We start from the raw sequence: 57671 nt of genomic DNA, 5'->3' as shown, positions 1-57671 counted from the left end.
ACTGTAAAAAGTTGTCGATAAGTTCTTTATTACGGTCAATAAAAGGTGCTTTCTTTGCTTTATTTTCTCGATTAAAATCAGGTAAAGCGGTAAATGTAGGGATAACATTATTGACTTGTCCCAATAAAATAAAAGGTGTAGTAGCGTTGTGCTTGCTACGCTTTTTCTGCCCCTCTTTGATCAAGTTAAACTCAATGGTTGGTAGTAACCTAAATTGCTTTAACTTTTGTATTTTTTTGTAGCGACCCGAAGTAACTTTATTGATTGTTATCGCTAACCTTGCTTGCCATTCAGTCGCACTAAATTCTATTGGTGGCGAGTTTTTTTTATTCTCGATGTAAACAATCGCCTCTTCAATAGTATATGTTTGCGGTACAGGTCGACTTACCCAGTTAAACCAAACATTGTTAACATGATCCGTTTTTATTTGAATTTTTCGATAAAGCTGTTCGGTCATGATGCCAGCAAAAGCACTATGAATAAAATCATGACGTTGATGTTTATCTCTATTATTGCGCACGGTATTAGCAATACTCTCTTTTAGGGTATTAATCGTTACTACCAAGGCCAACACAGTCTCTTTTTCTTCATTGACGGTAACAAAGCCAGGTAGTCGATAAACAAACTTTGTTGAGGCTGTTAATGGTGCGTAAAAATCTTTCCACGCGTTTAATACGCTTTGCAGTTCAGTCCACTCCCGCAAAGCCTTGACTGATAAATGCTGAACACCATCAACAATACAAGTCTGTTCTTCGGCTTTAGAAATTCGCTCAATTTGATAACCAATAAAAGAAGGATTTTGCTTAATTATGATATCGATTAATGACGCGGTTTGACTGACAAGCTCAGACATTAATGTATTTACCTTAAGTAAATCTCCAGTATTATCAGGGGGTGTTTTGACTATTTTTTTTAACATTAGTATATGTCCGATTAGGTGTCTACTGTTATTATATACAGTAGACTTGTCTATTTAAACAAACAATGACTGTTTTGGCGATAATAAACACACCAAGCCCATACTTTCTGCAAAACTGATTAATTCGCTGCTAGTTTGTTAGCGCACCAAGTTTGATGTGTCTGCAATATCTCAGCGCCCTTTTGTTTATTTCCTTTAATAGGAAGGTAGACCTACTGATGCAGTTGAAACATAGAATGTGATATTTTATATCGTTTACATTACTAAGCCTACTTGGGGTTTTGTGCCCATCCCCTACTTAGCTTGTAAAAATATCTAAACACTGCAGTGTTTAAGTTCAGAGTGCTATATTTGCCAGTTATCATCTGTTTTCCATTCACTAACCCAAGTGGGTATATTGCTCGCAGGCATAGGTCTGGCAATGCCATAACCTTGCGCTAAATCACAACCCAACTGTAATAGTGCAGTGCCATGCTCAATTGTTTCAACACCTTCAGCAATAACATCACGCTTAAAAGATTTAGCTAATACTATGACACCTTCAACAATAGCTAAATCATCAGCATCATCTAACATATCGCGTACAAAGCTCTGATCTATTTTAATTAAATTAACCGGTAATCGCCTAAAATAAGTAAGTGACGAATAGCCTGTACCAAAATCATCTAAAGCAAACGTTACTCCTAGTGCTACACAGGCATTCATAATGGTTGATACATGATTTACATCATCTATCGCACTTGTTTCTAAAACCTCTAATTCTAAATAACGTGGTTCAACGTCAGGGTGAGCCGCAAGTAATAGAGTTAGCCTATTTGCAAAGTCAGCTTGTTGTAATTGTACTGCTGCAATGTTTACACTGATACTTAACGGAATATTAGGCGCCATAGCTTGCCATTGACTAATTTGCGCTAGTGCCGTGTCAATAACCCACTCTCCAATATCAACAATCATGGGATTATTTTCAATAATGGGCAAGAACTCAAGTGGACTTAACAGCCCTCTTTGCGGATGTTGCCAGCGAATAAGCGCTTCAAAACCTGTGATAACACCTGTTCTCATGTTCACTTTAGGTTGGTAATACAGTACAAACTGCTCATTATCTAAAGCGTTACGAATAGCTTCTAGACTTTCTCTGCGTACTTTAACTGCATCATCTTGAGCGGTGTCAAATATATAGTAGCGATTTTTTCCTGCTTCTTTAGCAGCATACATAGCTTGGTCTGCGTGGCGCATTAGTTGGTCTGCATCAACGTTATCTTGCGGGTAAAGCGTAACACCAATACTAGCTGATACATTTAACATAATGTTATTGACGGTAACAGGGTCTGATGCCGCCAGCAAAAAACGTTCTATTATTTGTTCGCAGTCTTCCACGTTAGTTAACCCTGCTAATACGGCGACAAATTCATCTCCACCAATACGCGATAAACTATCTCCTTCACGTAGTACTGCTTTCATTCGTACGGATAAAGCAATGAGCAATTCGTCACCGACAGCATGCCCATAAGTATCGTTAACTGATTTAAAGCCGTCTAAATCTAAAAACACCACAGCAAGTGATGTTTGATAACGACCACACTGTAACATGGCTTGAGAGAGTCGATCGGCCAGTAGTGAACGGTTAGGTAAATTAGTCAGTACATCATAATGAGCGATGTGCTCTAGTTGATCTTGATGTTTTTTCATCAAGGTGATGTCATTAACTAAGGAAACGTAATTAGTAATATCACCAGACTCATTACGCACAGCACTAATCGTTTCAATTACTGCGTATAATTCACCATTTTGATGTGTATTCCATAATTCACCTGACCAGTGGCCCTGTTCTTTTAGCAAACGCCACAGTTGCTCATAAAACTCAGGCGATTGTTTATCTGAGTTAAGCATACTCGGGTTGTGACCGATAGCTTGCTCTCGAGTGTATCCTGTTATATTGGTAAAGGCTTGGTTTACATCAATAATTGTCGCATTTTCATCGGTAATAATAATACCTTCACGAGCATGAGTAAAAACACTCGCCGCAAGTTTTAGTTTTTCTTCCGCTAATTTATGTTTGGTTAAGTCGACATCAATACAAAACATTTCAGGTGCCTGGCCGGGAACATGGACATAGGCATGGCTTGAGAATACATTAACTTCTGTGCCCTGCTTAGTCATTAACGTGAGCTCACCGGAAGGAATAGGTTGCTTAGATTTAAGCATCTGTTGCATAGCATTGCGCACGTCAACTTGCATAGCAGCAGGAATAATTAGATCGTAAAGGCTCTGTCCTATGGCTTCTTCAGCTGTGTAACCATATAGGTATTCCGATGCTTTATTCCAGTAGCGTGTATTACCCTCATAGTCATAACCTTGTACAGATACTGACGGAATGGATTGCAATAGTTGATTAAAGCGCAACTCTTTATTTTTTAAAGCTAAGTGATTGTGAGCTTGTTCAATCGCAATACTAGCTAAGTAAGCAGTTTGCTCAATTAAACTAATGTTTGCCTCTGTGGGTTTATGGCTATTGCGATGATAAATAGCTAAGGTACCTAATACTTTACCTTGTGTAGAGCGTATTGGCTCAGACCAACACGAACCTAACGCTGCTTTGTTTGCTATCGCTTTAAAAGGCGCCCAATAAGGGTGAGTAGCAATATCTTCCACCACAACGCGTTGATTAGTAAAAGCCGCTGTACCACATGAACCCACACCCATGCCTATTTCAACACCATCAATAGCTGCGTTATAAAAGTCAGGAAGACTAGGGGCAGCGCCACTTATTAAATGTTTACCCTCGTCGTCGAGTAGCAAAACACTACACAGCATTAAAGGGTTTTCTTGTTCAATACCATTAACAATAGCAGTTAACACTACGGATAATGACTCACCGCTGGTAATAAGCTCTAAAACATGGGTGCGCGCTTTATCACGCAATTCGCTAAGCTTACGTTCGGTAATATCTTGATGGGTTCCACAAAGACGAAGTGGTTGTTGAGTGGCTTCATCATATTCAACAACCGAGCCTGAACCTTGTATCCAGATCCACCGGTCATCGCTATGTTGCATTCTAAACTCCACGACATAATTTTCTTTAGTGTGAATATGTTGTTGAACAACATCCATAGCCAATGTTTTATCATTAGGGTGAATAAGCTTATCCCAATCACTAATATGATTATTTATATCGTGTCGTGATAAGCCAAGCATGGCTAACCATTCATCATTAACTATTTGCTCTCCGGTTTTATAATTCCAATCCCAATACCCTAGCTTAGCGCCATTAATAACATTTAACAACTGAGTTTTTGATTTTTTATGGGCATCTTCACTTTGCGTTAACGCGTTTATGTTCGCTACTTGTCGCTTATTACCGCGCACTAATAAAAAACTCATGCCTGCGCCTACTAATAATGTTAGGAACATCAATAATTGTTGTGTAAATTTAAAAACTTGTAGTTCTGCGGCCATTAATTTTTTTAAGGCTATAGCAACCTTTTTAGCTGATTGGTTAAATTGTAAAAAGGCGAGGTCAAGCTCTTGATCAAGAGCAGAGCCAGCAGTAGAGGTTGTTGGAGAAGACCAGCGTATTTGGGCGAGGTGCTTAATATGATCAATATCGTCTAGATTTTTTGTTATATTGGCGCGTAAATTAGCGTCGTTTAGCGCAATATAAGTACTCTCTTCATTAATGCCACCAGTAAGCATTGCTTGAGCATACCACCTTGATTGTTCAATGTGAGACCATACGCTATCGATATCAACAGAATTATCACCATTTATGATTTCTTCAAACCATAAATGTGCTTTGGTGGCCTCAAGCTTCATTTCTATCGCAGCATCAAGTAAAGGAAAATAGCGCTCTGCTATGTTACGACCGGTAGTAAACGAATAATAAACAATGACCATACAGAGTACGGTTAATGAGATAGAAAAAAACAGTGTTTTGCGGGAGTCTGCTTCCATAAGATATATCCATATTTAGTATGGTGAATAATACTTTTAGGCTAAGTTTACATCTAGTTCTTTAGAGTAGCCTTTTTTATTGAAAGCTTAAAGAGATTCTAACGTAAATTACTATATAGGTAAGATATAGTTAGGATATAGTAAAAGGTAAAACTGCTCAAAATTTACTCGATAGTTTACTCGATGATAATCACATAAACCCAATAAAGCCTATTTGCTCCATACTTTACCTCCTATTATTTTAAAGGCAGGCGTTCCTCTAATTAAACAATCTCGAGCAAATATTTGCTGGCATTGGGGACAGGTACAAGGGGTATTAGTAAAGTTTTGACTAATACGTTCTTTAAAACATTTAAGTAATGCCCCCTTTCCACCTTTGCGGTATTTGAAAAGATGGTAGTTACAGCCCTTGCAATAAATATTAACTGTGTTGTTCGGGCCTTTTTTGCTCGGTTTTGACATCACTTAATTTATACCAATTTGATTAAATTTCTTCCCAACTCAGCACTATCTCTTATCAATACCCAAAGCAGCTAAGTTATTAGCCATATCTTGTGCAGCAGATTTTGGTGAAATATCATCATCAATTTTAATAATTTTACCTTCTTTAGAAATATAAAAAGTAACACGGCTAGCCACATTGAACATATTTAAAACTTGATAATCTTTTGCAGCAGCTTTGGTTGGGTCGCTTAACATAGGAAAATCAGCGCCAGTTTTTTCTGCAAAGTCGCGGTTGTCGTCAATAGGGTCAACACTTGCCATTACATAGCTAACGTCAAATTCTCTAATAAGATGGCCCTGCTCTGTTAATGATTTACACTCGATAGTGCAACCACGGGTATTAGCCATTGGGTACCAAGCTAAAACGACGGCTTTTTTACCTTTATAATCACTTAATTGATAATAATCGCCGGTAGTCGCTTGTAACTTAAAATTAGGGGCATCATCGCCGACTTTAAGCTCGGTAGCGAGCGTTGAAAACCCAACGACACTAAATAGACTGCACAAAATTAGTAGAGATTTTTTTACTTGGTTTTTCATTTTAGTATTAAGGTTCATATTGTTACTCTTTTTTAACAGGTGAATGGTTGGGTATATAATAATGGCTATCTTAGTATATAAGCTAGTAAAGTCATACGGTTTGAGACTGGCGAAGATCACTTTTTTATACGTTGGTTTAAGCTTCAAGGTATTTTAATGATAGTTGCTGTCGCTCGCTCATCCATTTACTCACAACAGGTTTTTTACCGCGTTGTGATAACTGTACTTCACTGTGCCTAACTCATCTATGTTCAACTTATTTCCTTTGCGTTTTACTGGCAGAGATAGATACTTATAACGTATCTATCTCTGCTCATTTCTTTATAAGCAGCAACTTCAGCATCTTCCATGCCATATCAATAACCCTTATCTCTCTACTCTAGTTAGTATTCAAACATGGTGATTTTCGCCAAATATTAACGTCTCTATAGAATCGTCAATGATTCAGTTAATTATTATTGAAGCTCTTTCTACCACTAATAAAAAGCTACAGTCATAGTAAACAGTCACCTTCATACTGATTAAGGGGTTATCAGAGTCGTGTACTGATATACGACGGAGTTACTAGAGTTATAAGTGAAAAACACCAAAGAGTTATCAGAGTTATTAGTGCTTGCTATACAGGGTTGTCAGGGTTATATTGATTAACTAGGCTTTTAAGTACCATTTGACGTGCTGTTAGGGGTTGACAATGAAGTATGCAATTATGTTTATTTATGATGATAAAAAAGCACATTATCAGGTATCAGTACCTGATCTGCCCGGTTGTTCTATGACAGAGAAAACGATTGATTTAGGGATGGAGGCAATCACAAAGTCGATAAAATCACAGCTATCGACCTTGGCAGAATACGGAGAAAATGTACCTAGTGCAAAAAGCTTAGAAAGCCATAGAAAGGCTTATATGCTAGAAAATCCCTATTCGTTTGCACAGGCATTTTGGGCGATAGTGACTATTGATATCAGCCCCTACCTTGGTAAAAGCCATAAAATAAATGTAACTCTGCCTGAATTACTGATTGCACAAATCGATGAAAAAGTGAGTAAATCTTCAAGTTATAAAACGCGCTCAGGGTTTATTGCCAGCGCCTGTTTTGCCGAATTAGAAAAGTAGAGTTAAGCGTTTAACATACATAGCCGCTAAAATTTTCGGCTGCCATGTTAACTTACTCTATAGCGTAGGAGAAGTACCAATTGGCCATTTGTAGGTAAACTCTTGGGTTTAGGTCTAGCAAGATTTTTATCGGTATTAATACCCCAACACAGATAAATCAATATTGTTAGCCGCCACGTTAATTTTATCTGCGAAGGTAACCACATTGCCCTGCTCATCAACATCATCAATAAAATCAAGTTGAGCTATGTTAGGTATAGGTAATAGTTGCGTCAGTTCAACAATATTTTCTGACAAATTATTCATCACCTCACCCGCTGCACAATTGGCAATCCAGCCAATACACTCTAGCCCATCAGCCTTAATCGCTTGATAAGTTAGTAAAGCATGATTTAAACAACCTAATTTCATATTAACAATTAAAATCACTTCAAGATTGTTTGCTTTAACAAAATCAGATAAAAATTGCTGTGAGGGTGATTCTGTTGCTTGTGATGCTAATGGCCCTAAAGGTAAGCGCCAACCGCCTGCTCCTTCAACTAAAGTGATATCAGCGTTTAATGTGATGACTTGTTGATAATGATCATTTATCTCTGCCACGCTAATAGGGCGATTTTGTTTTTTTGCCGCGATATGCGGCGCTATCGGCTCAGCAAATGCTATGGGATTAATATCAGTAATGCTTTGATTACTGTTAGCAAATTGACTGAGTAACTTGGCATCTTCATTGATAAGCTCGCCAGCTACTAACTCACAGCCTGCAGAAATAGGCTTAAAAGCGGCTACTTTTAGTGACTTAGTAGCTAAGGTATTGGTTACCGTGTTATGTACAAGGTTAGTTAAGGCATGCACTAAAGCACAGCTAACAAAGGTTTTACCTGCATCAGTATCTGTCGCGGTAATAAAAATATTTTTCATCTTTTTCTCTGTTTTTCTCTATTAGTTAGTTATTTAGTCAACTGATTTAACCACTACCCCTGAGAACAAACAATATGTTGCCGGATAAGTACCGTTTGGCGCTAAATAATTTTTATAATGCTCAGCCATGTTAAACCACTTAGCTTTCCCTGACAGACCTCTGTTTTGTTTTTGTGCTAAATGATTAGCCCCTAAGCCTTTTAACTCTCTTGCTAAATGAATAACGTTGTTATATTCCAAAATAATATCTTGGCATTGTTGTTCAATCAATTGGCCTTGATTGTTACTCAGGACAGTGTTCACTACTGTTGTTAATTCAGTCAGTGTTTTAAAGTTAATAACATGTTGATCATCATCAACTTTCTGCCAAGACGATTTTAACTCATGTAATGTACCATCGAGTAGCGTGGTAAAAACAAGTGAGCCGCCTGGCTTTAATACTCGTAGCAGTTCAGTGATGGCGACATCAAGTGGATTAAACCATTGGATCACTAAATTAGAATAAATAACATCAATGCTGTTATCTTTAAGAGGAATGTTATGAGCGTCACCTTCTAGCCATATTATGTGGTTATTACAGCGCTCTTTAGCAAAGTGCAGCATCTCATGTGAGATATCAAAACCAATAACTTGCTTATACTTACTGGCTAATACCTCAGTAAAAAAACCGGTACCTGAGCCCACATCTAACACAGTTAACGCTTTCTCTTTTGGTAACAAAGACAATATATGATTACCGGCAATACGTTGTAGCCTTGCTGAATTATCGTAAGATTTACTCGCTAAACCAAAACTTTTAGCAATATTTACTCGCTCTACATTTACACTAACGCTGGTTATATTTTCTTGTACTACTGAAGTCATTAAGCAATGGCCTTATTGATACATTCCGCTAAATATCTGATATTTTTAATATTGTGATGTGAACATATGGTAACGCGTAACCTTGAGCTGTTAACAGCAACGGTGGGTGGCCTAATAGCAGTTAACCAAATACCTTGTTTTTTAAGCTGTGCGCTAATGTGAAGTGCTTTTTTTTCATCGCCTATTATTAGCGCATGAATAGCAGAATGACTAACAACTAATTTAATCTCTGGCGCCAGCAATTGAATAAATAGCGCGCTTAATTCCGCAATTTTTTCTCGTCGCCAATGCTCTTTTTGAATAAGAGCAACGCTCTTTCTTGTCGCCCAAGCAATCGCAGGAGATATCGCCGTGGAGTAAATATAGTGACGAGAAAAATTAACCAAGTAGTCGTGTAAATCTTCACTACAGGTTAAAAATGCACCGCTAGTAGCAAGGGCTTTACCCATGGTTGCCATAGTAATATCTACGTTAGCAAAGTAATTACTGCCCTGTCCTTTATCGCCAATAACACCAATACTGTGGGCGTCATCTAAATAAAGCCATGACTGTTGCGATTTTGCTAATTGGGCAAGCTCGCGTACTTTGGCTTGACAGCCATCCATACTAAACACACCTTCAGAGGCAATTAGTGTGTTGAAAGTATTTTTTGGTGTTTTATCCGGGTGCTCAGCAGTGCTTTTGACTGTGGCGCTATGATGTGTGGTGTTATTATTTCTAGCACTAAGCAGCCTTGTTAGCTGTTCAATATTATTATGATGAAAACGTTTAACCGTTGCTTTACTATGATAAGCACCATCAATCATCGAAGCATGACTGAGTTTATCGAGGTAAAAATGACTTTGCTCATTTTTACCTAATGCTTGAAATAGTGCTAAATTAGCAGCAAAACCACTAGAAAAAAGCAAACATTTAGGTTTATTTAGCCACTGACAAATATCATTTTCTAATGCTTGATGAGCATAATGATAACCAGTGACTAAGCTTGAGCTACTTGAGCAAAGCCCAAACTTATCTATTCCTTCTTGTAAGGCTTTATTTATTTCTCTGTGATTATTTAATCCTAAATAATCATTAGATGAAAAATTAACATAGGACTGACCATTAACAACAATTTCTGCACCTGAGTGCTGATTAGACGTGCTATTACAAACCAACTGCCGATAGCGAGATTTTTCTTTTTGCGCCAGCACATCTTGTTGGATAAAATCAAAGTTCATATAGTATTACTTAGGCTGAAGCGTTGTAAAATAAATCACTGTGTTGTTGATCCACAATCGCGGTTTTAACTCTATTATCTGAGCGCTCAGTATCGCCAGCAACTGTTTCAGTATTAATACCCAACTTTTCAAACAGCGCAATATCTTGGTTAGTTTCTGGGTTTTCAGCGGTAAGCAGTTTACAGCCATAAAATATTGAGTTTGCGCCTGCAAGAAAACACATCGCCTGCATTTGCTCATTCATCGCTGTTCTCCCTGCGGATAATCTAACATGGCTTTTTGGCATCATAATACGCGCCACCGCAATACAGCGAATAAAGTCAAAGCTTTCTAAGTCATCAATATCAGCGAGTGGTGTGCCGGCCACTTTTACTAACATATTAATTGGCACACTTTCTGGTTGTGGGTTTAAATTAGCTAACTGTATTAATAGTGATGCTCGGTCTACCGCTTTTTCACCTAAACCGACGATACCACCACTACACACTTTCATACCCGCGCTGCGCACATTACTTAACGTATCTAGTCTATCTTGAAAGGTACGGGTGGTAATAATCTGATTGTAATGCTCAGGTGACGTGTCTAGGTTATGGTTGTAATAATCTAAGCCTGCGTTATTTAACTGATCTGCTTGTTCAGTCGATAACATGCCTAATGTCATGCATGTTTCCATGCCTAGTGCTTTAACACTTTTAACCATATCAAGTACGTAAGGCATATCTCGCGCTTTGGGGTTACGCCACGCAGCCCCCATACAAAAGCGAGTTGATCCCATATCTTTGGCGCGTTGTGCTGCTTCAAGTACTTTTTCAACCGCAAGTAAGCTTTCTTTCTCTAGGTCTGTTTTATTACGGGCACTTTGTGAGCAATATTTACAATCTTCTGGGCAAGCACCTGTTTTAATCGACAATAAAGTACTCACTTGTACTTCATTAGGATTAAAGTGCTCTCTGTGAATGGTTTGCGCTTTAAACATTAAATCATTAAAAGGCATGGCAAATAGTTCAGCTACCTCTTCATTATTCCAATTATGACGAAGTACTGACTGCACGTTTGTTAGCACAGGTGCGCTTGTTGTTGCATTTCTTGTTTCGTTGACTGTTTGGTTCATTATTGAGGTACCGTTTAAATCTGACATAAAACCCAATTGCATCTAATTAACTTAACGGGTAGTCTAGCCCCCCCAAGCATGATGTCAACGGCAACAATAAAATTGGTTTACATATGAGTATTAAACAAACTAAAAAGCAAGCACAACTCTCACTGTCAGAACAACATTCACTACTAAGATTGGACAAAGAGCATGTTTGGCACCCTTACACCTCAATGTCAGAACCACTACCGAGTTATTTAGTTGAAAGTGCTCACGGAGTTATGATTAATTTAGCTAGTGGTGAGCAACTCATTGATGGTATGTCATCGTGGTGGTCTGTGTTACACGGTTATAATCATCCTAAATTAAACAAAGCCCTACAAGAACAAGCGGCTAAAATGTCACATGTTATGTTTGGCGGCTTAACGCATCAAAGCGCTATTACCTTATGTGAAAAATTAATTGCCTTAACGCCTAACGGCTTAGATAAAGTTTTTTTGTCAGACTCTGGCTCAGTCAGCGTAGAAGTAGCAATGAAAATGGCTTTACAGTATCAACATGCCGTTGCTGAAAAAAAGCAATGTGTATTAACTAAAACTAAGTTACTAACCGTTAAAAATGGCTACCACGGTGATACCTTTGCGGCCATGTCGGTGTGCGACCCTGTGACCGGTATGCATCAAATTTTTGAACAAGTACTCATGCCGCAATATTTTGCCCCCGCGCCTAACATTAAATTTGGCGAACCATGGTCAACTGATGAAGTGACTGAGCTATCAAGGTTATTTGCTAAACATCATCATGACATAGCCGCCTTTATTATTGAACCTATTGTGCAAGGCACTGGTGGTATGCGCTTTTATCACCCTGAGTATTTAAAAGCGTGTCGCCTACTGTGCGATCAGTACGGTGTGTTATTGATAGTCGATGAGATTGCAACTGGCTTTGGCAGAACCGGTAAATTATTTGCCTGTGAATGGGCTGATATTAGCCCAGATATTATGTGCTTAGGTAAAACCCTTACCGGTGGCTATATCACACTAGCGGCAACATTATGTAGCTCACATATTGCTCAAACTATTAGTGAAGGTGAAGCGGGGTGTTTTATGCATGGCCCCACTTTTATGGGCAATGCCCTCGCCTGCGCGGTCGCTAATGCTAGCATAGATTTATTAATAGAAAATAATTGGCAATCACAAGTAAAAGGGATTGAAAATGCACTGAACACACTATTAAGCCCGTTAGCAGAACATCCCCGAGTAGCCGATGTAAGGATTTTAGGGTCTATTGGTGCGGTTGAATGTAAACAAACGGTCAACCTAGCGCAGATACAAAAGCGCTTTGTTGAGTTAGGTGTGTGGATCAGACCTTTTGGTCAGTTAATCTATATTATCCCGCCGCTTATTATTACCACGATGCAATTAACAACGTTGATTAATGCTATAGCAACAGTTTTAAATGAAGAACAGTGTTTTAACTAGTACGTTACCACTATGATGAATTAAACGTATAAACCTGACTTATTGTGCTTGTACTAAAAGATATACCAACCAGGCAATATTGATAGTCAATAAAAATAACAAACTATAGTTAGGGTTATCACTTAGGCGTCGACAACGGTATTTTTCTGTCATTAAGGCGATATAACTGCCCATAGCACTAAGCCATAATAAAATATAAAGATAACCTGTTAATGGCGTTAACCAAAATTGGCGTATTTCAACGCCATAATAGCGTAATACTCCATAATCTTTATCAGGTGCCGCATAATAAGACATCACTAAAGCGATTAAAAAAAGTAACCAGCTGCTTAATGCCAAAATTGTTTTAGTGTAATGCCAAAAGTCTGTCGATTTTCTTCTATCAATTGGCTGCTCTACTTTTGTGTGCTCATCAGTAGTTTGCACGTCGTTACTTTGTTTCATTATTGATGCTATCCTATTTTATAACGCTTAAGCTCAAAGCTATAGCTAAAATGAATGGTAAAGCTCCGTTTAAAATAAGCTCAAGTTAAGCCTAAATAAAGACCAAACTCAGCTCAAAGCAAGCTCAGACAAAGTTAAAATCCGCTAGCAAGGCGCTAAGTTAATGAACATTACAAGAACATTGCAATTAAGCATTGCATTTATGTCTTGTCACGGTAACATATCACCCCATTTTTAGCATAATACCAATACGTGTAAATCTTTCACTATGTTAGCGTTAAAACGCTAATTAAAATAACGAGATCAAACGGGTATTACCGCATTGTCAATCAATCACACAAGAATAAGAGGTCATTAGATGTCAGTTATATCAATTACTGATGTATTAGCAGGTAACTTCCCTGTTAATGAAAGCATTACCGTCCACGGTTGGATCAGAACACGCCGTGACTCGAAAGCTGGTATTTCATTTTTAGCATTGCATGATGGTTCATGTTTCGATGCTATTCAAGCCATTGTACCTAATGAACTCGATAATTATGAAAGTGATATTCTTAAATTAACCACTGGTTGCGCAGTAAAAGTAACCGGAATTTTAGTTGAATCACCTGGTCAAGGACAAGCGTTTGAAATTCAAGCAACCGCGGTAGAAGTATTAGGTTTTGTTGAAGACCCTGATACTTACCCAATGGCAGCTAAACGTCATAGTATTGAATTTTTACGTGAACATGCTCATTTACGTGCTCGCACCAATATTGGCGGCGCAGTTACCCGTGTACGTAACTGTTTAGCGCAAGCCATTCACCGCTTTTTACATTCAAAAGGTTATTTCTGGATCAGCACACCACTTATTACGGGGAGTGATTGTGAAGGTGCTGGTGAAATGTTCCGCGTTAGTACTTTGGACATGGAAAACTTGCCACGTAACGACGCCGGTAGTGTTGATTACAAACAAGACTTTTTTGGTAAAGAAACCTTTTTAACGGTATCTGGGCAATTAAACGTAGAAACTTATTGTAACGCGTTATCAAAAGTATATACCTTCGGCCCGACATTCAGAGCAGAAAACTCAAACACTAGCAGGCACTTAGCTGAATTTTGGATGATTGAACCTGAAATTGCTTTTGCTAACTTATCTGACGCCGCTGATTTAGCCGAAGAGATGCTTAAGTATGTATTAAGTGCGGTACTTGAAGAGCGTCCTGATGATATGGCCTTCTTTGCACAACGTGTTGATAAAAGAGTCATCGAGCGTTTAAACTCTGTAATCAATACCGACTTTGTTCGTCTTGATTACACCGACGCTATTACTATTTTAGAAAATTGCGGCAAGACCTTTGAAAACCCTGTTTCTTGGGGCGTAGATTTAAACTCTGAACATGAGCGTTTCTTAGCTGAAGAGCACTTTAACGGTCCGGTCGTGTTACAAAACTACCCGAAAGATATTAAGTCGTTCTACATGCGCTTAAATGACGATGGTAAAACCGTTGCGGCGATGGATATTTTAGCGCCAGGTATTGGTGAAATTATTGGTGGTAGCCAACGTGAAGAGCGTCTTGACGTATTAGATAGCCGTTTAGAAGAAATGGGCTTAGATATTGCTGATTACGGTTGGTACAGAGACTTGCGTCGTTACGGCACGGTACCTCACTCTGGTTTTGGTTTAGGTTTTGAGCGTTTAGTAGCTTATGCTACTGGTATGCAAAACGTTCGTGACGTGATCCCTTTCCCAAGAACGCCAAACAACGCTGCCTTTTAATGAGCCTGATATACGTTTAGTTCGCACTTTGCCTGCTAAAGCAGATTATGCACTAAACGATTAAGTAAAAGGCGACATCAAGTCGCCTTTTTTATTATCAACAACAAATAATTGTTAATCGATGCAAGTCCAATAATTATTGCCAGAAGGTAACGCTCTCTTGATAACTTTTTGCTGGCTTGATAGCGGCCACTTTCGTTGGTGTGCCTATATATAAAAAGCCAACAATGTCATTGTCAGCATCAATGGCTAACCCTTGCTTAACCTTGTTATGGTATGCCAAATCGCCGGTTCGCCAAACAGCACCATACCCTAAGGCGAAAGCCGCCATTTGCATAGCATGAACACAACAGCCTGCGGCAACAAGTTGCTCTTGCTTAGGTACTTTACTGTGCTGGACATAATGAGTTGAAATGGCAATAATCATCGGTGCTCTAAAGGGCATTTTAGCTATTTTAGCCAGTTTTTCATTAATCACCTCTTCATCTAAAGCGGCTGTTTTGACTTCACTTGTCTTAGCATCGAGGTACAATTCACTTAAGCGCTGTAAACCATCGCCAGTAATCACATGAAAATGCCAAGGTTTTAAACCACCATGATCGGGCGCGCGCATACCTGCTGATAATAATGTTGCAACATCTGCTTCATTCGGCGCAGGCTCCGTTAAGACAGACGTAGACTGTCGTGTTAATAATAATTCAATAGCGTTCATAAAATAGCTCTAACAAGTGGTTATTGTGGGAGTTTATCGTTAAGCTGTTGTCAAATCAATGGAGTAAAGCTGTCGGTGTGCTAAGGCGGTGAGTATTCTTTAAGAGGCAGAACATTACTGTCATTGCAAGCCCCATTGTCTAGGTTTATCTGGGTATAATTAATTAACTTTTTAGGGAAGAAAAATGTCAGTGTCTATTGCCTATTTGGCGGTACTCTTAATATGGGCGACTACGCCATTAGGTATCGTGTGGAGTAGCGAGTCAATAAATCCGAGTTTAGCGGTGTTTTTAAGAATGCTCATCGCTTTAGTGTTAGGCGTACTGGTGATTAAACTCGGTAAAATTGATATTCCTTTTCATAAAAAAGCATTACGATTATACGCTTATTCAGCATTAGGTATTTTTGGCGGCATGCTGTGCTCTTATTTATCGGCTAGCTATTTATCATCCGGTATTATTTCATTGGTCTTTGGTTTATCTCCTGTTATTTCAGCCGTGTTAGCCAAAAGAATTTTAGCTGAGCCAAACATCAGCACAATTCGTAAACTCTCTATGGGTATTTCATTGTCTGGTTTAGCCGTGGTCTGCTCTGATAATTTTACCTTAGCGAACGATGGTATTTACGGCGTCATCTTTATTTTACTGGCGGTGTTCTTCTTTAGTTTAAGCGGCGTACTGGTGAAAAGTGTTTCTCTTGCTATTCACCCGTTAGCGACAACCGTGGGCGCGTTATCGGTTGCCACACCTTTGTTTTTCTTAAGTTGGTTGCTGCTTGATGGCACTTTACCGATTGAAACATGGCAAGCCAAATCATTGTGGGCGACACTCTATTTAGGTGTGTTTGGTTCTCTTATTGGTTTTTATGCTTACTTTAGCGTATTACAAAAATTATCAGCCAGTAGTGTAACGTTAGTGACACTCATTACCCCTATCATTGCGTTAACGTTAGGCTCAGTATTTAATGGTGAAGTGATTAATGACAAATTACTCACCGGTGCTTTTATGGTGTTGTTAGGATTAAGTATTTATCACTTTGGTCATTTATTACCACGTTTAAAAAAGAAAGGAGCCCGCAGTTAATGGCCCCGTGTGAAAATAACATTCATCACTTCTTTTCAATTAATAATCGCTGTGCGACCAGATGATCTATGCTGGTATATCGACCACCACCAATAAAAAATAACGTAAGTAGCATAATAAAATAGGTTGCTGAAAATTCAATACCATTATTTAGCACAACAATATTACCTTTTTCATAAAGCCAATCAGTATTACCATTTTCTTCGAGTAATGATCGCATTTTCTCAAGACGTATCGCCGTTTGATCGCTATTATCTAAACTAGCTTGTGCACTATCAATACCAAGCCAAAGAGCAACGTTAGCCGGACTAATACTACTATTAGTCGGCGTAATAGCAAACCAACCATTGTCGGCATGAACAGAACTAGCAGCTACTATCATGGTAAACAATAAAGGAATACTAATTAAGCGGGTTAACGCGCCAAATAATAATAACCAACCACCAAAAAATTCTACCCAAATAACTAAATTAGCTAATAACGCTGGAAATGGTAGTCCTAAGCCCCAATCACTGTCACCAAACCAGGCAATAATATTCGGGTTAGCCATAATGGCACTAAAGCCTGTGACCTCTTCATTAAGTAGTTGGGTTTTACTAAAGCCAGCCATAATAAATACAGGGGCAAGGTATAGTCTTAATAATAAAGCGGGGATACCGTCAAATTTTTTGAGCTGTGTTAAAAAATTTTGGTAGTAATACGGTAGTTTTTGCATCGTCATTGCCTAATAAAATAAAGTTACCTGTGTACTATAAGAACACTTAACTTGTGAAATACTTTCAATCCATATAATAAAGACCGCAGTAAAAAGTGAATTTCAACAAATAATTACAATCTAGTGAATACCTTAGGTTAAGTTTTGTTAAACATTAAGGTAATATGGCTTTCAGTTTTTACATTTCATACCCTTTCGCCTAAACAAATAAGCACCTTATTATACGGATTGGTATCACCTATTGAAGATAAAATTATATGAGTAATAATCCAGGTATTATCAAACGACTATTATCATCGCTTTGGCGTGTGTTAAGTTTTGCGCGCTCATTAGTAGTCAACCTAGTGTTCTTTGTACTATTATTCGCCTTTATTGGCGTGATATTTTCAAGCGGTGAGGAGCAAATACAAGTACCCGATAAAACGGCTTTAGTGTTAAATCTAGTCGGTGATGTGGTTGAGCAAAAACGTGAAGTTGACCCCATGGAAGCTTTTTTAATGGAAGCGATGGAGCAACAAGACGATAAGCCTGAAATTTTACTTAACGATATTATTGAGGTTATTGGTAAAGCAAAAAATGATGACCGAGTAGAAATATTGGTTTTACAGCTACAAGGTTTAAATAAAGCAGGCTTAACTAAACTACAAGACATTGCCCTAGCCATAGAAGATTTTAAAACATCAGGTAAACAGGTTATTGCCTTAGGCGACCAATATTCTCAAGATCAATACTACCTAGCCAGTACCGCAAATAATATTTGGTTAAACCCACAAGGCTTTATGTTACTTGATGGTTATAGTCGCTATAACCTGTATTTTAAATCTGCCTTAGAAAAACTATCAGTTAACCAACATATTTTTCGCGTAGGTACGTTTAAATCAGCGGTTGAACCTTTTATCCGTGACGATATGTCCGATGCAGCAAAAGAAGCAAACCAGCTGTGGTTAACTGATTTATGGCTACAATATAAAACCGACGTAGCTCAACGTCGTGGTTTTGGTATCGAAAATTTTGATGAAGATATTGATGATTTAGTCGCTAAGTTTAGCGCCGCTAATAGTAGCTTTGCTCACTATGCGTTAAACAATCATTGGGTTGACCACTTAAAATCTCGCGAAGAAATGCGCAATGAGCTTATTGCACTCGTTGGCAAAAATAGAAAAGGCGACAGCTATAGCCATATAGGCTACAAAGATTATATGGTGGCAACAAGCTCAACATTAGAGGAGCAGCTTGAACTTACCGCTTCTACCGGTGATCAGGTCGCGATTATTGTGGCTAAAGGGACGATTTTAGATGGTACACAAAAACCAGGCACTATCGGTGGTGACAGTACGGCTAAATTACTACGTCAAGCACGCAATAATGATAATGTTAAAGCGGTGGTATTACGCGTTGATAGCCCTGGTGGCAGCGCCTACGCCTCAGAAATTATTCGTCAAGAAGTGGAACTATTGAAAAAAGCAGGTAAACCCGTTGTTGCTTCAATGGGCACTTACGCAGCATCAGGTGGATATTGGATATCAGCCCCAGCCGATAAAATAATTGCCGCCCCGTCTACTATTACGGGCTCTATTGGTATTTTTGGTATGATGATGACTTTTGAAGACACCTTAAGCAAAATAGGTGTTTATACTGATGGTGTTGGTACTACTGACATGGCAGGTTTTGGTCCAACACAAACACTCACACCGGGTATGGCTAACTTATTTCAATTATCTATTAATAAAGGTTACCAAGAATTTATTCAATTAGTGGCCAGCAATCGTAATATGACCACAGCTGAAGTTGATGCTGTCGCACAGGGCCGTGTTTGGTCAGGTAAAAAAGCAAAAGAACTTGGTTTAGTCGATGAATTAGGTAATTTAACCGATGCGGTTGAAGCTGCAGCAACACTGGCAAAGTTAACAACCTATGACACGCTATTGATTGAAAAAGCACAATCTTCACGCAATAAAATAATAGAGCAATTACTGGGGAGTTCGTTATCAGTCGTTAACTTATTTACCGCAGTGCCAGAGCATACGGCAATTGAATTAAGTACTAATACCATTAATAACCAACCGTTGTCACAGTTTATTACGTTGATGAAAACACAATTAACGCAAGTAAATCAGTTTAATGATCCTCAGGGGCGCTATACTTTATGTATAGCCTGTGGTCATTAGTTTACTGTCATGTAAATAATGAAGCTAACAAGTCAGTAGTTAACAGAGGTAGTTAAGCAATTAACTACCTCTTTTTATAAATAAGTTATCAAAATTGAAAATTAAGATAAAAATCATGATGAAAAAAAGAATTTACGTAGCTTACACCGGCGGTACTATTGGTATGATGCAAAGTACGCAAGGTTTTGTGCCTGCTAAAGGTCACCTTACTGAATCAATTAATGCTCTGCCTGAGTTTCATCGTTGTGAGATGCCTGATTTTACCATCAGTGAATATCAGCCACTTATCGATTCATCAAACATGACGCCAAGTGATTGGCAACGTATCGCCGATGATATTAAAACCAATTATGATGATTACGATGGTTTTGTGGTTTTACATGGCACTGATACCATGGCCTATACTAGCTCGGCATTATCTTTTATGTTTGAAAATTTAAGCAAGCCTGTCATTATCACCGGCTCTCAAATTCCGCTAAGCCAGCTTCGCTCTGACGGACAAGTCAATGTACTCAACGCGTTATATATTGCGGCAAATTATCCTATCAGCGAAGTGAGTTTATTTTTTAATAATAAGCTATATCGGGGTAATCGTTGTATTAAAGCCTATGCCGATGGTTTTAATGCGTTTGACTCGCCTAATATGCCGGTATTACTCGAAGCAGGCATTAATATTCAACTCGTTGCCGGTACGCTTGCTCATTCGGTTGATAATGTCGCGTCGCTGCAATTATCAAAAATCACTCCACAGCCCATTGGCGTAGTGCATTTATACCCAGGTATCAGCAGCAACGTTATCGACAATGTACTAAAACAACCGGTCAAAGCACTTATTTTACGCAGTTATGGCGTCGGTAATGCGCCGCAAGATAAAGCATTGCTGTTATGTTTACATAAAGCAAAAGAGCAAGGTATTGTGGTGGTTAATTGTAGCCAATGCATTAAAGGGACTGTTAACATGTCAGGCTATGCTACCGGTAAGGCGTTAAGTGAAGCCGGGGTTATTAGTGGCCATGATATGACCTTAGAGGCAGCATTAACTAAGCTACATTACTTGTTAAGCAAAGAATTAACTTACCAAGAAATATGCGAAAAAATGGAACAAAATTTACGTGGTGAATTAACTTAACTGATAAAAGAGGATGGCTGGGCTAAAAAACCTGCCACCCGCCTTTACTAGTTAATATAAACAGCTAGTTAATTTGTCGCGTTATCATCATGCAGTTCAATATTAAGTTCTAATACGTTTAAATCACCGTCTTTTTTATCAAGATTTATCGAAAAACTTTCATCTGATACTTTAATATATTTACGCAATACTTGTAGAATATCTTCAGTAAGTTGTGGTAAATAATCTGGCTGTTTATTTCGACTATTACGCTCGTGAGCAACGATAATTTGTAGGCGCTCTTTTGCCTTAGATGCCGTGGTTACCTGCTTTTCCTTTTTACGGGTAAAATAATCTAATAGTGCCATGTTATCCTCCAAACATACGACTGAAAATGCCTTTTTTCTCGGCAACTAAAAATCTAAATTCAATGGTTTCACCCAATAAGCGATCGACGACATCTTGATAAGCTTTACCGGCATCACTTTCTGTATCTAAAATAACTGGCTCACCGGCATTTGATGCTTTAAGTACCGCTTGTGATTCAGGGATTACACCAAGTAAAGGAATAGAGAGGATATCTTTGACATCATCAACACTAAGCATTTCACCTTCTTCTACCCGTTTAGGTGAATAACGCGTTAACAATAAATGTTCTTTAATGGGCTCTAACCCTAACTCAGCTCTGCGCGAACGACTTGCTAACATTCCTAAAATTCGATCAGAATCGCGTACTGATGACACTTCAGGGTTGGTAGTAACAATTGCCTCGTCGGCATAATAAAGTGCCATCATAGCGCCTGCTTCAATACCTGCGGGTGAATCACAAACAATAAAATCGTAAAGACCGCCTAATTCTTCAAGTACTTTACCAACATTTTCTTTCGTTAAAGCATCTTTATCACGTGTTTGTGAGGCTGGTAAAATAGATAAGCTACTAACGCGCTTATCTTTGATCAATGCTTGATTTAGTGTCGATTCACCATTGATAACATTGACAAAGTCGTAAACAACACGTCGTTCACAGCCCATAATCAAATCAAGGTTACGCAGGCCAATATCAAAATCTATTAACACAACTTTGTGTCCTTTTAACGCTAAACCAAGACCAATTGCAGCACTAGAAGTTGTTTTACCAACACCACCCTTGCCTGATGTAACCACTATTATTCGTGCCATAGACCGAATATCCTTTATAAGTTAATAATTAAATAATTAAATAAGTATTGATGACGTTAACTCACTGTCAGTCAAGTGAATATAGGCAGGTGAGCCCCAATGTTGCTCCATTGACTCGCTTAGCCAATAATTACCGTTAATAGAAACTAATTCTGCTTCTAATTTTTGGCAGTATATTTGTGCTTTATGATGACCTTTTGCCCCTGCAATAGCTCTACCACGTAATGAACCATAAACATGGATATTACCGTCCGCAATCACTTCAGCGCCAGCAGATACTGAACCTATAATCACCAAGTTTTGCTCTTTAGCATAAATTTGCTGACCTGAACGAATTTGTCCATGATGGACTTTATCCGTGTATAAGTGACTTTCCGTTGTTGTTGCAACGGCTTTAGCTTCTGTTACTAACGTTTCTTGTGCTATAGCCACTTTTTTTGAGGTATCTTTTTTTGTCGTGTTAACAAAAGAAAAGCCCTGTTCTCGAATAAGTGCGCGTTGCTCTTTATCGACATCGCCGGTAAAAGCGACGAAGGTGAAGTTGAACTCTTCAATTAATGTTTTAACCGCTTGATAGTCAATTGAATAGTCTATTTTTTCAATGTTAACTACGATAGGGACGAGATGAAAAAAATCGGGGGCTTGCGCTACTTTAGTAACTAAATACGTTCTTATATCAACTAACCTTGCTGTATTTAAATGTAAAACAGACAAGGTAAAGCTTGTTCCTTTAAATTCAATGCTGGCATCAGCCATAGTGAAAGCTTTCCTAAATATTAACTACCTAGAATTAACTCCCTAGAATTAAATCTACCTAGTGTTAAAAATAGTCAATAGCACCGCGATAACAAAGAGGTTATCGCGGTGCTGTTGAAAGCATGGTTATGTTGAATAATAGTTGTCGCGTAATTTTCAAATAAACTACTATAAACAACAACTTCAACAATTATTCTGTTTTATATAAGGCGCTTTTTAATGTAGAAATTAAAGCATTTTGCCCATGTTGAGAGTGCTTAAGTTTGTTGTTTGCCATTAATAAAGAATAACTTAAATTAATTGACGCGACTAACAAAGCACGCTCGCTATTAACCATACTGTTTTTTTTCTTAATATCAGCACACATAACCGCAAGGTTATTAGCGGCTTGATTTAAATCCTCTGCTTGTTCAGCTGAGCAAGAGAACTGATGTTGCTTGCCCATAATTTCAATGCTGATACCTTTAGAGTCTTCAGCAATCATTAATTAACCTCTGCTGAGTCTTCTACACTTTGTAATTTGCCTAATAGGCTGGTTAATACGGTGTTGGTTTGCTTCTGTTTTTCTTCACCGTCAAGTGCTTCAAGTTGTAAGATTTCATTTTCATCAATAAGCGCTGATTTTTGCTGCTCAAGTTCTGCAACCTGACTTTTAAGCTGGTTATTTTTTTTGATGATATCTTCGATCAGTTGTTCGAGTTGTGGGAGAGTATTTTCTAACATAAGGCGCTCTTGTTAACTGTAATAAATTTAATGGGCAAATTTAATCTAAACTGAGACAGAATGCTACTCTTTAGTACAAATATTAAGTTAATTTATGTAACAATTATAAATGTTTAACCTGTTTTAGTTATTGCGCTCAAAAAACACGCGTTAATGTTAGGTTTTATACCATCACAATGCAAGAAATTTTGTCTAACCATGAGTAACCACTCTCTAGCGCTTAACGCCCCTTAACTAGAGAGTAACTGACTAAAACGCGTCATCATCACTATAAACATTCACGGTAAATTCGCCGTCACCGTTATCAGCGACTAGAAAGTTAATCGGTCGACAACAGACTTGGCAATCTTCAATGTATTGCTGATCTATATCGGTTGAATCAATCAGCACTTTAATGCTTTCTCCACAATAAGGACAATAAATGGCTTGTTTCGTTAATTGATTCATTGTTTATAATCTCCAAAATAATCAAAAGACATAACGTTTAAATATATCATTACGTCTTTGACTTTTTATGATGCTATTCTGCTTCTAACGCCATGGTTGCCATTTTCATGGTGCTGGCAAAAGACTCAGAGCCAGCAATAAATAAACCATTATGACAAAACATGGCGTCGTCAATACCGGTAACGTCTTGAAGTGCTTGATCAGATAAACCAGCCCACTCTTTAGGTAATGACTTTCTGTCTTCAAACGATCCTGGTTCAACCGGTACGGTTTGAATACGCCATTGCCCAGATTGAGATGGATAAACCATATATAAAGCCTCGGTTGATAAAGCATGAACCGTTCTTTTCCATGGGATATATTTATCTAAGACAATCACACGCGCATCTTCAGCATTTTCTATCGCTTTTGCAACAATCACTTTAGCACTTATACCACCGTGCGCTGAGGCAACAAAACGTGTTAAAACACGACTAGCAAAAGCAACCGCTTCATCAAAACAGCTATCAACGTGGCTGTCTTCTTGCCAAGTAGGGTTAAACATTGAAATGGTTTGACTAAGACTAATACCTTGATTTACACCTTTGGCTACACCTTCAACATAACCACAATCAATCGCATCAATTGTTGACACTAATCCAGCATCCACTGCATTAGCAACATCTTGATTACCTTGGCATATTTCTAAACCGTATTGTTGCCACACCAAACCAAATGAGGAATAAGGAATACCATTTTCACGCTCACCGGCACCGCCACGTTGATGATGGTCAAAGCGCCCTGCTTTCGCGTCATATTCACCACCCACATCAATAACAATATCAGCTTGAGCAATTTGACTTAAATCACGGGTACGTATTAGCGTAAAAGTAGGGAAAATATGCTTAAGTGCCGCGATACTAAAAACATCATCCGCATGAAAGTTACCGTTATGTGTTGCTATTGTTATATTAGTCATTTATTTGAGTCATTTAAAAAAGAAAAAGAAAGTATCATTAGTTACCTTTACTGCTTGTAAGCCATTATTTACCACAAGATAGGTAAAATAATAATCACATGATAATAAAGTAATAGGTGGATTCTACACAATGACGCCTAACAAAAACAGTTCCTTACTAACTCCTTACGTATAATGAGGCGCATCACAATGATCAATTTAGTGTTGGCGTATCAAAACTACCCTCAACAAACATTATGCTGGCTTTTACTGTAGATATAAATAACTACAGTGTTACTTGCCAGAAACCAACATCTAACCAACGACCAAACTTTAAGCCTACTTCTGCAAAATGACCTACTTTCACCATTCCAAACTTTTCATGTAAGGCAACGCTAGCCGCATTGGGTAAAGTGATACCGCCAATTGCGCTGTGAATTTTTCTCGCTTTAAGTTCCTTAAACAATATTCGATATAATTGAGTGCCTAGACCTTTTGAGGTTTGATTAGCTGGTAAATAAACAGTAATTTCAACAGTAAAGCGAAAAGAAAACCTATCTCGCCATTTAGCTGCGTAAGCATAACCAATAACATTACCTTGTGGGTCTTGCGCTACCAACCACGGTAATCCGTCTGCGGTGATCTGCGTGATGCGCTTAACAATCTCAGCAGCGCTAATAGGCTCTTCTTCAAAGGTAACCACGGTATTTTTAATGTATTCATTATAAATATCACAAATACTGCTCGCATCTTGTGCTTGTACTGCTCTAATTATTATCTTGTTTGTTTGTGTCATTGCTCCGCTCTCATTTTATTATCGCTTTATTCTCGTACCACACTAGTGTTATCTTTGCTCTACTATTTTATGCTATTTATACCTAGCTTAACGATACTGTAGTTATTATAAAGGCATGTTACTGCGGCCAAGGTCGCTGGCTTTCTGCATCTATCCAAGCATTAACCCAGTCAGGTACGTCAAAACTGGGAATAGGCTTATCATACGCGGCCAGTACTTCAGTTGCCGGTACTAAACCCTGCTTCGAGGTAGTCGCCGCTTTAATTAATGCCGATGAGCAAATATTACCTTTCATATGCGTTTCTTGTAAAAAATAAAACCAGCGTCCGTCATGGCAAATAAGCTGTGTAGTGACGGTAAATTTTTGCAAAAAACCTATTCTTCGGCGATAGCGGACACTAGCACCACCAACAGCAACCGCCCATTTGTGTTTTTTCATCAGATCGAGAAAGCCAGTACGTGCAGAAAAGTCCCAACGGCCAAGTTCCATATAAGTTAAATGACGAGCATTGTTGAGCTCAACAAACATATCAATATCGGTTAAACCAGCGCGACAGTGTATTACGCTCTTCTCATCTAAATTCATCGTCGAACGATACTTGCCCTTAAATAGGGTCGCAATCAACTTAATATACGGGTACATAGCTGTTTCTCTTACAAATGTTATCAGTAAAACGGACGATTAGATTACGTGGTAGTACCAGATAAATAAAGTAATTAAATAAATTAACTGTCTCTTTAAAAAAACGTATAAAAAAAAGCTAATAACAATAACGTTATTAGCTTTTTAATTTACTCCTTAGCAAAAATTTTTGCTAAGGCTTTTTTAACCTAACACTACAGGCAATAAATAGGCTGTAAGCGTGCAATTAACGGCAAGTCATCTTGGCTAAGCGTACCTAACATTAACCAATCAACCAACAGTTGAGATAAGTCAATTTCAGCACCCGATAACATTTGCTCTTGCATTAATTTTACTTGCACTTGCAAACGTTGCTCAGCTAACTCTGCTGGTGAATCGCTTTTACCTAATATTTCAATGGCTAAGGTTTGATCAAAACGAGCACTACCTTGAACTTTCTGGGTTAATTTAAGCTGCTCTTGCAAACGCTTTTGCCAAAAGCCTGTCAGCTCATTAAAGCCACTAGAGGCTTGTAATACTTCAATATCTTGGTTTTTCTGTGCTTGTAAGGTCAACAATTCAAATAAGTTAGACCAGTTTTTAGCCGCTTTAACTTGATGTTCACTTTTAATTTTTTGCGCAATATTATTGATAAGCTTTTCAAGGCGCACAACCACTGCTTTAATCACTGGTTTACTGGCAATAACCTCGGTAAGTAAGCTTTGAGCTTGTTGTTCAACAAGGTGTAATGCTTTTACATCATCGCGGGCTAAGTCGTTAAAAGTCGCTTCAATATGCACGACTTGATCAAAAAGTGCTTGTTGTTGAGTCGATAATGTCGCTTGTTGATCCGATTTAAACTGCTGCCTTTTCGCAAATAATTCATCATTTACTTGGCGAAATTGCTGCCACAATTGGTTTTCTTGATGATTACCAGCAAAACCTATTTCACGCCACGTTTGCTGTAATCGTTTAGCGTCTTCAATGGCTGCTAATACGTCTTCCTCGTTCAATAACGCTTGTGCATCAAGGATCAACGCTTGTTTTTTTGTGGCATTACTCACATGAAAAGCACTAATCGCACTTTTAATCGGGCTAGTAATACTTTTAAACTGTCCTTGTAATTTTTTATATTGGTTACGATCAACGTCACCAGCAGTATTCCATTGCTGTTGTAAATTATTAAGTTGACCATCAAGTTTTTTAAAATCTACCGTATTGTCTTCTTGTGACGCGTTAAGTTGATTCACCAGTTGCTCTGCTTTTACCAGTATTTTTTGACGTTGCGCTAAATGCTCAATGCGCATTTTATCTTGCTCGGCGTAAAATAAACGACAAGGAGTAAAGGCTTGTTCACACAGCTGATTAAATTGTTCATTTAATTGTTTATCAATATCTTCATCAGCGTGGCCTAACGAGTTCCAGGTATTACGGTACGCTTTCACTTTTGCTGCTTGTTCGTTCGGGTTATCAAGTGGTGTGTCAACCAAGGTTTGAATAGCCTGTAATAACTCTTGCTTACGTGGTGTGGCAATATAATGCTCCCAATCACTAAGCTCGACCATTTTTTCGTTTACTTGGTCAAAATCACGCTGTAATTGCTGTTGTTGTTGCACAGATAGCTGGTCAATACTCTCTTTTACACCTTTAAATAAACCAAAACACACCTTGTACTTACCGTTACTCAGTAAGCGTTTTATGTCTTGTAACCTTTTTTTATGTTGAAAAAACAAATCTTTTTGCTGACTCTGTAGGGTTTTTAAACCACTTTGCCAAGTCGTGACTATTTCTTTTTGAGATTGAACAATCGATTCAGGCAAAATACCTGACGTTTTTTGCTCAACAACGCGCCACGCTGCTAACCAATCATGGTAGGTTTGTTGACGATCGTTTAATTCCGTTAATGATTTAGGTAAGGTTAATTGTGATATTTTTGAAATTAAATGCGTCGCTTGACTAACTGATTCCGCAATTTCAGGTACTTCATCTAAACGTTTAGTGAGTTGTTCCACTTGTACAATAAAAACCTGTTGCTCTTCTTTATTAAGCACTGAGGCGTTAATGTCTGTTTTTAACTGACGTAACAAACGGTTAAACTCTACTTCTTGAATTTTTTCACTGGCAAAAACAGCCGTGGTAATACCTTGGCTTATTTGATTAAGTTGCTGACTAAACAATTTTTTGTCTTGCTGCTTATCATGCGCTAACTTATCACTAATAATTTGTTGTTTATATTCTTCTGCTTTTACAACAAATAATTTTTCTAATTGTGTGATTATCGTTTGGTATTTTTCAGTCAACGTAGCAGCTTCTTCACTCGTAAATACATCGAACTCTGGCGTAAGTGTTTGCCATTCATTCACTAATAATGTCCTACGTTTTTTATAAACACTGTAATCGCTCACCTCTTTTAGCGCCTGAAGTTTAGCTAAGATCAGTTGAATTTGTTTCGTTAACTTTTGTGGTTTTTCTGCCGCTGCTTTTATCGCAGTAAGCTTATCTTGAATTTGTTGCGCTAACGCATCATTACAAGCTTTTTTACTTAATTTTTCTAATACTTTAGTGTCATCAACTTGATTAAGTAAGTAGGCTTGAAAGTCAGGATGTTGTTTTTGACTAAAGCTATGTGTTATTAAGTGCATCGTGGTTTTACGCGCACTAATAAGCTGATAAAGCATAATCATAATGACAATATCTTGCTCATGGGCTAACCAGGCTTCTAATAAAGCTAAGCTAAGCAATGGTGTTTTTTCTTCTTCAGCTAATAGCGTTTTTTTCCGCTCGGCGCTGATAACGACATTATGATCGGTCGCTAAAATATCATGTACTTGTTTACCTGCAAACTGTTTTACTTTCACTTGGTTATTATCACGACTTGCTGCTAGGTAAGATTCAAACGTTCCTACTTTAATCAAAGCAGCTCGGCGGACTAACTCACTATCATCTTCGTTAATAAGATCCGTTAATATAGTTAATTGCTCTGGATTATCAGCAGATAATTCATCATTAACTGCGCTAATACGCACAGCGGCTTCTTTGTGAAGCCACTTTGCTTTGGTTTTAAATAATTTGGAAAAGATCATAGTTACTTTAGTTCAATCAATAGGAAATTAACAAACGCGCTTTAGGTGCTGCTTTAAAGTTCATTGTTACTGAAATAAGCGATATCCGCTTGTGTGGGTTTACTACAGCTTTTGAGATCTTCTTCAGGCTTATTATTGGAAAACTCTGCCTTTAATTGCCGTTTATTTTTTTCAATGATATGACCATCAGCGCCTATAGTAAGCATGTCATGGTTATCTAAATGCCTCGCTTGATAAGCCATGGTCAATTGTAATGCGGTGGCGCGTTGTGCTTCGTCAACCACGGTACCTTCAGGCCATTTACCTGTTTCAGCAGCACACTTTAAGCGTAAATACATGTCCGTTGACATAGCATCTATGGTATTAATTAAATCCATTACGATTCCGAGTCCGAGATAATAAGTAGTAGATTATACCAGTGAGATTAATTTTTTGATCACTTTTCGATCGCTTGTTAGTTATTAATCCGTTTGATATACGTTATAAACTGTTCGTTTGTGTTAACTCTTGCAAATGCTCTTTTATGGCGATTGTTTGCTCCGTCATAGCTTGTAATAGCTGATGTTAGCGTGCTTTACGCTTAGTAAAAAGTAACATGGCGCGTATAATAATATACATAACAAAACCAATAATAGTGCTAAGCATCGCTAGATTATATTGCCAACTGTTCGGCGCGACACTTTCACTAAACATAAAGAAAAAGCCGCCACAAAATAATAACATAGCGATAAAAGAATAATTCATCAAACGTTGGGTTTTATTAATGAGTGTTACCCGGTTGATACTGGCAAGTTGCGCTGAGTCAAGTTCAGATAAGTTGATATGACAATGGTTACAGTGTTTTGCTTTATCAGAAACTTTCTTCTTACAACTAGGACAATTAATAACGGCCATTGAGTTACTCTGCGTTAATGTGTTAGTGGTATGTTTTAATTTTGCCTAGTATACCTGACCTATTCAGCTATTTCACTAGTCCTAGCAATTGAATAACACAAATAAGCTAAACAAAAAAGTCGCTCAAGGTGAGCGACTTTTTAACAAATAACAGCTATTGATATTAACTTTTATCGATTACTTTTGCTGTATTAGCCTTTTGTTTAGCAAGACGCGATTCCCAGAAGGTAGCATTATCAATCCCCAATGCTTTAGGATTAAAAGTAAAATGTTCGACGCCAGCTTGCTGTTGGGCTTCATAATCTTTTAACGCTTTAATAGCAGGTTTTGACATAAAGAAAATGATAATAATACCGATGATATTAAGCCATGCCATCATACCTACGCCAATATCACCCATAGCCCAAGCTAAATCAGCGGCTTTTACCGTACCGTAAAATGTCGCACTAATTAGCATTATTTTTAACGCTAAATTCAGTACTGGTACCTTAAACGTGCGTCGAATGTAATAGACATTGTTTTCAGCAATAAAGTAGTAAGCCAAAATAGTGGTAAAGGCAAAGAAAAACAGTGCTATGGCGACAAAGGGTTTGCCTACACCACTAAAGACACTTTCAACAGCAAGTTGCGTAAAAGCTGGGCTATTAGCGGCAACATCTGCAGCAATATTATGCACTAAAAATACCTCGCCTACGCCATGAACATTGTACGCACCGGTGATTAAAATCATAAAGGCGGTCGCTGAACAAACAAATAAGGTATCTATATACACTGAAAACGCTTGTACTAGTCCTTGTTGCGCGGGATGCTCAACTTCAGCGGCAGCGGCGGCATGCGGTCCAGTGCCTTGTCCTGCTTCATTTGAATAAACGCCTCGTTTAACGCCCCAACCAATAGCGGCGCCAACACCTGCCATCGGGTTAAAAGCATCATTAATAATCATCATAAATACGGCTGGTAATCTGTCGATACTTAAGCCAATGATAACCAATGATACTAAAATATAAGCAAGCGCCATAAAAGGCACCACCACTTGAGTAAAGTTGGCAATACGTTTAACGCCACCAAAAATGATAAAACCGAGTAACAATACAATGGCCGTTGCGGTATAAACTTTAACCATACTTAACGTACCTAGCGCAGTTTCTATGGTATCGCCCTGCCCAAATACCATGGTAATAGCTTCGCCAATACCATTTGACTGCACCATAGGTAGCATTAAGCCACAGGCAAAAGTAGTCGCGATGGCAAATATCCATGCGTACCATTTTTGCCCCATCGCTTTTTCTATGTAATAGGCAGGACCCCCACGATAAAAACCGTCTTCTTCTTCTTTATAAATTTGCGCATTGGTTGATTCAATATACGCCGTAGCAGCACCAAAAAAGGCAACTACCCACATCCAAAAAACAGCACCAGGACCACCAAAACCAATAGCGGTAGCAACACCGGCAATATTACCGGTACCAACACGACCTGATAAAGACACAGCTAACGCTTGAAAAGAGGATATACCTTTTTCAGAGCTTTTACCTGAGAGTAATAACCGACACATTTCACTAAAATGGCGTACTTGCACAAAGCGAGTTAACACGGTAAAAAATAAGCCTGCGCCTAAACACAAATAAATGAGCGCGGGGCTCCAAATAACACCGTTAATACTATCAACAATATCTTGCACGGTTAACTCCTTGGTTTTTTTATTATTTTTTTATACATAACTATATATTCTTCTCTCTGTTTACGCTATTTCCACTCTGCTTTTATAGCAATTTACGACTAAACTACTAATAAAATTAACGCTAGCAAAAGGAGTGCTAGCAGTAACACGAACGGATAATATATTGATAACATAAAGACAGAAAAGGCGAATTTCAGAGAAATTCGCCTTTAATCACTATGGAATACTTATTAACGTAAGTCGTCTACCATATGGTAAACGCCTGTTAAAAAATCTCGACCCAGTAAACTACTACGCTCATCAGACCAGCCAACACTATAATCAGGTAGTAAGTCGTTGTCTTTAAATGGCATTTCAATAGTATAAGCTAAACACTTAAATTGATTACCAACCCAGTTGGTGCCTACGGTAGGATTCGCTTGACCTGGCTCATCTTTATCATAACCGCGTTCGTCTTGAAATTCAGGCGTAATGGCGATCATAATGTCTTTAAATTTATCTTCAAGGGCTTTATGTCTAGCATCGTAAGCAACAACGCCTTCACAACCAGCAACAAAATTAACCGGTAGCGCTTCATCGCCATGTACGTCAAGAAACATATCAACGCCAATCGCTAACATTTGTTCACGGACAAGGAATACTTCTGGGCTACGCTCCATTGACGGTGTTAACCACTCGCGATTTAGATTGCTCCCGACAGCATTGGTACGTAAATGTCCACGAACGCTGCCATCTGGATTCATATTAGGGACAATATAAAACACGGCTTTGTTTAATAAAGCACGGGCAACACCGTCATCTTCATCAAGTAGACGGTCTAGCAAACCTTCGACAAACCATTCAGCCATGGTTTCGCCTGGATGTTGTCGTGCGGTGATCCAAATTTTACGTTTGCCCTCTCCAGCTTCACCTATTTTTAATAAGGTCATATCACGACCATCAAGTGTTTGCCCTAAAACCTGTACCTGACAATCAAGATGCATTTGTGCATTATGAATTAAATCTTGATGGCGTTCATAACTATAGGGGGCAAAATAGGCAAAATAAACTGAATCATATTCTGGCGTTAACGTAATGGTTAGCTTTTCACCATCGTATTGTGTTGGTACACGAAACCAGTGTTCACGATCGTATGAAGCAACCGCTTGGTAATCCTGCCAACCGTCTACATACGCTGATTTACCGGCATTAGTTAAATGCATTACGTGCTCTTGACGTTCGCCAGTGGCCGTTAAATCCGTTTGTAGTTTAAAGTGAAACCATTGGTAAAAATCAGATTGGTTGTCTTTTTTTATTTCTAGTTGAATATTGCTTACATCAGATGCATCAATAACGCGGATGTTACCGCTATCAAAATTGTCAGTAATTTGCATAATATTTCTTTCTTATCTGGTGGCTTATAGCCAAGTAAGCATATAGTGTACACAAACAGTTAACAGATCACTACACAGAACAAACTAAAAACTTTATCCTAAATGTAAACTATAATGACCGCAAATAAAGGCCTAGCTCTGAAGAATAACCCATCGATTTACTAATGATGATGTTTTCGGCATTTAAAACGTAATAACTTGGGTAGCCACTAATTTCGAACGTTTGTTTAATCGCTTCATTACCTAAAGCAATAGGAAAAGTGAGTTGATGGCGACTAGTAAAGCGCATTACTTCATCGCTACTCGCATAATCCATCGCTACCGCAATCACATCAAGTTGATCATTCTTTTCAAACAACGCTTGTAAATTGCCAATACTGGCATGGCAAACCTGACACCAAGGCGCAAAAAAATATACGATGGTAGTTTTTCCTTGCGCGTTTAATGAAACAGTATCACCCATCAAGGTAGGCACTTTAGTTAGATTAATCGCTTGCGAGCTGGTGTTAATGTTGTTCAGGGAGATATCTGTTGACAACATGCTCCTTTCTCGTAAAAAAGACAGTAGTTGAAAAACGATTAAAAAAATAATGGCTTGAATAGTAAAACTGCGTAGCAAGGTAAACTCCTAACGTTTTAGTGTATTTAGTTTAATAGACCCATGAATGCGCTATTAAATTTTCTAAAATATTATTTATTTACCCGGTAAACTTACCACACTTACTTTTTGATTTTAATTAACTTTTTAATCAAGCTTGAAACGATAAACGAGACACCAAAGCCAACCACAAAATAAAGCACTAGTGCAAGATTTTCTAATTTAGCATCCAGTATCTGGCCAGTGCTTAGTAGGCACTTAGCCGTAGCGTAGTCAAAAGTGCCTCCTTGATCTAAACAATCATCTACCATTAAATAATTATGGAGCAACCAAATAGCAAATAAACTACTAAAAACACCGAGCAGCGTCGGTAGGAGCGTACGATTCATTTATTTTTACCAGAGTGTCGTGCTAGCATTAGCTCTATATTAAGCGCTAATGCTAGCAATAACGTTGAGTGGTTTAACGTTTAGTTTTTTTCATATTAACCACATCACGAGCAATTGCAAGTAACTCAGGTGAGATATCATCAGCACCATTTTTGATTAACTTACTCACTTCACCAGAAGAAAATAATGAACCCTTATCAGATTTTACTCCCAAAGACCTTACGTAATCTTTTGTTTTACCTGTACTTGCCGTATCAATATATTTTAAAATCACTTGTTCATTAAAGCTTTTTGGCTCTTGCTTTAACGTGTGAATAGTGTTGGTAAGGGTTTGGATTTCTAACTCTAGTGTGGCAATTAAATCGGCGATATCGGTATATGGATTCATAACGTGACTTGACTCTTGTTTGGATTAGCTAACGATGCAAAAACGGCATCTTGATTACGATTAATATTGTAAAGTGTAATAATTTATGTGGACATCTTAACTTAAGTAAATGAATTTAAATCATTTTCTCTGTGCGTTCTTCAATGCATTCAGCAGAGCCCATTTCAAATATTCGACACACCCATGGTCTATTATCATAAATAGAACACATTAAGGTATCTCTATCTAGCGCTGAGCACCAACCATCATCAAAGCGTAACATTGTTTCTTTACCATGTTGGTCAACATAAACATGACGATCAGGAACACCTGTTTCAGTAAGTAGCATCACTTCTAAACTACAACAGCACGCTTGGCAATTAGCACAAGTGACTTCGTTAACAGGTAAGTTCTTTACTTTAATGGACATAAATTACAACAAAAAATTTAATGGCGGTTAGCATACGCTAAAATGGAACGATTCTCGAGGCATAAACTACAAATACTACTCATACCAGTATTTTTTAAATCACGGTAAATGAAAAGGTTAATTTACAGTCAATGTACTTGAGCATGCGATTTACTATCTCAGGGATATTAACCCTAGCGCTATTTGATTCAGCGGTGACTGAAATGAAAATATCGCAGCAGCTAAGATCAATTCTTTGTCGAACGTAGTAATCATTTATGTCGTCAAAATTTTGTTTTGTTAGTGGCACATAGGCAACATAATAAGGACTGGTAGCGCTTTGTTTATGTGTTGCGCCTAAAATTTCATGTGCTAAAGAATACGCTTGAAACTTATCTAATGTAAGAAAGCGAAAGCTTATTGCTGTTTCAATACTTGAATTATTCACTTGTTCCTCGCCTTACTCGATTATGTATATGAAGTGGCCTGGTTAGCTGCTCTTAACTGTATTAACTATGTTAATCGACAAGCGCATTAAACTGCGCTAACCAAGCACTAAATGAATGTGAGACCTTGTTAACAGTACATAGACCATAGTCATAAAACCATACCGCCATATCGTTTTGTTTCTGTTGACAATCAGACAGTTTAAAGCAAAACATATTACCTTTAACGTCAGAAGCAAAGACAGCATAACCTTTTGGCATGCCACTCATTTGATATAGCTGTGACAATGAAAACACATCATCTAGGCTTAAAAAATCTTGTACATCAGATATTTCAACATTCAAATCACATAGTGTAGTTAATACGTTGGGACTATGCACTAAGCCATAAGTGGCGAGTAAATATTTATATGACTCTGGTAAACAAGCAGACAACTTTTGTTCAAGTTCGGTAATATCGTCGAGCGGAATTGGCGTCATAGTATGCTTAGACCCCCAATTTTTGACAAACAGATCAATACTATTGATAACTAAATCATCCATAATTTCTACAGGTTCTCTGGCGCAATGTTGTTGGTGTGACTCACGTCACTGCTAACGCTACTCGTATCAGTGCTATCAATATCGCTGCTTACTTCAATGCCATCAGCTTGTCCATTCAAGTCAAGGTCTGGCGCAATAACATCGCCTGCATTGGCTTTTTTCAAACGTTTTTCTTCTTTCTTTTTCTTTTTCGCAATTTCTTTTTGACGCTTTTCGTAGCTGTAATTTTGCTTAGCCATAATGGCTCCTCGACATAACTTTACCCTGTGAGTAGCTACAATACGTTGTTTGTCAGTTAATTGCGCGTTTAATAACGCTCACTAGCGCCATAAATATAAAATGCGGTTTATTGGATTATTTATTTAGCACTTTTTGCTTACATAACAAACAAAAGACACTGGTATCGTCGTTAACAGTGTCAAAAATAACGTAGAAATTAATAGCGTATTGAGTGAATAGCATCAGCTATAGTTGCAAAGTGAATTTTGGTTAGGCAAAGCGTCGCTTTTTGAAATTCATGAGCACGAATTAATGCGCAGACTTCATCTACCGTAACTTCCCTTGCTGTTTTATGTAAGGCTAATTGCTTGGTAATCACATAACAAAAACCGCGACTATCTATAACATAGTCGTCATCAGTAAATATTAGCGCCTGACACTCGGCGATCAAATCACCAGCACTAGCAAGATAAATAAGCTCATCATCACCTGCTAACGTTAAAATACAGGGCCAAAAAATCATAACAATACATTTCCGCTTCTTCGTTAACTACATCAGCAGTTATGGGGTTTATTAACGGTGACTCGTCTTTTCATTATAAAAGAAATAGCACAGTGCCAATAATAAACAAATAATGGCAGGAATAAGGAGCGCATTAAACTGAAAAAGACTAAAGAAATAAGCACCAAAGCCACCGCCAATAATAAAACCTAAAATAATTAATATAAATAATAACGCCTTACGCTTATCAAAGCTTTCACCGCGCACCTTAGCACCTAACATAATGCCAATATCAGTAAAAATACCGGTAACATGTGTGGTTCTAATAATTGCGCCACTATAGGTGGTCGCTAACGCATTTTGTAGCCCACAAGCTGCTGAAGCGAGATAATGCCCCTGCACTGATCCATTAGATAAAAAGTATATTGCTCCAAAAATAAACAGTGCTTCTAAAACAAGTAAAATACTGTAGTTTCGACCTAACTTTAACGAGCGGCTATTTAAAAAATAGCCTGATATAGCAGAGCCAACAACAAAGCTGAGTAAAATAAAAGCTAAGTGCAACGTATCAGAAAAGCTAGCATGAATAGCGCCCGCGCCTAGCTGCGTTGCTGTACCCGATAAATGCGAAACTGACTGATGTTTAAAGCCTAGCAGACCAACAGAGTTAATCAGCCCTGCAACCAATGCCATGATAAATGAACCATACTCTACCCACCGAGGTAACCTTGAAATCACAATATTCCTTTTGGCTGTTAGCGCACTATTTAAAGCGCAATAATGGCTTCATTAGTGTATTCTTGCTCGTTAGTCGTTTCATCGCTAAGCTCTTTTTGTGCGGCATTATGTTGACGCTGATTTTTTCTCAAAGCTAAATACAAGTCAGAGTGAACGTAGATACCTTCAATACCCGATTTGATTTCAGCCTTAGCAAACCACGCCAATAATTGACGCTTTCTGCCAGCAATTTCTAAACGTACGCCTCGTTTTCTAAAAATAATATCTAAGTCTGCTAACATAGCCATAACGCTCAAATCTAAATGAGTAAAGCACGGTACTGCATCAATAATCACACAGTCAATATCCTCTTTTTGTCGAGCATATTGCTCTAATAATCGGCGTTTAAAAAAGCTAGAATTAAAGTAGGTTAATGGCGAATTAAAACGATAAATAAAAATACCGTCTACCGCTTTTGCTTTATCACTGGTATCTAAGCTTCTCACGGTGCCATTTATATCAACACCCAAAATATTGTCAGTGGGTCGCATTACTGTGCGAATAAATTGAAATAAACCCAGCAATACCGCCAAGGTAATCCCTGGTATAACCCCAATAAATAACACCGCTAGCAATGTCACTAAGGTTAAGTAAAATGCCTGTCTATCTTTTAATCTTAAGCGCCATACTGCTTTTAAGTCTAAAAGATGTACCGAGGCAATAATCAGTACTACACCTAATGCCGCACTAGGAATATACTCTAAAGGCGCGGTTAAAAATATAGCGATGATAGCAATAATAATAGCCGCCATAATTGACACTAACTGTGTTTTGCCACCATTAGCGTCGTTAACTGCGGTACGAGAGTCAGCGCCACTAACGGCAAAACCTTGTGATAACGCAGAGGCAAAGTTAGCCATACCTAACGCCATAAACTCTTTATCCGCATCAATATCGTAGCTATTTTTTGCTGCAAAGCTGCGTGCGGTTAGCATCATACTAACAAAGCTAACTATCGCTAAGTTAAGTGCTGGCATTACCAGTTCACGAATAATACCGACATTAAATTCAGGTGCTTGAAATAACGGTAGTCCGCCGTCAACAATACCAATAGTTTTGACATCAAATTGCCCTAAATTAAAAAACCATACTGATATTGCGCCCAAGGCTATGGCAAACATAGACGCAGGAAAAGTAGGCTTTAAACGTTTCATCACAAAATAAACACTCACGGTAAATAATGCCATCAGTAACGTAGGTACATGTGCTTGTGAAATATAAGCAGGCACGCCTCCTAATCGTTCAAGTAAGTATTTTTCGTCAAAGGTAAAGCCAAAAATTTTGGAAAACTGACTGACAATAATGGTAATAGCAACACCATTTAACAGCCCCATTAGAATAGGTTTAGATAAAAAGTCAGCAAGTACGCCAAGCTTAAAACGACTTGCAATAACACACCAAAAGCCTGTCATGGCGGTCATGGTGATCACTAATTGCCAATGCTTAACACTATCTCCCGCTGCTAAGGGTGTAACGACCGCAGCAATAACGGCACAAGTTGCCGCATCAGGGCCGACAATCAATTGTTTAGACGTGCCAAATAACGCATAGATAATCATAGGTAACACGCACGAATACAAACCAACCACCGCATTAACACCAGTAAGTTGTGCATAAGCAATAGCAACAGGTAAGGCAACGGCTGTGACTGAAAGTGCAGCTTTAGCATCATCAGCAAACCATTGTTTTTCATAGTTGAACAAGATGTTCAAACCCGGCATAAAATTATACAAACGAAATAACACAACTATTTCCTTATTAAAAATCGACTAAAACAAAAACGTGATTAGAAAAGCTTTTTACTTTTATTTATCTGTTTTGTCACTCATTACTTTATTTAGTTTGACTTTGCATCAATCGACCGTACCACTTAGCTAAAAAAGCGGCGGATAAACCGTGTAATAGTGTACTTATCCATACGGCATTAATAGCAACAACTAATATTGATTGGCTATACTCGGGTAAAATCTGATGAGAAACTAATAAGGCAAAAAGCGCAGTAGCCAAACCTCTCGGTCCAAACCAGCCCATAAATAAACGCGTTATAACTTTAGTATTTGAGCCTATTAGCGAAATATAAATAGCAAGAGGTCTGACTAAAAACAAGCTCACTAATAGGTAACCCGCTATTGGCCAAGTAAGCTGTTCAATGGCCTGGGGTAACAAACCAATACCAATCATAGTAAATGCCGCCCACACCAACATTTGCGCATCAGACTCGGTAAATTTATAAATAAATCGGCAGTGGCCTCTCACTCTGTTACCAAAGGTCAGTCCGCCAATAAAAGCGGCGATAAAACCATTACCACCTAAAAGGCTAGCGCTGAGGTAGGTTATGCCAGTCAGTGCTAGAATAGCAATACCTTCGTAAATACTGGAGGTCAGTTTATGAGACTCAGCATACAAGAACAGTCGTGCGCTACTCCAACCAATAATAACGCCAGCGAAGAGGCCAATAAAAATTTGACTACCACCAAACCATAACCATTGGCTATAAGAGCTAGAATCAGCCTCGTGCATCGCTAAAAAGCTCGCACAAAATAAAATTATTGGCAGACCTAGGCCATCATTTAAACCACTTTCAACGGATAACGTTTGCCGAACATCTTCAGGAACTGTTTTATTACAGATCACTGCCTGACTTAATGCCGCATCCGTAGGCGCAAGTATTGCCGCGGTTAAAATAATAAGGGTAATCGGCCAATGAGATACAAATAACATGCCTGCTAACGTACCTAGTAATACTGCAAGTGGCAGGCCAAGCAATAACATACGCAGTGGTAACGCATTTTGCTGTTTAAGGTGTTTAAGATTAACCTGCGAGGCGTCTAAAAATAACAGTACAATAAGCGCTACTTCGGCAATCAGATAGATGATTTCTTCAGAATCATTAAGCTGTAAAATATTAAAGTACGAGACAGCAAAACCAAGGGTGATAAAAACCATGGGCGCTGAAATAAAGGTTGAAGACAAACGTTTCGCTAGCATTGCGTAACCACAAACACCCAAAAAAACAACTAAAACACCCACTTCCATTAACGTCAATCCCTCTAAAATTATTCTATACGCATTGTTAATATTAACAATGAATCTACACGCTTATAAAAGCCCAATAACAATATCAGTAAAAATGCACTAAGGTTGCATTAACTGATAATATTCATTAAGACCAATAAGAATATTAGTGGTGGCAATAGCTGAAAGAATAAGTCCCATGACTCTACTGATAACACTTGCACCACTGGTACCAATAAGTCGGCTAATAAAACCAGAAAGCAATAATAATATATAAACAATCACTAAAACAGATAACATTACTAACGCGGTTTGTAGTTGCTCCCAAGCACTAAAAACCGTATTTTCTGTTAACAGTACTGCTGCTAGCATTGCACCAGGGCTAGCGATTGAAGGTATTGCCAGTGGAAAAATAGCGGTTTCTGTATGTGAGAGCGCTAAAGATTTTATTTCTTCTTCTGGCTTGCTTTCACCAAAGATCATATTGAGCGCGAATAAAAACAACACAATACCTCCAGATATTTGAAATGCAGGCAGTGGGATAGACAAAGCGGTTAGCATTATTTCACCAACAACGATAAAAAATAATAAAATAATGGCAGAGGTAATGGTGGCCAGCAACGCGACACGGCGTTTTGTTTTTTGATCATATTTATCAGTAACAGCGATAAATACAGGTACAGTGCCAATAGGGTCTATCACGGCAAAAAAGTAATAAAAACGGCAACAAAATCTATCATTTATGGTGGAACCTCAATAAGGAAAAGTATATTGCTATAATAAACGCCTTCGTGATAATTAACTAAAAAATTCATTGACTAAACAGGCCAGCACTTAAGAAAACGCGCTAAAGCGGGTAGTTAACATTAACAATTAATAATTACTAGAGGAGATGAATTCTATTTAACGTTTAAGTCTATTTACTGCTTCAGATAACGAATCGGTATAAGCCCTATAGTGAATTGTTAGCATACTAGGGCGTGTATTTAAGAAATGACATCAATAGCTATACGTTGCTATTTTAATTTGCTCATACCGACTAACACGGCAATTACACCACCAGCCATTGCCGCTAATGCCTCAATAGGTGTATCTCCATTCAATGCTCTACTTAGCTGTGCGCTAGCAGAATCATAAATATTGTAGCCCCATGTAGCTAAAACGGCGCCGATAATAATAAGAACAATACCAATAATTCTATTATTCATGTTAATTACCTTTTCCTATTATTATAAGGTTGTATTGTATGGTTTTAGTAAACTCTACTTTGCCACACACTCAATCGGCATCATACGACCAATTTCAACCGTTAATTGATCACCTTGACCACGGATGGTGTTGGGGCCATTACTATAAAGGAAGCCAGAACCAGTTCGTTGCTGAGCTAACTCAATTTCTGCGCCATAACGCACCAAGGTAGCCAGTTCTTTTTTGGCATTAAAGCGAACTTGCAAAATTTCTGCATTATTACAATGAAATATAACTTGTCGTTCAGACATTGTGTTATTTAACACTGAAGTGCTACATGCACTCAGTAAGCTAATGCTTAACATGACTAATACAATTTTTTTCATTATATACCTCTCTTTATCAAAGGTCTGTTAGTAATCAATACTTTATTACTTGTGCTTTTGATGGTACAAGATACAGCTATAATTAGCAAAGCGTTAAGGTTTATATCAAACGGATTACTACTACTTAAGTGTGACTTAGTATGTGAGGGCGCTTAACGACTAAAAGCCCAACGTAACAGTGTTATTACGATGGGCTTGCCTTACCAAAGCTTACCAATGTAGCAAGGTTTACCGGTGTCGTTTAAAAAGCATAACTCATAGCAATGTTAATAGAGCGCCCTTGCCCTGCTAATTGCTCAAAACCATTGGCATTATCTTGCTTAAACTGTGCAACACTAACGCCGCCCAATGGTAACTGGTAATATTGATCAAATAGATTAGTCGCTTCAATACTTAAGGTTAACGCGTCCACAGTAACTTTTGAACTTAAGTTCACTAATTGATAACTGTCTGTTTGGTTTTCAAGGCGATTATCATCAACACGTGTTTTAGTATCCACCCACTGCCATGTGAGTGAATTGTCAAATTTGCCCAGTTTTTGGTGCAAACCCAGTTTAGTTTGCAACGGTTTTATTTGATATAAAGGCTGGTTAGTATCGTCTCGTGTGCCACGAGTATTAATAACGCCTGCTTTTAATTGCCATTTTCCTAACGCTCTTGATTCATAAAAGTTGTAAAGCGCATCAATTTTAAGACCATAAAGTGTCGCATCAACATTGGTAAACTGTAGTACGTTGCGTTGTGCCGCCGGCTCAGAGCCTAGTAAACTTCTCACCACATCAGCATCTATATAATCGCTTACCTCGGTATACCAAACGTGAGTACTGACATTCCAGCGCTCATCCTTGGCCGATTTGGTATAAGTCGCGCTAAAGGTATGTGCTGTTTCAGCCTCTAAATCAGGATTACCAATATAGCCGTTACCATCACCATACCAACCAATCATTCGAGTCGACATGCTATTTACACCCCAACTATATCGCTCGTATAAGCTTGGAGCACGGTTTTTACGCGCTAAACCAAACTGTAACTCATCGTTATCAGTCATTTGATAGCTTAATAGTAAGCTAACATCCACTAAGGTATCATCACGGTCTTTATCAAGGGCATTAAACTCTGTCGCGGCAGTTGTATTATTAGGCCCTATTGGCATACTGACATCCATGCCACTCATACCGTTATTGTAACCCTGCACGTCATCGACATCGGTATGAACACTTTCAACACGTACACCAGCACTTAGCCACCATTGCGTATTTAATTGATTTTCATATTCTGCAAAGGCGGCAATACGTTGTCGCTTGCCATTGTTAATATTGACGTAATCATTGGGTCCCATCATCATTGACCCCTCAACCGCTGGCCACCAATCGTCAAGGCGATAATCAAAGTATTCTTGACCTAATAATAAGGTACTGGTGTTGCTTAAGTTTAGGCGCCATTTTAAGGTATAACTGATATCTTCAGCATCGGTTTCCATTGGCATCATGCCCATTTTTTCAGGGGTAAAAAAGCCCATTTCATGCTTTACACTATGCCAATTAAGTTGACCTTCAAAATCACTATTTTCAAGATCACGCTTGTACTGCGCAACGACACCATAACTGGTGTTATCAACCATATCCATATACTGATTAGCAAAGCCTTGATAAGGGATTTTTTGATGGGTTAGTTTGACGACAAGCTGCTGTTTATCATCACGCATTGCCGCCGTTAAACTATGGTTTTGTGAGCGGTATAAAGTATCAAGTACCACATCGCCATTGCCATCTTCATAACTGTCTGCGTCGGTAAAAGCGCCTTGATAATTAACGCTCAAGGTATCGCTTGCCATACGCGCACCAACACCAACCGAGCGGCCATTATCAACAGAGCGATAGCGCGCCGATACATAGCCAGAATGAAAACCTAATTCACTATTTTCGCTATACAAAGGCGAAATGGAATTAACATTAATAACGCCAGCAATATTATCTCCGCCCGCGCTAACCGGAGAAATGCCAGCGACAACACTATAAGAGGATATTTGATTGGATGAAATATAAGAAAGTGGCGGGTTCATATGATTAGCACACGCGGCCGTTACATCAGCGCCATCAACTAATACTTTAATGCGCTCGCCCATCATGCCATTTAAAATCGGCAAATTAGAGACGCCCCCGGCTGCTGAAAAATCAACACCTGCTTCACTGAGTATCGATTCAGAGGAGCCTAGTGCTAAATGAGTATTATGAGCATGACCTTGCACTTCTATGACTTCTAATGCATTGTCATTTGCAAAGGTAACGGGAGCTAATATAGCGCCAATTAACAGCGCTAATGGGGAAAGTAAAGACTGAAATTGAACCGTTCTTTCTGTTTTCATAATAATTTATGTCCTTGTTATAAATGACATAAATTATATAGGGTTGTGCTGTGTAAAGCCTGTGACATATTGTCACACTTTAGCAAATAGTAAGCTAAGCCACTCACTAATTAACAAGTAATTTTAAAGCTAAATAAGGCACTAAACTGAAAACCGTGATCGCTATTTTAAAGTGGGCTAAATATTGAAAATATAACCGTGGGAGTTCGCAAGCATTAACACCTGAAATGTTACTGTGTAGCTTAATAATCCAGTCATTAAAGGTAAAAAGTAATAAGGTCGACAGGCTATAAATAGCAACATTTATTAGCAGACACCAGCCAAAAAAAGCAGTAATGACATTGATATCCATTAGTATTAAACACTCCTCTTAGTGTTGAAATTTAACCGTGATCGCTACAAGGTTACAGCTATAAGGTTTTAATACTATAAAAGCAATGTGTAAATACCCACGCTAATAAAAACATGAATTCCCACAATAAGTTATGGGAATTCAATGCCGGTACTAAACAGTAGTGGTTGTTACCGCTAACTTATTAGCCGTCCACACATATAATAACTCTAAGGCAATGGTTGCTGCTGCAAGTGCTGTTATTTCACTTTGATCGTACGCAGGTGATACCTCAACCACATCCATGCCAACTAAGTTAATACCTTGCAATGCACGAATAATTTTTAACGCTTTATCAGAGCTGATGCCACCACATACCGGCGTACCGGTACCAGGGGCAAAAGCGGGGTCTAAGCAATCAATATCAAAGGTCAAATAAACCGGTTTATCACCAACAATTTGTTTTACCTGCGAGACAATTTGCTCAACCGATAAATCATTAGCTTGCATCGCATTGATGACATTAAAGCCATGACCTTGCTGTTTGTATTCAGTACGAATACCAATTTGCACCGATGATTTGGGATCAATCAAGCCCTCGTTAGGGGCATGGTAAAACATAGTGCCATGATCATAACAACTGCCATTATTGTAAGTGTCGGTATGGGCATCAAAATGAATTAACGCCATTTCACCATGATGTTTTGCATAAGCGCGCAACAAAGGTAAGGTCACAAAATGATCGCCACCCAAACTGAGTAACATTTTACCGCTCGCTAGAATTTGATCCGCAGCTGCTTCAAGGCGTAAGGTCATATCTTGCGCATCGCCACAATCAAATACTAAATCGCCTGCATCAATAACTTTAGTATGGTCAAACAGTTTAAAGTCCCAAGGGAATTTTTTGCTTTCCCATGCTAAGTTAACCGATGCGCGGCGCATAGCATCGGGTCCCATTCGAGCGCCAGAGCGGCCTGAGGTTGCCATATCAAAAGGCACACCTAATACCACCACGTCAGCGCTTTGAGCCACGGGCTCTTTCGCTAAAGGGTTTTTCACTAAAGGACGACGCATAAACGTCATCGCATTAGAATATAACGAGTAATCTTCTTTAGTGAATAAATCGCTAAAGGCATTACCATCTGCATTGTTAAATGCATCGTTAGCTGAAGCCGACATTTAAAAACCCTCTAAGTAAGTGTAACCCGCTAAACCTTGTTCCAATTCATCTAAAATACTTTGCTGCTCTTCAACAGAAATACGTGATGAGGCTAACGCACGGTAATTATCACGGATCGCTTCAACGTCAATATGTACATATTTCATCACATCTTCAACGGTATCACCTTCATCGATTGAGTCTATCGTCCATCCACCCTGCTCGTCCATATTCACCACTACGCTGTGCGTATCACCAAAGAGGTTATGCATATCACCTAATATTTCTTGGTAAGCACCCACTAAGAAGAAGCCCATTAAATACGGCTTGTCACTAGTCCAAGCCGGTACTGGCAATGTTGTTTCAATGCCTTGACCATCAACATATTGGTTGATAACACCATCTGAATCACAGGTGATATCTAATAACACCGCACGACGCTCACCTGCTTTTTGCAAGTTTGATAGCGGTAAAATAGGGAATACTTGATCAATTCCCCAGGCATCTGGCAATGATTGAAATAATGAAAAGTTCACAAAAAACTTATCGGCTAATCGTTCATTTAAGTCATCTAAAATCGGACGATGGAAACGATTTTTAGTGCTCATTTGTAAGCTCAATTCGTGATAAATACGTAAAGAAATTTGCTCACCCCAAGCGCGTTGTTGCAGGCTAATAACACCGGTAGCAAATTGATTATGCACTTCAACAATATCACTTTGTGTATCGTTATATATTTCTATTAAAGCACGGTCGTCACTACCACCTGATAATAGCGTCCAGTTGTTCCACATATTTTGCAATAACAAAGACGCTTTGTCTTCAGGCGCAATAATATTTTCTGGTTTGTACGTTTCAGCACCAATAACATTAGTGATTAACACCGCATGATGCGCTGTTAATGAACGACCAGATTCAGAAATAATCGCTGGTTTAGGTTGCTCATAAAGGTTACAAATATCGTTAATGGTGATAACAATGTTACGTGCGTATTCTGCTAAACTATAATTCATTGAGTTATGTGATTGACTACGGGTACCGTCATAATCTACCGCTAAGCCGCCACCTACATCTAAATAATCCAGAGGTACGCCCATAGTACGTAATTCACAATAAAAACGTGCCGCTTCACTGACGCCATTACGCACATCACGAATATTGGCCATTTGTGAACCTAAGTGAAAGTGCACAAGCTGTAATGTATCTAGTTGGTTTTCTGCTGTTAAGCGCTCAACAACCGTTAATACCTGTGATGCCGCCAAACCAAATTTAGATTTTTCACCACCACTTGATTGCCATTTACCCGCGCCTTGTGATGCCAAACGAATACGTAAGCCCATACGTGGTTTAACACCTAACGCACGCGCTTCTTCAAGCACTAAATCTAGCTCTGACAGTTTTTCTAAAACGATCAAAACTTTATGACCTAATTTTTCACCAATTAATGCTAAACGAATGTATTCTCTGTCTTTATAACCATTACATACAATGACAGAACTCGCTTTATGCGCCAGCGCTAGTACCGCTAATAATTCAGGTTTACTACCGGCTTCAAGACCTAATTGTTTATGTTCTAAATCTGCTTGGCTCGCTAATATTTCATCAACGACTTCTTTTTGCTGATTAACTTTAATCGGGTACACCAGCAAATAACGATTTTCATAATTCACTTCTTTAATGGCTTGATTAAAAGCATCACAAATATTGTGTACACGTTGGTGTAATATTTGTGGGAAACGCACTAAAGCAGGCATGCTTAAGTTACGTTCAGCCAGTTGTGTGGTGATATCACTTAAGGCCAGCTGATGGTCATTATCGCTGCGTGGCGAGACATACACCTCACCTTGATCGTTAATCCCATAAAAACCCTGGCTCCAGTAACGAACATTGTATTCCGCTCGAACGCGGTCCATATCAGTGGTATGTTGCAAATTTAAATCTCTCAATAATTTAGGGGTAATGGTGATTCAGTAAGCTGAAATCACAGTCTGGCACAAATTTATCGTACCGATTATTGGTCAATAAAACCATTACGTCTAGATAATAATTTTTGTTTTATTGATAAAAAAAATTGAACATCTAAACCGCACATCTGTTTTTAAATAACGTTACTGCTCGTTTCATCTGTTCGTTTCATCTTTTATATTAAGTTACTGCTAAGTTAGCTTATTTATACCAAACTACTTTAACTGAGTTACTTTATTTAACTTAGTGACAAGGATTTGTTCAACCCGAACACCTTCAAGATCCAACACCTCAAACTTATAACCTTGATGCGTAAAATGATCCGTGCGTTTAGGCAAACGTTTCAAAATATAAATGATAAAGCCGGCAATAGTTTCGTATTGATTACGATCAGGAAATTCTTCAATCGATAAACAACGCATCACATCATTAATCGGCGTTAACCCTTCTATTAACCATGAAGACTCATCTCTTTGCACAATTTGCTCCTCATCTTGATGCGTGATCAACTCACCCATAAAGCTGCTCAACAAATCTTTTACCGTGACCATACCCACCACAGTCGCATATTCATTAACAATCACCGCAAAAGGTTGTGTTGCTATTTTAAACGCATTTAACGCTTCAGAAAGTGTTAAGGTTTCTGGTAAATAGAATAAGTCTTTATCTACTTGTGTAGGGTTAATTTGCGCAAGCTCACCTTTTAATACCAACCGTAAAATTTCTTTAGACTCGATACTGCCACAAATTTTATCTAAACCACCATCACACACTAAAAAGTTATTATGTGGTTGTTCAATAATTTTTTGGCTAATATCATCACTACTGTCATCCAAATCAAAAAATATAATTTGGTCTCGCGGCGTCATCACACTACCAATAGTGCTCACTTCTAAATCAAATACATTACCAATTAATTGATATTCTTGTTTTTGTAAAGTGCCATCTTCCGCACCCGCATCCATCATCGCGATAATATCTTCCGTGGTCACTAACTCGGTACGCTCGGTAGGAACACCAAATAAACGTAACATAATATTCGTCAGACCGTTAAAAAAATACACGGCTGGCATCAATAAAAAAGTTACCCAACGCATTAAGGAGACAATACGAATTGCCACCGCTTCAGGCATGATAATAGCTAAACGTTTAGGTAATAAATCCGCAAACAGAATAAATAAAGACGTCAAACAAATAAAAGAAAGCATAAAGCTCACTTCAGCCAATAGTGGTCCTTGATAAAACACGCTAATCATCTGACGAATATAAGGCGTTAACGCTTGCTCACCAATAATGCCACCAAGAATAGAAATACCATTTAAGGCGATTTGCATCATCGCAAAAAAATTACCCGGTTGCTGTTGCAATTCAATCACTTCAAGCGCTTTAGGGTTACCTTCATCTGCCATAACTCGCAGCTTTATCTTCCTAGCGGCTGCAATCGAAATCTCAGACATAGCAAATACGGCACCCGCTACTATTAATAAAACAATGCTCAACACATCACTCATTTTACAACCCTTTCATCACAATGTAGCCACCATCATTGATGGCTATTTAACACCTGTATAACACACTTTCCAGCAGAAAAATCACGCGCATTATAGAGCGAGTTTCATGTTCGACAATGGTTATTTTTTAAAATATTAAATCTAGCTTGCTTAATTTAATTAAGCTATTGAATAAGAAGAGAAATATATCATTAAAAAATATAAGTAGTTTGTGAGAGTAAACGGTATTAATCAATGATTAGACTGTTGTAGACATCACAGGCCTGGTAAAGAAGTAACCGCATTATCTTCGTTTGAGATCTCTGCAATAGGTGTTTCATCAACCGCTATATAAGCGAAATAGCACCATAGAAACCCGATGAATAAGCAACATAAAAGTGGTACTTGCCAGCTACCCGTTATTGACTGTAACGAACCAATAAAAATGGGACCTAATGCGGCAATACTATAGCCAACACATTGAGCCATTCCAGATAAAGTAGAGGCTTGCTCACTGCTGCTTGTTTTAAGGCTTAGTAGCGACATCGCGATAATTAAACCGCCCCCTGTGCCAAAGCCAATCAAAGCAGTCCATAGTGTAGAAAAAGTAGGTAATAGCACCAGTCCTAAAATCCCCAATAGCGCTATTTTTATAAACATGATTGCTACTATTTTTTTATTCGCAATCCACTTCGTTAAGATAGGTAATATAAAGGCGGGAATGATAGTAGCAAACTGAAAAAAGCCATAAATAATGCCAGCATCTTGCTCTGAATAACCGCTATTACTAAGCATTGCTGGAAGCCATGCAATAAATATATACATAAGAACAAAATTTAAACCAAGGAACACAGATACTGCCCAAGCTTGCTTAGATTTCCACATGTATTTATGAATATTGCTAGATTCAATCGCCGGTAACTTACTCGCTGATTTAACTTGTGGTATCCATATTATTAAAGCAATCAGCGATGGTAACGCTAAGCATATTAGTGAAAGTGCCCATCCAGATAATGGCAAGTGTCCTGAGTCAGCCATCAAAGCAATAGGCACAGTGACTCCTGCACTGGCGGTTGCGCCAATTCCCATCATCAACACATAAGCAGAAGTAACTGAGGTAATATGATTGGCGAAATTACGTTTTAATAATCCAGGTACCAACACATTTGCTAGCGCAATACCAATACCGATTAAAGCGGTGCCAGCAAACAGAAGTAGCGGGGAATTAGTCGCACGAATAAAACTACCAAGTATCATTAAAATAAGCGCCAAGAATAACGTTTTTTCAACACCAACACTCAAGCCTAAACGTGAAGCAAAAGGTGAAATAACGGCAAATGCGATCAATGGGAGTTCTGTCAACAGACTTAATTGCACAGTATCTAGATGAAATTGTATTTTAATAAACTCCATGACTGGCGCAACGCCGGTTATTAAACCTCTTAAACATAAGGCAATGAATAATATTCCGGCGAGTAATACGAAGGTATTGGTGTTTGTTTTTAAGGGAGTGTTATTTGTCATAATACCTACGTAATCGTAAATAAAATGATGATATATTAATTAAAACCAGATTAATTGCGATATACTGACTAATTATCGTTAAAAACGGTCAATTAAATAATGAAAAACATTGATGAAAACATTACACAGTCAATTTGAAGCCTTCAATAGTGATAGCTATCCTATGCATCCAATTGCTTTAGATCTCACCAATATGCATAAGGTGCATGAAACACCTATACATACGCATGTAAAGTGTCAACTTGTTGTACCACTGGAAGGATTAATTACTTGTACATTAATTAATGCTATCTCGATGGTGCCTGTCAATTGCGGCATTTGGATACCAAGCAATGAACCTCACAGTATTAAGATCCCCTCTGACGCTAGGGTTTGTATGCTATTTGTACCACCTGATGTCATTGGTATGCCAGATGAAATTCATACCATCACTATATCTCCTTTAATTAAAGAGCTAATAATACACCTAACACAACAAGATCAATTTTATGTAGAAAATAGTGAAACACAAAAATTAGCTGATGTGCTTTTATATCAGATCAGCCAAATGACAAAGAAACAGTTTGATTTTTCCATCCCAAAACACGAAAAGTTAAATGAACTTGCTCATCATTTATTAGCGCATCCCAATGATCGACAAACTATTGCACAATGGGCCACGCACTACTCGATGAGTGAAAGAACTTTTACACGATTAGTAAGAAAAAATATCGGTACAACGTTTGGACATTGGAAGAGGCAGTTACATCTGATTTTAGCGCTACAAATGTTAGATGAAAAAAAACCGATACAAATAATTGCCGATGAATTGGGTTATGAGTCAGTTAGCGCATTTATAGTCTTTTTTAAAAAAATGCTTGGTAAACCACCAATGCAATACAGTAAAAGTTAACTGTGAATAAAACGACGCCATTGCTGCAACATATCGCCTTTTATCGGCATTGAGAATACCGACAAAAGGCATGAGCATGAGATGAGTGTGTTGCGTTTTTTTCAATTAAAAAGCGCAACAGTTTAGCTTAAAGAGTATAGCGAATACCAATAGCAATGCCGTGATCTTCAGATAATTCCATTCTGGCTTGTTGCTCCTTGTCCGCGCTAGTGAAGTCGCTGTAATCACGACGAGCTTCAACATAAACAACGGTAGCAGCGTCAAACATATAATGTAGGCCTACTACCACGAATTGGCGCTTAAAATTATCATTTGGGTCGGCATTAAAATTAGGCTGAATAACGTAATTATTGCCCGCATCTAAAATATTGTACGAGACAAAAGTACGCATCTCATTATCAAATTGGTATGAAAACAATGATTCTAGACCAACGGCCTTATCAATTAAACGACCGATATTATCGGTATCATGATTTTCATTTTTGTTGACGTTTATCGCGGCATAAAAGCCGTTGTCTTTAAAGTTACCCCAGGTGACACCCATACCGTAAATAAGATCAACAGCAGTGGATGTTCTCCCACTACCAAAGGTCACATCAAACTCACCCCGGTTCATACCCGCTGTTAATACCAGTTTATCGGTTGCTTGATAGGTTACCGCGCCACCATAAGTGTAATTATAGTCAACTTGTTGTGCAGCATCAGAGCCTGTTGCCAGTAATCGTTCACAGTCCCTTGCTGTAATATTTTCATTATCACAAGTGAAAAAAGTGTTATTTTTAAGCTGAGTTTGTACAGTAAAGCTTAGATCACCAAAGCTATTACGATATTGCAACGTTTTATCACCACGTCCCACGCCATTTACCGCACCGTCGTCTTTGTTGTATGTGTAAACACCGGCGGTGTTACCATCCCAGACAAAACCATAGTTTGTGCTGTAGACCACGTCATACCAAGCGCCCCATTGCTTACCAAGGGTGATGCTGCCGTACTTTTCGTGAGACAAACCGACATAACCAAGACGGTTATAGAAAAACTCGTCTTGAATCGATTCAAAGCGATTGTTATAAACAATATCGGTACTGCCTACGGGGTTAACTCCCCATTCAAGCAAGGCATAAGCTTGCCAATCATTTTTTAACTGACGACTAAAAGCAAAGTTAATACGAGAAGCTCCGTTAACCACTTCAGTTGTATCTTGAGTATTAATAATACGCGCGTCGATAAAACCACCAATTGCAACGGCATTAGTCTCATCTTTATAAATTTCGATTGCAGATACTGTGGGGACGATAACAATCGTCGAAAGCCATGCTGCAACTAAGGTTTTATTCATGTAAATCTCTATCTGGTTGTTTGAGTAAGCTTCGCTTAGTCTCTTGTCAAAATAATGGGATCATTTATTCTAACAAATAATTGACTAGGACATCCAACCTAAATAGTTACGATCTAGCGACAAATCCACTAATTATTGCGCTATTATGCAGAAGTTGTACGATGTTTGACCGCGTTAGGGTATATGCCTATTTTTAACGCTACCAGATATATAAATCTTCACACCCAATAGAGTTAATATCATTAACAATAATAAACCAACGGTACCCATATATTGATTTATACTTTTATAAGGTGTCCATTGTAAGTAATGTACTTTATATAATGTGTTTATCCATTTGGTGTCTTCTCCGCTTTGCCTTAGCGTTAACCTATCCCAATTAAGTGCCACTTCTATGCCTTTATTAGTAATAACATTGACACTATCACTAGAGATGACATACCCATACCGCTCTGAATTTTTTAAAAATGAATCATTGAAAAGTGAGCGGAGTTCTTCACTCGTCGGGACTGCTTTTGATTTGAGCGTTATAGGGTCTAAATGTTCAAAGCCTTCAGCAGTTTTAACAAGTAAATGATAACCAAGTATGGTTTTTAATAACCTAACCTCTGTCCACTCTTGAGATTCTGGGATAATAAATGATTTTTCTATCGGATAAGTTTTGACCGATAACTGATCATATGCCTGCTGATAGCCAGGTTTAATAAAGAAAAATATTCCTGTTAATGTCCAGCCAATTACAGGGAAAACTAAAAACAGTCCAATAATTTGATGTATGCGCTTACTGTTCATTTATATAATTTTTTCACCTGAATTTTGATGTAAATCCCTTATACCAACCTTACTAAAAAGCAAGTTTGCTAGCCTTGTTAGACATTTTATCACGTTAACTAAATTGAGCGTAAAGTAAAAAACTCGCCGTAAAAATTAATACCCCCCCATGAATTGATTAAAAAGTTTTAACCTAAACTCACTGTTTAGAAGTCTTGATACTTTATCACCTAAGACAGACCAAGAAAAAAGTGAAAAAGTTTTACGTATACCATAACTTGCTCCTGAAGAGACAATAATCATATTAACCGGTCCCGGAGATATTGACATTGCCAGTGAGAACGAACGTTAAGTTTTTGATGTTTCAGTAGCGGTATTTCGCTCAGAAACGCCACAAGCAGATAAAACAAACTAAGTTGCCGCGTAGCTAGCTACGCGGCTTTATCGTATGTTAGTTGACCTGTATTGGCGCTATAGATTAATGCGATAATTTTAAGGTAGCGACACCCAATATAATTAACATAATCCCTAAGTAACGACCTAAACTTGCGGGATCGCCATAAAAAATCACGCCAACAATAAAAGTACCTGCTGCGCCAATCCCGGTCCATACCGCATACGAGGTGCCAATAGGAATTTGTTTTTGTGCCAACCACAGCAGAAAACCACTCGCTGCGATAAAAACTACCGCAATGGTCAACCCCATAATACGCGTCTTATCGTCTTGCGCTAGCTTTAAGCCAATCGGCCAACCAATTTCAAAAAGCCCAGCGAGTACCAAATATATCCAAGCCATCGTTATTCTACCTTGACTAAACATTTAACAATTACAAAGGAGGAGAATTATAATCAGTTAAGTCAGCTTAAGCACGAATTTAACTCTTACTTTACATTTTTCGGAGTAACCCCGCTGTGTAAACTCTGTAGAGTAACTTATTAGGGTCATATTATTAGCGCTATAACCGTTTACTCATCGTAAAGTTAACTAATACAACCGTATTCCTGACGACGTTGTTTTCATGTTGTAGTAAAAAACCAAACTTTTCAAACAGCGGTTTAGCGATGAATGATGCCTCTACATATAACTGCTTGATACCAAGCTTGTTAGCAACGCAGAACACATGATGTAGTAACGCCGTTGCTACGCCTTTTCGCTGGCATACAGGTGAAACATAAAGGCAATGTATATGCCCATCAGGCGCTAACTCAATAAAGCCGGCAACCTCGTCATCAATTAACAGTAGGTAGGGTTTTGTCAGCGCAAGCCTATTCTGCCAAGCACCATAATCAATGGGATAGGCAGCCCAAGCATTTTTTTGCGCTTGGCCGTAAATTAATGAGTCGATAGCATGAACTGACATATAAAACAGATCCGCGACTTGTTTTGCTCGACTTGATGAATACTCAATAATTTCCATAGACTTTTACTGTCGCGTTAAGCAGCGCAGGAGCAACCCCCAAGGTTATTTGACTTGTTAACCGGCTTATTAAGGTGTTTGTTAGTGTTGCTAGGTGCCTGACACCATTCTAATTCTTTCTGCAGGAACTCTTAATTGTTCAAGTAAATACACTTTAAACGCAGCTTCATAAGGTTGTTTCTCTATGGCTTTTTCCATACACAATAGCCATGCTTCACTTTCTTCAACACCTACTGATAAATGCTTATGTGCTTGCGGAATATTGATACGCCCGTAATGCTCAGCATATAATTTGGGTCCGCCAAGCCAGCCAGACAAAAAATAAGCTAACTTTTTTCCAGATTCAGATAAATCACTCGAATGCATATCCCTAATTTTTTTTGATTCAGAAAAAGTATCCATATTACGATAAAACTCATCAACGAGTTGAGTAATACCCGGTAACTTTCCTGCCATCACGTAAGAGTTGTCTCCTACGCCATACTCACAACTGCTAAAATTCATAAATTAAACCTAAATATCATTATTCACTTAGACACCATGACTCTCCACGAGGTGCTAGCCTCTATACTTGGGTTAGTTTGACAAACCAAAGCCATACTCTATGTGTCAACAATATAATAAAACGGCTAGAATGATAAAATATAACATATATTTCATTGACTTAGACATAATATAAGAGCAATTAGGTTCCAAATCAACTCACCTAGGTAAAATTCTCAGTAAAACGTATCATAAGAATTCCACGGTAACGATTTGTTAGGCATGGCAAACTCTTAATGGTCGTGCTAGATTGAAAAAATGCTACGCTATTCACGCAGAAGTCGCTCAATAGGTCAATCTAATTGTCAGATCAAGATTTTGCCCGTCATACGAAAATCTGGCGGCCTCAAACGAAGGGGCACTCATCGAGGCTTCTGCGCCGTTTGAAAAACCATAACCTTCAGTGGGGACCCCTAGAAAGTTAGTTCCAAGTTTGCCGTCCTTGTTTTCATCATGAATAACTGCCAACGCATACGTTCCCGGAGGGATATCTAAAAAGTTGCAACGTGCCTGCGTATCTCGAATTTTTATCATCACTATATTAGTCGCAGAGTGCAAAAATTCAGTCGGGAAACCCGATGACGATTCGAAAAGCGCACAAGCTACAGCCCCCGTGCTGTTTTTAATGTTCGGAATTGTCACTTGAATTCCGGAGCACGATGATTCGGCAAATACCATGGCAGGAAGATTCGCCAATACTAGCACTGCCGACAATGCTACACAACGGATCCCCACAGGAAACCGCGTCACCGGATGCCTAGCAGTCGATGCCAACGCAGACTGCCGATTAATTGATTCTCTCATTAATTGCTCAATAGCACTCTCTCCTTGGTTTGGCAGGATACGCTTCTGACGCCTCCCCCCTTTTAAGCGGCTAAAAATCGTTGGCTATACGTTAGTGGGTACGAATAAAAACCAACTTTTTTTGTACGACTTGCAAACCCCTGCTAACTTTCACTACTCAATAAGCATGGCTACTCTTAATCAAGAAAACCAGACAATTTGGCTTGTGCCAAAAACTTCTGTGAGTACTCCAGCTGGACATATAGTAAGAATACCAACAATGCCCACAAAAAGCTCAAAATAGTTATGTATTTTAGGAAGCTTACTATGCCACTTCACTGATCCCGATAAAGAAAAACGTATCATGCCACCCATAATAAAGTGTCTATTTCATTATGGGTGGCATGTTTAGTAACTGACTGTTTATAAATAAAAAATAAACATAAGTTTTTTAGCTTTATTCCAAGCTGTTTTGGTTACTGGCATGGATATAGTACAGCGCAATACCTAAGCAGATAACGGCCGCTATTCTACTTGGCGAAAACACTATCGCGTCATTGCCGAACCAGCCGAAATTATCGATTAACATGCTCATTAACAGTTGCCCAAAAATAACCGCTACCGTTGCTACCGCTGTACCAATTTTTTGCACCGCAAACACCATAATAACTATGTAGGGTACGCCGCACATCGCGCCTAGCAACTGCCATTTAGGTACCTCGAGTAAAGTTAACGAATGCGCAGGTTCAAAATAAAAAATAAGCAGACCTGTCACCAAGGCACCTAACGAGAAGGTTAAAAAGGCACAACGAAATACGCCAACTTTACTGCCAAGTTGTCCATTAATTGCCGCTTGAATACTCAATGTTGCGCCACCGATGACCGCCAACATAATCATAATAAATGTCATCACTCCCCCTTAACCTTGTGCTATTAACATAAGTGCTGCTACGATAAATCCCAGTGCGATAAGGCGCTTTCGGTCAATTGGTCGCGGTTGACTAGCAAATAAGCCAAAGTGATCAATGAGTAAGCTCTTCGCCACTTGGCCGGTTAAAATCCCGATCATGGTCATCGCGATACCTATTGCTGGCGCCGTAATAGTTAGAATCACAACATATATTAGCCCTAATATTCCGCCAAGCAGTGTCCAAGAAGGCTGGGCAAAAAATG

The 57671-nt window shown here is 38.5% G+C and carries 60 protein-coding genes (1 of these 60 running past the window's edge); 7 read left to right on the top strand and 53 right to left on the bottom strand.

Annotation, left to right across the window (positions count from 1 at the left end):
- The 4 genes from FCS21_RS11560 to FCS21_RS11540 all read right to left on the bottom strand — a co-directional run.
- Nucleotides 1-919, bottom strand: partial view of a DNA replication terminus site-binding protein gene (locus FCS21_RS11560; protein WP_138623534.1) — the 5' portion only. The gene continues 17 nt to the left of window position 1, outside the view; the window shows 919 of its 936 coding nt (coding positions 1-919); the start codon lies at nucleotides 917-919; its stop codon lies off the left edge, out of view.
- A gap of 345 nt (nucleotides 920-1264) precedes the next feature.
- Nucleotides 1265-4870, bottom strand: coding sequence for a bifunctional diguanylate cyclase/phosphodiesterase (locus FCS21_RS17130; RefSeq protein ID WP_306461460.1), 3606 nt, complete (start codon nucleotides 4868-4870; stop codon nucleotides 1265-1267).
- Between the two features lie 210 nt (nucleotides 4871-5080).
- Nucleotides 5081-5332 carry a hypothetical protein gene (locus tag FCS21_RS17040; protein WP_138623532.1) on the bottom strand — a complete coding sequence of 84 codons (252 nt, stop codon included), beginning with the start codon at nucleotides 5330-5332 and terminating at the stop codon, nucleotides 5081-5083.
- A gap of 45 nt (nucleotides 5333-5377) precedes the next feature.
- The gene (locus FCS21_RS11540) at nucleotides 5378-5932 is read right to left on the bottom strand and encodes a peroxiredoxin family protein (protein ID WP_138623530.1); all 555 of its coding nucleotides are present in this window, start codon (nucleotides 5930-5932) and stop codon (nucleotides 5378-5380) included.
- Between the two features lie 673 nt (nucleotides 5933-6605).
- On the opposite strand from FCS21_RS11540, the gene FCS21_RS11535 reads away from it, so the two are divergent.
- Nucleotides 6606-7028 carry a type II toxin-antitoxin system HicB family antitoxin gene (locus tag FCS21_RS11535; RefSeq protein ID WP_138623528.1) on the top strand — a complete coding sequence of 141 codons (423 nt, stop codon included), beginning with the start codon at nucleotides 6606-6608 and terminating at the stop codon, nucleotides 7026-7028.
- A 135-nt stretch (nucleotides 7029-7163) separates the two neighbouring features.
- Here the strand turns inward: FCS21_RS11535 and bioD are convergent, their stop codons facing one another.
- From bioD to bioB, 4 genes are read right to left on the bottom strand one after another with little or no spacing between them, the layout of a single operon-like run.
- Nucleotides 7164-7946, bottom strand: a complete 783-nt coding sequence (gene bioD, locus FCS21_RS11530; protein ID WP_138623526.1) for a dethiobiotin synthase — start codon at nucleotides 7944-7946, stop codon at nucleotides 7164-7166.
- A gap of 33 nt (nucleotides 7947-7979) precedes the next feature.
- A complete protein-coding gene (gene bioC, locus FCS21_RS11525) occupies nucleotides 7980-8810 on the bottom strand; it encodes a malonyl-ACP O-methyltransferase BioC (protein ID WP_138623523.1) in 831 nt (276 codons plus the stop codon).
- Nucleotides 8810-10030 carry an aminotransferase class I/II-fold pyridoxal phosphate-dependent enzyme gene (locus FCS21_RS11520; protein ID WP_138623521.1) on the bottom strand — a complete coding sequence of 407 codons (1221 nt, stop codon included), beginning with the start codon at nucleotides 10028-10030 and terminating at the stop codon, nucleotides 8810-8812. The genes bioC and FCS21_RS11520 overlap by 1 nt, the downstream gene beginning before the upstream one ends.
- A 10-nt stretch (nucleotides 10031-10040) precedes the next feature.
- Nucleotides 10041-11024 (bottom strand): biotin synthase BioB, encoded by a 984-nt coding sequence (gene bioB, locus FCS21_RS11515; protein ID WP_246047212.1) that lies wholly within the window; start codon nucleotides 11022-11024, stop codon nucleotides 10041-10043.
- Nucleotides 11025-11254: 230 nt separating this feature from the next.
- On the opposite strand from bioB, the gene bioA reads away from it, so the two are divergent.
- Nucleotides 11255-12604, top strand: a complete 1350-nt coding sequence (bioA, locus tag FCS21_RS11510; protein WP_138623519.1) for an adenosylmethionine--8-amino-7-oxononanoate transaminase — start codon at nucleotides 11255-11257, stop codon at nucleotides 12602-12604.
- A gap of 39 nt (nucleotides 12605-12643) precedes the next feature.
- Here bioA and FCS21_RS11505 read toward each other — a convergent pair whose 3' ends face one another.
- Nucleotides 12644-13048, bottom strand: coding sequence for a hypothetical protein (locus FCS21_RS11505; protein WP_138623517.1), 405 nt, complete (start codon nucleotides 13046-13048; stop codon nucleotides 12644-12646).
- A gap of 358 nt (nucleotides 13049-13406) precedes the next feature.
- Between FCS21_RS11505 and asnS the strand changes: the two genes are divergently transcribed.
- Nucleotides 13407-14807 (top strand): asparagine--tRNA ligase, encoded by a 1401-nt coding sequence (gene asnS, locus FCS21_RS11500; RefSeq protein ID WP_138623515.1) that lies wholly within the window; start codon nucleotides 13407-13409, stop codon nucleotides 14805-14807.
- A 136-nt stretch (nucleotides 14808-14943) separates the two neighbouring features.
- On the opposite strand, the gene FCS21_RS11495 is transcribed toward asnS, so the two are convergent.
- Complete coding sequence (locus tag FCS21_RS11495; protein WP_138623513.1) at nucleotides 14944-15519, bottom strand: NAD(P)H nitroreductase; 576 nt, start codon at nucleotides 15517-15519, stop codon at nucleotides 14944-14946.
- A gap of 184 nt (nucleotides 15520-15703) precedes the next feature.
- Here FCS21_RS11495 and FCS21_RS11490 point away from each other — a divergent pair, with 184 nt between their 5' ends.
- The gene (locus tag FCS21_RS11490) at nucleotides 15704-16600 is read left to right on the top strand and encodes a DMT family transporter (RefSeq protein ID WP_138623511.1); all 897 of its coding nucleotides are present in this window, start codon (nucleotides 15704-15706) and stop codon (nucleotides 16598-16600) included.
- Nucleotides 16601-16625: 25 nt separating this feature from the next.
- On the opposite strand, the gene FCS21_RS11485 is transcribed toward FCS21_RS11490, so the two are convergent.
- A complete protein-coding gene (locus FCS21_RS11485; protein ID WP_138623509.1) occupies nucleotides 16626-17315 on the bottom strand; it encodes an HvfX family Cu-binding RiPP maturation protein in 690 nt (229 codons plus the stop codon).
- A 257-nt stretch (nucleotides 17316-17572) separates the two neighbouring features.
- Between FCS21_RS11485 and sppA the strand changes: the two genes are divergently transcribed.
- Complete coding sequence (sppA, locus tag FCS21_RS11480) at nucleotides 17573-19483, top strand: signal peptide peptidase SppA (RefSeq protein WP_138623507.1); 1911 nt, start codon at nucleotides 17573-17575, stop codon at nucleotides 19481-19483.
- A gap of 115 nt (nucleotides 19484-19598) precedes the next feature.
- On the top strand, nucleotides 19599-20612 hold the full coding sequence (ansA, locus tag FCS21_RS11475; RefSeq protein WP_138623505.1) for an asparaginase: 1014 nt from the start codon (nucleotides 19599-19601) through the stop codon (nucleotides 20610-20612).
- Nucleotides 20613-20680: 68 nt separating this feature from the next.
- Here ansA and minE read toward each other — a convergent pair whose 3' ends face one another.
- The 34 genes from minE to FCS21_RS11305 all read right to left on the bottom strand — a co-directional run bounded on the left by minE (nucleotide 20681) and on the right by FCS21_RS11305 (nucleotide 50755).
- A complete protein-coding gene (gene minE / locus FCS21_RS11470) occupies nucleotides 20681-20959 on the bottom strand; it encodes a cell division topological specificity factor MinE (RefSeq protein ID WP_138623503.1) in 279 nt (92 codons plus the stop codon).
- 1 nt (nucleotide 20960) lies between these two features.
- Nucleotides 20961-21770 (bottom strand): septum site-determining protein MinD, encoded by an 810-nt coding sequence (gene minD, locus FCS21_RS11465; protein ID WP_138623501.1) that lies wholly within the window; start codon nucleotides 21768-21770, stop codon nucleotides 20961-20963.
- Between the two features lie 36 nt (nucleotides 21771-21806).
- Nucleotides 21807-22526 carry a septum site-determining protein MinC gene (gene minC, locus FCS21_RS11460; protein WP_138623499.1) on the bottom strand — a complete coding sequence of 240 codons (720 nt, stop codon included), beginning with the start codon at nucleotides 22524-22526 and terminating at the stop codon, nucleotides 21807-21809.
- 190 nt (nucleotides 22527-22716) lie between these two features.
- Nucleotides 22717-23010 (bottom strand): cell division protein ZapA, encoded by a 294-nt coding sequence (locus FCS21_RS11455; RefSeq protein ID WP_138623497.1) that lies wholly within the window; start codon nucleotides 23008-23010, stop codon nucleotides 22717-22719.
- Nucleotides 23010-23249, bottom strand: coding sequence for a DUF904 domain-containing protein (locus tag FCS21_RS11450; protein WP_138623495.1), 240 nt, complete (start codon nucleotides 23247-23249; stop codon nucleotides 23010-23012). Before FCS21_RS11450 ends, FCS21_RS11455 begins: the two co-directional genes overlap by 1 nt.
- A gap of 249 nt (nucleotides 23250-23498) precedes the next feature.
- Nucleotides 23499-23696: a CPXCG motif-containing cysteine-rich protein gene (locus FCS21_RS11445; protein WP_138623493.1), complete on the bottom strand. Its 198-nt coding sequence runs from the start codon at nucleotides 23694-23696 to the stop codon at nucleotides 23499-23501.
- 73 nt (nucleotides 23697-23769) lie between these two features.
- Nucleotides 23770-24654 (bottom strand): MYG1 family protein, encoded by an 885-nt coding sequence (locus FCS21_RS11440; protein ID WP_138623492.1) that lies wholly within the window; start codon nucleotides 24652-24654, stop codon nucleotides 23770-23772.
- 265 nt (nucleotides 24655-24919) lie between these two features.
- Nucleotides 24920-25429, bottom strand: a complete 510-nt coding sequence (locus tag FCS21_RS11435) for a GNAT family N-acetyltransferase (protein WP_138623490.1) — start codon at nucleotides 25427-25429, stop codon at nucleotides 24920-24922.
- A 118-nt stretch (nucleotides 25430-25547) separates the two neighbouring features.
- Entirely contained in the window at nucleotides 25548-26072 is a 525-nt protein-coding gene (locus FCS21_RS11430; protein ID WP_138623488.1) for a thioesterase family protein, read from the bottom strand.
- A 194-nt stretch (nucleotides 26073-26266) separates the two neighbouring features.
- Nucleotides 26267-29134: a DUF349 domain-containing protein gene (locus tag FCS21_RS11425; RefSeq protein ID WP_138623486.1), complete on the bottom strand. Its 2868-nt coding sequence runs from the start codon at nucleotides 29132-29134 to the stop codon at nucleotides 26267-26269.
- A 53-nt stretch (nucleotides 29135-29187) separates the two neighbouring features.
- Nucleotides 29188-29511 (bottom strand): YeaC family protein, encoded by a 324-nt coding sequence (locus FCS21_RS11420; protein WP_138623484.1) that lies wholly within the window; start codon nucleotides 29509-29511, stop codon nucleotides 29188-29190.
- A 187-nt stretch (nucleotides 29512-29698) separates the two neighbouring features.
- On the bottom strand, nucleotides 29699-30028 hold the full coding sequence (locus FCS21_RS11415; protein ID WP_138623482.1) for a hypothetical protein: 330 nt from the start codon (nucleotides 30026-30028) through the stop codon (nucleotides 29699-29701).
- Between the two features lie 163 nt (nucleotides 30029-30191).
- Nucleotides 30192-31709 carry an alanine/glycine:cation symporter family protein gene (locus tag FCS21_RS11410; RefSeq protein WP_138623480.1) on the bottom strand — a complete coding sequence of 506 codons (1518 nt, stop codon included), beginning with the start codon at nucleotides 31707-31709 and terminating at the stop codon, nucleotides 30192-30194.
- A gap of 230 nt (nucleotides 31710-31939) precedes the next feature.
- Nucleotides 31940-33082, bottom strand: coding sequence for a M14 family metallopeptidase (locus tag FCS21_RS11405; protein WP_138623478.1), 1143 nt, complete (start codon nucleotides 33080-33082; stop codon nucleotides 31940-31942).
- 109 nt (nucleotides 33083-33191) lie between these two features.
- The gene (locus FCS21_RS11400) at nucleotides 33192-33701 is read right to left on the bottom strand and encodes a TlpA family protein disulfide reductase (protein ID WP_246047200.1); all 510 of its coding nucleotides are present in this window, start codon (nucleotides 33699-33701) and stop codon (nucleotides 33192-33194) included.
- A 101-nt stretch (nucleotides 33702-33802) separates the two neighbouring features.
- Complete coding sequence (locus FCS21_RS11395; protein ID WP_138623476.1) at nucleotides 33803-34069, bottom strand: hypothetical protein; 267 nt, start codon at nucleotides 34067-34069, stop codon at nucleotides 33803-33805.
- 73 nt (nucleotides 34070-34142) lie between these two features.
- Nucleotides 34143-34457, bottom strand: a complete 315-nt coding sequence (locus FCS21_RS11390) for a hypothetical protein (RefSeq protein ID WP_138623474.1) — start codon at nucleotides 34455-34457, stop codon at nucleotides 34143-34145.
- 115 nt (nucleotides 34458-34572) lie between these two features.
- Entirely contained in the window at nucleotides 34573-34866 is a 294-nt protein-coding gene (locus FCS21_RS11385; protein ID WP_138623472.1) for a YkgJ family cysteine cluster protein, read from the bottom strand.
- Nucleotides 34867-34960: 94 nt separating this feature from the next.
- Entirely contained in the window at nucleotides 34961-35293 is a 333-nt protein-coding gene (locus FCS21_RS11380) for a hypothetical protein (protein ID WP_138623470.1), read from the bottom strand.
- 70 nt (nucleotides 35294-35363) lie between these two features.
- Nucleotides 35364-35834 (bottom strand): SMI1/KNR4 family protein, encoded by a 471-nt coding sequence (locus FCS21_RS11375; RefSeq protein ID WP_306461459.1) that lies wholly within the window; start codon nucleotides 35832-35834, stop codon nucleotides 35364-35366.
- Between the two features lie 5 nt (nucleotides 35835-35839).
- Complete coding sequence (locus tag FCS21_RS11370; protein ID WP_118056236.1) at nucleotides 35840-36073, bottom strand: hypothetical protein; 234 nt, start codon at nucleotides 36071-36073, stop codon at nucleotides 35840-35842.
- 197 nt (nucleotides 36074-36270) lie between these two features.
- Nucleotides 36271-36576 (bottom strand): DUF4144 family protein, encoded by a 306-nt coding sequence (locus FCS21_RS11365; protein WP_138623468.1) that lies wholly within the window; start codon nucleotides 36574-36576, stop codon nucleotides 36271-36273.
- Nucleotides 36577-36627: 51 nt separating this feature from the next.
- Nucleotides 36628-37293, bottom strand: a complete 666-nt coding sequence (locus tag FCS21_RS11360) for a YoaK family protein (RefSeq protein WP_138623466.1) — start codon at nucleotides 37291-37293, stop codon at nucleotides 36628-36630.
- A 29-nt stretch (nucleotides 37294-37322) separates the two neighbouring features.
- On the bottom strand, nucleotides 37323-39077 hold the full coding sequence (locus FCS21_RS11355) for a SulP family inorganic anion transporter (RefSeq protein WP_171035691.1): 1755 nt from the start codon (nucleotides 39075-39077) through the stop codon (nucleotides 37323-37325).
- Nucleotides 39078-39165: 88 nt separating this feature from the next.
- Entirely contained in the window at nucleotides 39166-40368 is a 1203-nt protein-coding gene (locus tag FCS21_RS11350; RefSeq protein ID WP_138623464.1) for a cation:proton antiporter, read from the bottom strand.
- Nucleotides 40369-40467: 99 nt separating this feature from the next.
- Nucleotides 40468-41049: a MarC family protein gene (locus FCS21_RS11345; protein ID WP_246047198.1), complete on the bottom strand. Its 582-nt coding sequence runs from the start codon at nucleotides 41047-41049 to the stop codon at nucleotides 40468-40470.
- Between the two features lie 314 nt (nucleotides 41050-41363).
- Nucleotides 41364-41555 carry a DUF3185 family protein gene (locus FCS21_RS11340; protein WP_138623459.1) on the bottom strand — a complete coding sequence of 64 codons (192 nt, stop codon included), beginning with the start codon at nucleotides 41553-41555 and terminating at the stop codon, nucleotides 41364-41366.
- A 54-nt stretch (nucleotides 41556-41609) separates the two neighbouring features.
- A complete protein-coding gene (locus FCS21_RS11335; protein ID WP_138623457.1) occupies nucleotides 41610-41921 on the bottom strand; it encodes an MliC family protein in 312 nt (103 codons plus the stop codon).
- 241 nt (nucleotides 41922-42162) lie between these two features.
- A complete protein-coding gene (locus tag FCS21_RS11330; RefSeq protein WP_138623455.1) occupies nucleotides 42163-44286 on the bottom strand; it encodes a TonB-dependent receptor in 2124 nt (707 codons plus the stop codon).
- Nucleotides 44287-44392: 106 nt separating this feature from the next.
- Complete coding sequence (locus tag FCS21_RS11325; RefSeq protein ID WP_138623453.1) at nucleotides 44393-44638, bottom strand: DUF6868 family protein; 246 nt, start codon at nucleotides 44636-44638, stop codon at nucleotides 44393-44395.
- Nucleotides 44639-44791: 153 nt separating this feature from the next.
- Nucleotides 44792-45796, bottom strand: coding sequence for an agmatinase (gene speB, locus FCS21_RS11320; RefSeq protein ID WP_138623451.1), 1005 nt, complete (start codon nucleotides 45794-45796; stop codon nucleotides 44792-44794).
- Nucleotides 45797-47689, bottom strand: coding sequence for a biosynthetic arginine decarboxylase (gene speA, locus FCS21_RS11315; RefSeq protein WP_171035694.1), 1893 nt, complete (start codon nucleotides 47687-47689; stop codon nucleotides 45797-45799).
- Nucleotides 47690-47956: 267 nt separating this feature from the next.
- Entirely contained in the window at nucleotides 47957-49252 is a 1296-nt protein-coding gene (gene paeA, locus FCS21_RS11310) for a polyamine export protein PaeA (protein WP_138623447.1), read from the bottom strand.
- 255 nt (nucleotides 49253-49507) lie between these two features.
- Nucleotides 49508-50755 (bottom strand): MFS transporter, encoded by a 1248-nt coding sequence (locus tag FCS21_RS11305; protein WP_138623445.1) that lies wholly within the window; start codon nucleotides 50753-50755, stop codon nucleotides 49508-49510.
- A 112-nt stretch (nucleotides 50756-50867) separates the two neighbouring features.
- On the opposite strand from FCS21_RS11305, the gene FCS21_RS11300 reads away from it, so the two are divergent.
- Complete coding sequence (locus FCS21_RS11300; protein WP_171035690.1) at nucleotides 50868-51647, top strand: helix-turn-helix domain-containing protein; 780 nt, start codon at nucleotides 50868-50870, stop codon at nucleotides 51645-51647.
- 127 nt (nucleotides 51648-51774) lie between these two features.
- Here FCS21_RS11300 and FCS21_RS11295 read toward each other — a convergent pair whose 3' ends face one another.
- The 8 genes from FCS21_RS11295 to FCS21_RS11255 all read right to left on the bottom strand — a co-directional run.
- Complete coding sequence (locus tag FCS21_RS11295; protein WP_138623443.1) at nucleotides 51775-52983, bottom strand: porin; 1209 nt, start codon at nucleotides 52981-52983, stop codon at nucleotides 51775-51777.
- Nucleotides 52984-53157: 174 nt separating this feature from the next.
- Nucleotides 53158-53775, bottom strand: coding sequence for a hypothetical protein (locus tag FCS21_RS11290; RefSeq protein ID WP_138623441.1), 618 nt, complete (start codon nucleotides 53773-53775; stop codon nucleotides 53158-53160).
- Between the two features lie 457 nt (nucleotides 53776-54232).
- A complete protein-coding gene (locus tag FCS21_RS11280) occupies nucleotides 54233-54550 on the bottom strand; it encodes a DMT family transporter (protein WP_138623439.1) in 318 nt (105 codons plus the stop codon).
- Nucleotides 54551-54710: 160 nt separating this feature from the next.
- On the bottom strand, nucleotides 54711-55172 hold the full coding sequence (locus FCS21_RS11275; RefSeq protein WP_138623437.1) for a GNAT family N-acetyltransferase: 462 nt from the start codon (nucleotides 55170-55172) through the stop codon (nucleotides 54711-54713).
- Nucleotides 55173-55262: 90 nt separating this feature from the next.
- Entirely contained in the window at nucleotides 55263-55676 is a 414-nt protein-coding gene (locus FCS21_RS11270) for a group II truncated hemoglobin (protein ID WP_138623435.1), read from the bottom strand.
- 324 nt (nucleotides 55677-56000) lie between these two features.
- Nucleotides 56001-56411, bottom strand: coding sequence for a DUF2141 domain-containing protein (locus tag FCS21_RS11265; protein WP_246047196.1), 411 nt, complete (start codon nucleotides 56409-56411; stop codon nucleotides 56001-56003).
- Nucleotides 56412-56955: 544 nt separating this feature from the next.
- Nucleotides 56956-57408: a DMT family transporter gene (locus FCS21_RS11260; RefSeq protein WP_138623431.1), complete on the bottom strand. Its 453-nt coding sequence runs from the start codon at nucleotides 57406-57408 to the stop codon at nucleotides 56956-56958.
- Between the two features lie 9 nt (nucleotides 57409-57417).
- Nucleotides 57418-57671 (bottom strand): DMT family transporter (locus tag FCS21_RS11255; RefSeq protein ID WP_171035688.1); only part of this gene is annotated, 254 nt, incomplete at its 5' end.

The organism is Colwellia ponticola (genome assembly GCF_005885605.1).
Lineage (GTDB): Bacteria > Pseudomonadota > Gammaproteobacteria > Enterobacterales > Alteromonadaceae > Colwellia > Colwellia ponticola.
Note: the sequence above shows the minus strand (reverse complement) of the source record. Positions and strands in the feature narration are given on the sequence as shown.

Coding starts and splice junctions, on each gene's coding strand:
- FCS21_RS11445 (WP_138623493.1), bottom strand. CDS start 23,696: ATGAATCAATTAACGAAACAAGCCATTTATTGTCCTTATTGTGGAGAA.
- FCS21_RS11350 (WP_138623464.1), bottom strand. CDS start 40,368: ATGGAAGTGGGTGTTTTAGTTGTTTTTTTGGGTGTTTGTGGTTACGCA.
- FCS21_RS11430 (WP_138623488.1), bottom strand. CDS start 26,072: ATGTACCCGTATATTAAGTTGATTGCGACCCTATTTAAGGGCAAGTAT.
- minD (WP_138623501.1), bottom strand. CDS start 21,770: ATGGCACGAATAATAGTGGTTACATCAGGCAAGGGTGGTGTTGGTAAA.
- FCS21_RS11455 (WP_138623497.1), bottom strand. CDS start 23,010: ATGATTGCTGAAGACTCTAAAGGTATCAGCATTGAAATTATGGGCAAG.
- FCS21_RS17130 (WP_306461460.1), bottom strand. CDS start 4,870: ATGGAAGCAGACTCCCGCAAAACACTGTTTTTTTCTATCTCATTAACC.
- bioD (WP_138623526.1), bottom strand. CDS start 7,946: ATGAAAAATATTTTTATTACCGCGACAGATACTGATGCAGGTAAAACC.
- ansA (WP_138623505.1), top strand. CDS start 19,599: ATGATGAAAAAAAGAATTTACGTAGCTTACACCGGCGGTACTATTGGT.
- FCS21_RS11495 (WP_138623513.1), bottom strand. CDS start 15,519: ATGAACGCTATTGAATTATTATTAACACGACAGTCTACGTCTGTCTTA.
- FCS21_RS11490 (WP_138623511.1), top strand. CDS start 15,704: ATGTCAGTGTCTATTGCCTATTTGGCGGTACTCTTAATATGGGCGACT.
- FCS21_RS11420 (WP_138623484.1), bottom strand. CDS start 29,511: ATGGATTTAATTAATACCATAGATGCTATGTCAACGGACATGTATTTA.
- FCS21_RS11425 (WP_138623486.1), bottom strand. CDS start 29,134: ATGATCTTTTCCAAATTATTTAAAACCAAAGCAAAGTGGCTTCACAAA.
- FCS21_RS11435 (WP_138623490.1), bottom strand. CDS start 25,429: ATGACACAAACAAACAAGATAATAATTAGAGCAGTACAAGCACAAGAT.
- FCS21_RS11540 (WP_138623530.1), bottom strand. CDS start 5,932: ATGAACCTTAATACTAAAATGAAAAACCAAGTAAAAAAATCTCTACTA.
- FCS21_RS11450 (WP_138623495.1), bottom strand. CDS start 23,249: ATGTTAGAAAATACTCTCCCACAACTCGAACAACTGATCGAAGATATC.
- FCS21_RS11520 (WP_138623521.1), bottom strand. CDS start 10,030: ATGAACTTTGATTTTATCCAACAAGATGTGCTGGCGCAAAAAGAAAAA.
- FCS21_RS11505 (WP_138623517.1), bottom strand. CDS start 13,048: ATGAAACAAAGTAACGACGTGCAAACTACTGATGAGCACACAAAAGTA.
- FCS21_RS11485 (WP_138623509.1), bottom strand. CDS start 17,315: ATGCAAAAACTACCGTATTACTACCAAAATTTTTTAACACAGCTCAAA.
- asnS (WP_138623515.1), top strand. CDS start 13,407: ATGTCAGTTATATCAATTACTGATGTATTAGCAGGTAACTTCCCTGTT.
- FCS21_RS11440 (WP_138623492.1), bottom strand. CDS start 24,654: ATGACTAATATAACAATAGCAACACATAACGGTAACTTTCATGCGGAT.
- FCS21_RS11335 (WP_138623457.1), bottom strand. CDS start 41,921: ATGAAAAAAATTGTATTAGTCATGTTAAGCATTAGCTTACTGAGTGCA.
- speA (WP_171035694.1), bottom strand. CDS start 47,689: ATGGACCGCGTTCGAGCGGAATACAATGTTCGTTACTGGAGCCAGGGT.
- FCS21_RS11275 (WP_138623437.1), bottom strand. CDS start 55,172: ATGGAAATTATTGAGTATTCATCAAGTCGAGCAAAACAAGTCGCGGAT.
- FCS21_RS11260 (WP_138623431.1), bottom strand. CDS start 57,408: ATGACATTTATTATGATTATGTTGGCGGTCATCGGTGGCGCAACATTG.
- bioC (WP_138623523.1), bottom strand. CDS start 8,810: ATGACTTCAGTAGTACAAGAAAATATAACCAGCGTTAGTGTAAATGTA.
- FCS21_RS11330 (WP_138623455.1), bottom strand. CDS start 44,286: ATGAAAACAGAAAGAACGGTTCAATTTCAGTCTTTACTTTCCCCATTA.
- FCS21_RS11340 (WP_138623459.1), bottom strand. CDS start 41,555: ATGAATAATAGAATTATTGGTATTGTTCTTATTATTATCGGCGCCGTT.
- FCS21_RS11365 (WP_138623468.1), bottom strand. CDS start 36,576: ATGATTTTTTGGCCCTGTATTTTAACGTTAGCAGGTGATGATGAGCTT.
- FCS21_RS11295 (WP_138623443.1), bottom strand. CDS start 52,983: ATGAATAAAACCTTAGTTGCAGCATGGCTTTCGACGATTGTTATCGTC.
- FCS21_RS11305 (WP_138623445.1), bottom strand. CDS start 50,755: ATGACAAATAACACTCCCTTAAAAACAAACACCAATACCTTCGTATTA.
- bioB (WP_246047212.1), bottom strand. CDS start 11,024: ATGCCTTTTAATGATTTAATGTTTAAAGCGCAAACCATTCACAGAGAG.
- FCS21_RS11385 (WP_138623472.1), bottom strand. CDS start 34,866: ATGTCCATTAAAGTAAAGAACTTACCTGTTAACGAAGTCACTTGTGCT.
- sppA (WP_138623507.1), top strand. CDS start 17,573: ATGAGTAATAATCCAGGTATTATCAAACGACTATTATCATCGCTTTGG.
- FCS21_RS11325 (WP_138623453.1), bottom strand. CDS start 44,638: ATGGATATCAATGTCATTACTGCTTTTTTTGGCTGGTGTCTGCTAATA.
- FCS21_RS11300 (WP_171035690.1), top strand. CDS start 50,868: ATGAAAACATTACACAGTCAATTTGAAGCCTTCAATAGTGATAGCTAT.
- bioA (WP_138623519.1), top strand. CDS start 11,255: ATGAGTATTAAACAAACTAAAAAGCAAGCACAACTCTCACTGTCAGAA.
- FCS21_RS11280 (WP_138623439.1), bottom strand. CDS start 54,550: ATGGCTTGGATATATTTGGTACTCGCTGGGCTTTTTGAAATTGGTTGG.
- FCS21_RS11390 (WP_138623474.1), bottom strand. CDS start 34,457: ATGAATCCATATACCGATATCGCCGATTTAATTGCCACACTAGAGTTA.
- minC (WP_138623499.1), bottom strand. CDS start 22,526: ATGGCTGATGCCAGCATTGAATTTAAAGGAACAAGCTTTACCTTGTCT.
- FCS21_RS11415 (WP_138623482.1), bottom strand. CDS start 30,028: ATGGCCGTTATTAATTGTCCTAGTTGTAAGAAGAAAGTTTCTGATAAA.
- FCS21_RS11290 (WP_138623441.1), bottom strand. CDS start 53,775: ATGAACAGTAAGCGCATACATCAAATTATTGGACTGTTTTTAGTTTTC.
- FCS21_RS17040 (WP_138623532.1), bottom strand. CDS start 5,332: ATGTCAAAACCGAGCAAAAAAGGCCCGAACAACACAGTTAATATTTAT.
- FCS21_RS11375 (WP_306461459.1), bottom strand. CDS start 35,834: ATGGATGATTTAGTTATCAATAGTATTGATCTGTTTGTCAAAAATTGG.
- FCS21_RS11395 (WP_138623476.1), bottom strand. CDS start 34,069: ATGAATCGTACGCTCCTACCGACGCTGCTCGGTGTTTTTAGTAGTTTA.
- speB (WP_138623451.1), bottom strand. CDS start 45,796: ATGTCGGCTTCAGCTAACGATGCATTTAACAATGCAGATGGTAATGCC.
- minE (WP_138623503.1), bottom strand. CDS start 20,959: ATGGCACTATTAGATTATTTTACCCGTAAAAAGGAAAAGCAGGTAACC.
- FCS21_RS11370 (WP_118056236.1), bottom strand. CDS start 36,073: ATGGCTAAGCAAAATTACAGCTACGAAAAGCGTCAAAAAGAAATTGCG.
- FCS21_RS11270 (WP_138623435.1), bottom strand. CDS start 55,676: ATGAATTTTAGCAGTTGTGAGTATGGCGTAGGAGACAACTCTTACGTG.
- FCS21_RS11535 (WP_138623528.1), top strand. CDS start 6,606: ATGAAGTATGCAATTATGTTTATTTATGATGATAAAAAAGCACATTAT.
- FCS21_RS11405 (WP_138623478.1), bottom strand. CDS start 33,082: ATGCAAATTACTGACAATTTTGATAGCGGTAACATCCGCGTTATTGAT.
- paeA (WP_138623447.1), bottom strand. CDS start 49,252: ATGAGTGATGTGTTGAGCATTGTTTTATTAATAGTAGCGGGTGCCGTA.